The sequence below is a fragment of the Bradyrhizobium sp. RD5-C2 genome (assembly GCF_019972155.1).
Classification (GTDB): Bacteria; Pseudomonadota; Alphaproteobacteria; order Rhizobiales; family Xanthobacteraceae; genus Bradyrhizobium.
In genome coordinates this window covers 93,279-150,949 of sequence record NZ_BOVL01000010.1, presented here as the reverse complement: position 1 = coordinate 150,949, position 57,671 = coordinate 93,279, and the positions used below count along the sequence as shown (strand labels likewise).

42 protein-coding genes and 1 pseudogene (1 of these 43 only partly in view) are annotated in these 57,671 nt (G+C 63.2%); 11 read left to right on the top strand and 32 right to left on the bottom strand.

Translation table 11 applies throughout. The features are described 5' to 3' along the window. The 12 genes from BraRD5C2_RS11435 to BraRD5C2_RS11375 form a co-directional block, all read right to left on the bottom strand. Positions 1 to 791, bottom strand: partial view of a sensor histidine kinase gene (locus tag BraRD5C2_RS11435; protein WP_223968369.1) — the 5' portion only. The gene continues 664 nt to the left of window position 1, outside the view; the window shows 791 of its 1,455 coding nt (coding positions 1-791); the start codon lies at positions 789 to 791; the stop codon falls past the left edge of the window. A 3-nt stretch (positions 792 to 794) separates the two neighbouring features. Then, positions 795 to 1,475, bottom strand: a complete 681-nt coding sequence (locus tag BraRD5C2_RS11430) for a response regulator transcription factor (RefSeq protein WP_097670709.1) — start codon at positions 1,473 to 1,475, stop codon at positions 795 to 797. A 349-nt stretch (positions 1,476 to 1,824) separates the two neighbouring features. Further along, positions 1,825 to 3,414, bottom strand: coding sequence for a Do family serine endopeptidase (locus tag BraRD5C2_RS11425; RefSeq protein ID WP_223968368.1), 1,590 nt, complete (start codon positions 3,412 to 3,414; stop codon positions 1,825 to 1,827). 170 nt (positions 3,415 to 3,584) lie between these two features. Next, positions 3,585 to 4,091 carry a cytochrome c-type biogenesis protein gene (locus tag BraRD5C2_RS11420; RefSeq protein WP_223968367.1) on the bottom strand — a complete coding sequence of 169 codons (507 nt, stop codon included), beginning with the start codon at positions 4,089 to 4,091 and terminating at the stop codon, positions 3,585 to 3,587. Then, positions 4,091 to 6,076: a heme lyase CcmF/NrfE family subunit gene (locus BraRD5C2_RS11415; RefSeq protein WP_223968366.1), complete on the bottom strand. Its 1,986-nt coding sequence runs from the start codon at positions 6,074 to 6,076 to the stop codon at positions 4,091 to 4,093. The genes BraRD5C2_RS11420 and BraRD5C2_RS11415 overlap by 1 nt, the downstream gene beginning before the upstream one ends. Further along, on the bottom strand, positions 6,073 to 6,570 hold the full coding sequence (gene ccmE / locus BraRD5C2_RS11410; RefSeq protein ID WP_223968365.1) for a cytochrome c maturation protein CcmE: 498 nt from the start codon (positions 6,568 to 6,570) through the stop codon (positions 6,073 to 6,075). The genes BraRD5C2_RS11415 and ccmE overlap by 4 nt, the downstream gene beginning before the upstream one ends. Positions 6,571 to 6,629: 59 nt before the next feature. Further along, positions 6,630 to 7,736, bottom strand: a complete 1,107-nt coding sequence (gene ccmI / locus BraRD5C2_RS11405) for a c-type cytochrome biogenesis protein CcmI (protein WP_223968363.1) — start codon at positions 7,734 to 7,736, stop codon at positions 6,630 to 6,632. 456 nt (positions 7,737 to 8,192) lie between these two features. Next, positions 8,193 to 8,990 (bottom strand): hypothetical protein, encoded by a 798-nt coding sequence (locus BraRD5C2_RS11400; RefSeq protein WP_223968361.1) that lies wholly within the window; start codon positions 8,988 to 8,990, stop codon positions 8,193 to 8,195. A gap of 110 nt (positions 8,991 to 9,100) precedes the next feature. Further along, positions 9,101 to 10,495, bottom strand: a complete 1,395-nt coding sequence (locus BraRD5C2_RS11395) for a hypothetical protein (RefSeq protein ID WP_223968359.1) — start codon at positions 10,493 to 10,495, stop codon at positions 9,101 to 9,103. Positions 10,496 to 11,501: 1,006 nt separating this feature from the next. Next, on the bottom strand, positions 11,502 to 11,672 hold the full coding sequence (locus BraRD5C2_RS11385) for a hypothetical protein (RefSeq protein ID WP_223968357.1): 171 nt from the start codon (positions 11,670 to 11,672) through the stop codon (positions 11,502 to 11,504). Between the two features lie 205 nt (positions 11,673 to 11,877). Further along, entirely contained in the window at positions 11,878 to 13,254 is a 1,377-nt protein-coding gene (locus BraRD5C2_RS11380; RefSeq protein ID WP_223968355.1) for a sensor histidine kinase, read from the bottom strand. A gap of 219 nt (positions 13,255 to 13,473) precedes the next feature. After that, complete coding sequence (locus tag BraRD5C2_RS11375) at positions 13,474 to 14,136, bottom strand: response regulator transcription factor (protein WP_163154879.1); 663 nt, start codon at positions 14,134 to 14,136, stop codon at positions 13,474 to 13,476. 345 nt (positions 14,137 to 14,481) lie between these two features. Between BraRD5C2_RS11375 and BraRD5C2_RS11370 the strand changes: the two genes are divergently transcribed. Further along, on the top strand, positions 14,482 to 14,865 hold the full coding sequence (locus BraRD5C2_RS11370; protein WP_223968353.1) for a VanZ family protein: 384 nt from the start codon (positions 14,482 to 14,484) through the stop codon (positions 14,863 to 14,865). 192 nt (positions 14,866 to 15,057) lie between these two features. On the opposite strand, the gene galE is transcribed toward BraRD5C2_RS11370, so the two are convergent. The 4 genes from galE to BraRD5C2_RS11350 form a co-directional block, all read right to left on the bottom strand. After that, entirely contained in the window at positions 15,058 to 16,053 is a 996-nt protein-coding gene (gene galE / locus BraRD5C2_RS11365; RefSeq protein ID WP_223968352.1) for a UDP-glucose 4-epimerase GalE, read from the bottom strand. A gap of 180 nt (positions 16,054 to 16,233) precedes the next feature. Further along, positions 16,234 to 16,863, bottom strand: a complete 630-nt coding sequence (locus tag BraRD5C2_RS11360; RefSeq protein ID WP_223968351.1) for a transglutaminase-like cysteine peptidase — start codon at positions 16,861 to 16,863, stop codon at positions 16,234 to 16,236. 327 nt (positions 16,864 to 17,190) lie between these two features. Then, complete coding sequence (locus BraRD5C2_RS11355; protein ID WP_223968350.1) at positions 17,191 to 17,853, bottom strand: ParA family protein; 663 nt, start codon at positions 17,851 to 17,853, stop codon at positions 17,191 to 17,193. Between the two features lie 15 nt (positions 17,854 to 17,868). Further along, a complete protein-coding gene (locus tag BraRD5C2_RS11350; RefSeq protein ID WP_223968349.1) occupies positions 17,869 to 19,104 on the bottom strand; it encodes a glycosyltransferase family 4 protein in 1,236 nt (411 codons plus the stop codon). Between the two features lie 197 nt (positions 19,105 to 19,301). Here BraRD5C2_RS11350 and BraRD5C2_RS11345 point away from each other — a divergent pair, with 197 nt between their 5' ends. After that, the gene (locus tag BraRD5C2_RS11345; RefSeq protein WP_223968348.1) at positions 19,302 to 20,237 is read left to right on the top strand and encodes a hypothetical protein; all 936 of its coding nucleotides are present in this window, start codon (positions 19,302 to 19,304) and stop codon (positions 20,235 to 20,237) included. 25 nt (positions 20,238 to 20,262) lie between these two features. Continuing rightward, positions 20,263 to 22,818, top strand: coding sequence for a glycosyltransferase (locus tag BraRD5C2_RS11340; RefSeq protein WP_223968347.1), 2,556 nt, complete (start codon positions 20,263 to 20,265; stop codon positions 22,816 to 22,818). Here BraRD5C2_RS11340 and BraRD5C2_RS11335 read toward each other — a convergent pair. Then, entirely contained in the window at positions 22,759 to 25,107 is a 2,349-nt protein-coding gene (locus tag BraRD5C2_RS11335) for a glycosyltransferase family 2 protein (RefSeq protein WP_223968346.1), read from the bottom strand. The two genes, BraRD5C2_RS11340 and BraRD5C2_RS11335, sit on opposite strands and share 60 nt — an antisense overlap. Positions 25,108 to 25,334: 227 nt before the next feature. On the opposite strand from BraRD5C2_RS11335, the gene BraRD5C2_RS11330 reads away from it, so the two are divergent. Further along, complete coding sequence (locus BraRD5C2_RS11330; protein WP_223968345.1) at positions 25,335 to 26,642, top strand: UDP-glucose dehydrogenase family protein; 1,308 nt, start codon at positions 25,335 to 25,337, stop codon at positions 26,640 to 26,642. Between the two features lie 129 nt (positions 26,643 to 26,771). Here the strand turns inward: BraRD5C2_RS11330 and rfbD are convergent, their stop codons facing one another. Both rfbD and rfbC read right to left on the bottom strand, forming a co-directional pair. Continuing rightward, positions 26,772 to 27,683: a dTDP-4-dehydrorhamnose reductase gene (rfbD, locus tag BraRD5C2_RS11325; protein ID WP_223968344.1), complete on the bottom strand. Its 912-nt coding sequence runs from the start codon at positions 27,681 to 27,683 to the stop codon at positions 26,772 to 26,774. Further along, positions 27,683 to 28,237 (bottom strand): dTDP-4-dehydrorhamnose 3,5-epimerase, encoded by a 555-nt coding sequence (gene rfbC / locus BraRD5C2_RS11320; protein WP_223968343.1) that lies wholly within the window; start codon positions 28,235 to 28,237, stop codon positions 27,683 to 27,685. The genes rfbD and rfbC overlap by 1 nt, the downstream gene beginning before the upstream one ends. 109 nt (positions 28,238 to 28,346) lie before the next feature. On the opposite strand from rfbC, the gene rfbA reads away from it, so the two are divergent. From rfbA to BraRD5C2_RS11305, 3 genes are all read left to right on the top strand, one after another. Beyond that, positions 28,347 to 29,258: a glucose-1-phosphate thymidylyltransferase RfbA gene (rfbA, locus tag BraRD5C2_RS11315; RefSeq protein ID WP_223968342.1), complete on the top strand. Its 912-nt coding sequence runs from the start codon at positions 28,347 to 28,349 to the stop codon at positions 29,256 to 29,258. Beyond that, on the top strand, positions 29,248 to 30,315 hold the full coding sequence (gene rfbB, locus BraRD5C2_RS11310; RefSeq protein ID WP_223968341.1) for a dTDP-glucose 4,6-dehydratase: 1,068 nt from the start codon (positions 29,248 to 29,250) through the stop codon (positions 30,313 to 30,315). Before rfbA ends, rfbB begins: the two co-directional genes overlap by 11 nt. A gap of 222 nt (positions 30,316 to 30,537) precedes the next feature. Further along, positions 30,538 to 31,086 carry a hypothetical protein gene (locus BraRD5C2_RS11305; protein ID WP_223968340.1) on the top strand — a complete coding sequence of 183 codons (549 nt, stop codon included), beginning with the start codon at positions 30,538 to 30,540 and terminating at the stop codon, positions 31,084 to 31,086. A gap of 181 nt (positions 31,087 to 31,267) precedes the next feature. On the opposite strand, the gene BraRD5C2_RS11300 is transcribed toward BraRD5C2_RS11305, so the two are convergent. After that, complete coding sequence (locus tag BraRD5C2_RS11300; RefSeq protein ID WP_223968339.1) at positions 31,268 to 32,236, bottom strand: glycosyltransferase family 2 protein; 969 nt, start codon at positions 32,234 to 32,236, stop codon at positions 31,268 to 31,270. Positions 32,237 to 32,399: 163 nt separating this feature from the next. On the opposite strand from BraRD5C2_RS11300, the gene BraRD5C2_RS11295 reads away from it, so the two are divergent. Then, on the top strand, positions 32,400 to 33,569 hold the full coding sequence (locus BraRD5C2_RS11295) for a glycoside hydrolase family 71/99 protein (RefSeq protein ID WP_223968338.1): 1,170 nt from the start codon (positions 32,400 to 32,402) through the stop codon (positions 33,567 to 33,569). 146 nt (positions 33,570 to 33,715) lie between these two features. Here the strand turns inward: BraRD5C2_RS11295 and BraRD5C2_RS11290 are convergent, their stop codons facing one another. The 12 genes from BraRD5C2_RS11290 to BraRD5C2_RS11235 form a co-directional block, all read right to left on the bottom strand. Further along, the gene (locus tag BraRD5C2_RS11290; RefSeq protein ID WP_223968337.1) at positions 33,716 to 34,639 is read right to left on the bottom strand and encodes a glycosyltransferase family 2 protein; all 924 of its coding nucleotides are present in this window, start codon (positions 34,637 to 34,639) and stop codon (positions 33,716 to 33,718) included. 12 nt (positions 34,640 to 34,651) lie between these two features. Beyond that, the gene (locus tag BraRD5C2_RS11285; protein WP_223968336.1) at positions 34,652 to 36,862 is read right to left on the bottom strand and encodes a glycosyltransferase WbsX family protein; all 2,211 of its coding nucleotides are present in this window, start codon (positions 36,860 to 36,862) and stop codon (positions 34,652 to 34,654) included. Positions 36,863 to 37,195: 333 nt separating this feature from the next. Next, on the bottom strand, positions 37,196 to 39,232 hold the full coding sequence (locus BraRD5C2_RS11280; RefSeq protein WP_223968335.1) for an SEL1-like repeat protein: 2,037 nt from the start codon (positions 39,230 to 39,232) through the stop codon (positions 37,196 to 37,198). Further along, positions 39,229 to 40,575, bottom strand: a complete 1,347-nt coding sequence (locus BraRD5C2_RS11275) for an HlyD family type I secretion periplasmic adaptor subunit (RefSeq protein WP_223968812.1) — start codon at positions 40,573 to 40,575, stop codon at positions 39,229 to 39,231. Before BraRD5C2_RS11275 ends, BraRD5C2_RS11280 begins: the two co-directional genes overlap by 4 nt. Then, positions 40,565 to 42,799, bottom strand: a complete 2,235-nt coding sequence (locus tag BraRD5C2_RS11270) for a peptidase domain-containing ABC transporter (RefSeq protein WP_223968334.1) — start codon at positions 42,797 to 42,799, stop codon at positions 40,565 to 40,567. The genes BraRD5C2_RS11275 and BraRD5C2_RS11270 overlap by 11 nt, the downstream gene beginning before the upstream one ends. 195 nt (positions 42,800 to 42,994) lie before the next feature. Next, a complete protein-coding gene (locus BraRD5C2_RS11265; protein ID WP_223968810.1) occupies positions 42,995 to 43,609 on the bottom strand; it encodes a class I SAM-dependent methyltransferase in 615 nt (204 codons plus the stop codon). Between the two features lie 343 nt (positions 43,610 to 43,952). Then, a complete protein-coding gene (locus tag BraRD5C2_RS11260) occupies positions 43,953 to 45,665 on the bottom strand; it encodes a calcium-binding protein (protein WP_223968333.1) in 1,713 nt (570 codons plus the stop codon). Positions 45,666 to 45,879: 214 nt separating this feature from the next. Further along, positions 45,880 to 47,322 carry a calcium-binding protein gene (locus BraRD5C2_RS11255; RefSeq protein ID WP_223968332.1) on the bottom strand — a complete coding sequence of 481 codons (1,443 nt, stop codon included), beginning with the start codon at positions 47,320 to 47,322 and terminating at the stop codon, positions 45,880 to 45,882. A 663-nt stretch (positions 47,323 to 47,985) separates the two neighbouring features. Continuing rightward, entirely contained in the window at positions 47,986 to 49,140 is a 1,155-nt protein-coding gene (locus BraRD5C2_RS11250) for a glycosyltransferase (protein ID WP_223968331.1), read from the bottom strand. Then, positions 49,137 to 51,128 carry a heparinase II/III family protein gene (locus tag BraRD5C2_RS11245; RefSeq protein WP_223968330.1) on the bottom strand — a complete coding sequence of 664 codons (1,992 nt, stop codon included), beginning with the start codon at positions 51,126 to 51,128 and terminating at the stop codon, positions 49,137 to 49,139. The genes BraRD5C2_RS11250 and BraRD5C2_RS11245 overlap by 4 nt, the downstream gene beginning before the upstream one ends. Next, positions 51,125 to 53,311 (bottom strand): bi-domain-containing oxidoreductase, encoded by a 2,187-nt coding sequence (locus BraRD5C2_RS11240; protein ID WP_223968329.1) that lies wholly within the window; start codon positions 53,309 to 53,311, stop codon positions 51,125 to 51,127. Before BraRD5C2_RS11240 ends, BraRD5C2_RS11245 begins: the two co-directional genes overlap by 4 nt. Positions 53,312 to 53,422: 111 nt before the next feature. Further along, the gene (locus tag BraRD5C2_RS11235; protein ID WP_223968328.1) at positions 53,423 to 54,661 is read right to left on the bottom strand and encodes a glycosyl hydrolase; all 1,239 of its coding nucleotides are present in this window, start codon (positions 54,659 to 54,661) and stop codon (positions 53,423 to 53,425) included. A 117-nt stretch (positions 54,662 to 54,778) separates the two neighbouring features. Between BraRD5C2_RS11235 and BraRD5C2_RS11230 the strand changes: the two genes are divergently transcribed. The 3 genes and pseudogenes from BraRD5C2_RS11230 to BraRD5C2_RS11220 all read left to right on the top strand — a co-directional run. Then, positions 54,779 to 56,089, top strand: a complete 1,311-nt coding sequence (locus BraRD5C2_RS11230) for a glycosyltransferase family 4 protein (RefSeq protein WP_223968327.1) — start codon at positions 54,779 to 54,781, stop codon at positions 56,087 to 56,089. A gap of 73 nt (positions 56,090 to 56,162) precedes the next feature. After that, positions 56,163 to 57,473: a nucleotide sugar dehydrogenase gene (locus tag BraRD5C2_RS11225; RefSeq protein WP_223968326.1), complete on the top strand. Its 1,311-nt coding sequence runs from the start codon at positions 56,163 to 56,165 to the stop codon at positions 57,471 to 57,473. Between the two features lie 8 nt (positions 57,474 to 57,481). Continuing rightward, positions 57,482 to 57,671: pseudogene (locus tag BraRD5C2_RS11220) on the top strand (class I SAM-dependent methyltransferase); the annotation flags it as partial.

Below are 57,671 nucleotides of genomic sequence, written 5' to 3'. Positions count from 1 at the left end.
AGCGCCTCCTCGGCGCGATTGCGCAGCCGCGTCAGCGGCGTCTTGAGGTCGTGGGCGATGTTGTCGGAGACCTCCTTCAGCCCCGTCATCAGCGCCTCGATGCGCTCCAGCATGACATTGAGATTTTCCGCGAGACGGTCGAGCTCGTCGCCACTGCGGCCGACCGGCAGCCGGCCGGACAGATCGCCCGCCATGATCCGCTTGGTGGTGCCGGTCATGGCGTCGATCCGGCGCAGCACACGGCGCGCGACGAAGATACCGCCACCGATGCCGAGCACGACCACGACGAGGATCGACCATTGCGCCGCCTTGGCGACGATGCCGAACAGCCGCCGCCGCTCCTCCAGATCGCGCCCGACCAGGAGGCGGAAGCCGTTGTCCATCTCGGTGACCCGCACCAGCGCGCGGTGATCGGTCTTGTCCTGTTCGTCGATCCGGCGATAGGCGGTCTCGGTCCAGCCCTGCATGCTCATCACGCCAGGCGCCAGCGAGCCGACATTGCCGGCCAGCGCCTGCCCGTTCGGTGCCGTCAGGAGATAGAGGTTGGCGCCCGGCCGCAGCGCACGATTGCCCATGGTGGTCAGCAGGCCGTGCAGGCCGCGGCGGTTATAGATGGAGGTGATCTCGCTGATCTCGACGTTGACGGTCGTCGTGATCTGCTCGGTGATCAGCCGCCGCGTGTTCCAGGCGAAATAAGCCAGCAGCGAGGCCGCGAACAGCGCGAACAGGAACAGATAGACCAGCGTCAGCCGAAACGCCGTGGTCCGGATCAGTTTGCCGAAGGCGGTCACGATCTACCTGATGCCATCTCTGATCATATACCCCGCGCCGCGGATGGTATGCAGCAGCGGCCGCTCGAAGCCTTTGTCGATCTTGGAGCGCAGCCGCGAGATGTGGACGTCGATGACGTTGGTCTGCGGATCGAAATGATAATCCCAGACGTTCTCGAGCAGCATGGTGCGCGTCACCACCTGCCCTGCATGCTTCATCAGATATTCGAGCAGGCGGAACTCGCGCGGCTGCAAGGTCAGCTCATCCTTGCCGCGGGCGACGCGATGCGACAGCCGGTCGAGCTCGAGATCGCCGACCCGGTAAGTGGTCTCCTCGGCCGGCCCGACATTGCGCCGCGACAGCACCTCGACGCGCGCGAGCAGCTCGGCGAAGGAATAGGGCTTTGGCAAATAGTCGTCGCCGCCGGCGCGCAGGCCCTTGATCCGGTCGTCGACCTGGCCGAGCGCCGAGAGGATCAGGACCGGCGTCCTATTGCCCTTGTCGCGCAGAATGCCGATCAGCGACAGGCCGTCCCGCTTCGGCAGCATGCGATCCACAACCATCACGTCGTAATCGCCGGTCTCCGCCATCGACAGGCCTTCCTCGCCGTCGGAAGCGAGATCGGCGATATAGCCGACTTCACGGAATGCCTTGACCAGATAGTCGGCTGACTCGCGGTCGTCTTCGATGATCAGGATGCGCATTTGCGGAGCGGTTGCGGTCACGGGAATAGGCCCTCTGTCAGCATGGCGCGGCCGGCCTGCACATGCAAGACGACCGCGAATATTCCGGGAAGCTTGTGGGCGCATGATCTCCGCGCAAACCCGTTCCGGGTTTGTCGCGGGGGAAAACCGGTCTCCACTTTTCCGGATCATGCGGCGCTGAAAAAAGTGGGCGGTGAAGCTGGGGGACCTCACCGCCCTGAGACCTTCCGACAGAGGGGGGCATATTCCATCGAAAGGCAACATAGGGAGCGAGCAAGGGGCCCGCCCCCCGGAACGCGCCGTCGGCGGGGGCGACTAATGCCGGCGACGCGTTCCAACTCATAGATAGTTATCCCTTGGCCAGCGGCACTGCCACAAAGCGCGACGAACCGCCGCTCTTCACGCGCATGAGAACGCTGTTCTTGTTGTCACTGCGCGCCGCGGTGATCGCATCACGTACCTCACCGGCGGTGCCGACGGTCTTGCCGGCGACCTCGAGGATCACGTCGCCTTCCTTGAAGCCCCGCTCAGCGGCAGCACTCTTGGGATCGACTTCGGTCACGACCACGCCTTCCTTGCCGGCGCCGGCCACGCTGTTGGCGGGTGCCACAGTGAGGCCCAGTTTCGGCACGTCGGTGCCACGGGACGAGTTGCCCTTGTCGCCGTTGTTGTCGGTGTCAGCCTTGGCTTCCAGGCTGTTCGGCAACTGGCCGAGCGTGAGGTTGACGGTCTTGTCCTGACCCTTGTGCAGCACGTTCAGCTTCACGGCATTGCCGGGCGCGAGGCCGCCGATGGTGCGGGCGAGTTCGCGCGCATCCTTCACCGGCTCGCCATTGACGGCGGTGATGACGTCACCGGACTCGATGCCGGCCTTGGCCGCGGGGCCGTTGGCCTGCGGTTCGGCCACCAGCGCGCCTTCGGCCTTCTTCATGCCGAGGCTGTCGGCGATGTCTGATGTCACCGGCTGGATCTGGACGCCGATCCAGCCACGGCTGACCGAGCCCTTGTCCTTCAGCTGGGCGACGACGCTCTTCACCGTGGAAGCCGGGATCGAGAACGCGATGCCGACGCTGCCGCCGGACGGCGAGTAGATCGCGGTGTTGACGCCCATCACCTCACCGGACACGTCGAACGCCGGCCCACCCGAATTGCCCTTGTTCACGGGCGCATCGATCTGGATGAAATCGTCATACGGGCCGTTGCCGATGTCGCGGCCGGAGGCGGAGACGATGCCCGCGGTCACGGTGCCGCCGAGACCGAAGGGATTGCCGACCGCCAGCACCCAGTCGCCGATGCGCGGCTTGGTGTCGGAGAGCTTGGCAAACTGGAAGTTGGAGCCGCCCTCGACCTTGATCAGCGCGAGATCGGTGCGCGGATCGGTGCCGATCACCTTGGCGGAAAAGGTCTTGCCGTCGTCGGTGGTGACCTCGACCTTGTCGGCGCCGTCGACGACGTGATTGTTGGTCACGGCGAAGCCGTCAGCCGAGATGAAGAAGCCGGAGCCCTGGCCCGTCACCACGCCACCGCCACGCGGTCCACCGCGCAGACCCGGGGGCAAGCCATCCGGACCGCCGAAGCGGCGGAAGAAGCGCTCCATCGGCGAACCCGGCTGGAACGGCGAATCGTCATTGTTGTTGCTGTCATCCTTCGCGACCTTCTCGCGAATATTGACCTTGACCGAGATCACCGACGGCTTCACCCGCTCGACGATGTCGGCAAACCCGACCGGCTGCTGAACCTTCTTGACCTCGTTATTGACCTGCGCGTGCGCAGGCGTCGTGAACAGGTCGGCCGGGTTGTGGGTGGGGCTGAAGCCGTAGGTGGCGGCGCCGAGGCCGGCCACGACCGACGCCATCAGCGCGAGTTTGCGGGCAGAGAACAGCGAGCGCTTCGGCGCCTTGTAGGACGGAAGGGTCGAGAGGTCGGGACGGTCGGTCATGTCTTGAGATCTCCAGGGCCAGAATCATTCGGTGCGGGGCGAGCACCTGATGCGTCTGAACATGGGGTCATCAGCCTTACCGCGCGCTGGCTGCGGAATTAAACTTTGGTAATTGAGCAAACCTGCGCTGCGGCAGAATAGCGCATGCAAATTAAGGGCTTGGAAAGGAACTAAAGCGGCTTGTCCGGCGCGGATTCGGCCGCCAGCAGCCGCTCAAGGCGCGCCTCTTCGTCGGACGTCAATCCGGGGGTGGAATCGCCCCCGCCGGCGGCCGGATTTGCCCTGCGCCGGCCGAGCCGCCAGAGCGCAAGACCGCCCAGCAAAAGCGCCAGCGGCGGGGTCAGCCACAGCACCAGCGTGTGCTCGTTGAGGCGCGGCTTCAGCAGCACGAATTCGCCGTAGCGGGCCACCAGGAAATCGATCACCTGGCGGTCGCTGTCGCCGGCCGAGATCCGTTCACGCACCAGGAGGCGGAGGTCGCGCGCCAGCGGCGCCTCCGAGTCGTCGATCGACTGGTTCTGGCAGACCATGCAGCGCAGCTCTTTCGAAAGCTCGCGCGCCCTCGCCTCCTTGGCCGGGTCCGCCATGATCTCGTCGGGCAGCACAGCCCGGGCGGGCATCGCGCCGAGCATCAGGGTCGCCGCAAGCGCGGCGGCTGCAAGGGTGCGCGACCGCATCATTCGGCGGCCTGCAAGGCGCGCGCCGCTGCTTTGGCCGGCTTCGGCGCACCGACCCGCAAGCGGCGGTCGGACAGCGACAGCATGCCGCCGAACGCCATCAGCACCGGCCCCCACCAGATCATCAGCACCAGCGGCTTGTGATAGATGCGCACCGCGATCGCGCCGTCGGCCGAAGTATCGCCGAGTGAGATATAGAGCTGGCTCGCGCCGCGCGTCAGCAGCGCGGCCTCGGTCGTCGAGGCGCCGCGCGTCGTGAAGTTGCGCTTCGACGGCGTCATCACGCTGACCTTTTCGCCGTCACGGGTCACCGTGAATTGCGCGACCATCTCGCGGAAGTTCGGCCCCTGCCGCGGGTTCAGGCCGTCGAGCCGCAGCTCATAGCCGGCGACCTTGGCGACGTCGTCCGGCTTCATGGAGCCGATGTATTCGCTGTTCCAGGTGGTCTCGCAGACGATTCCGATCAGTGCGACGCCGAGGCCGGCGTGCGCGAAGACCGTGCCCCAGGTCGCCCGCGGCAGGCCGCGTGCGCGGCGCAGCGAGAGCGACAGCGGAATCCGGAACAGCGCGATGCGTTCGGCGAGATCGCACAGCGCGCCCATGATCACGAAGGCGGCAAGCCCGATTGCGAGCGGCGCCAGGGTCGCGCCGCCATAGGTCCACGCAAACACCACCGCGATCGCAACCAGCGCGACGATGCCGGCGACCATCAGCCGCTGCGCCGCGCCGAGCAGGTCGCCGCGCTTCCAGGCCAGCAGCGGCCCGAACGGCACCGCCAGCAGCAGCGGCACGAACAGCGGCGCGAAGGTGAAATTGAAGAACGGCGCGCCGACCGAGATCTTCTCGCCGGTCAGGACCTCGAGCGCCAGCGGATACAGCGTGCCGATGAACACCGTCGCACAGGCGGTGGTCAGCAGCAGATTGTTGAGCACCAGCGCGCCTTCGCGCGAGATCGGCGCGAACAGCCCGCCCTGCTTCAGCGCCGGCGCGCGCCAGGCATACAGCGACAGGCTGCCGCCGATGAAGACGAACAGGATCAGCAGGATGAACACGCCGCGGGTCGGATCGGTGGCGAAGGCGTGGACCGATGTCAGCACGCCGGAGCGCACCAGGAAGGTGCCGAGCAGCGACAGCGAGAAGGTCAGGATCGACAGCAGGACGGTCCAGACCTTCAGCGCGTTGCGCTTCTCCATCACCAGCGCCGAATGCAGCAGCGCGGTGCCGGCCAACCACGGCATCAGCGAGGCGTTCTCGACCGGATCCCAGAACCACCAGCCGCCCCAGCCGAGCTCGTAATAGGCCCAGTAGGAGCCCATCGCGATGCCGAGCGTCAGGAATATCCACGCCATCAGCGTCCACGGCCGCACCCAGCGCGCCCAGGCGGCGTCGATCCGCCCTTCCAGCAGCGCCGCCACCGCGAACGAGAACGAGATCGAGAATCCGACATAGCCGAGATAGAGCATCGGCGGATGCACGGCGAGGCCGATGTCCTGCAGCACCGGATTGAGGTCGCGTCCCTCGATCGGCGGGTTGGCGATCCGCAGGAACGGATTCGAGGTGATCAGGATGAACAGATAGAACGCGCTGGCGACCCAGGCCTGCACCGCCAGCACATGCGCGCGCAGCGACAGCGGCAGATTGTTGCCGAAGGCCGCGACGAGGCCGCCGAACAGCGCCAGGATCGACACCCACAGCAGCATCGAGCCTTCATGGTTTCCCCACACGCCGGTGATCTTGTAGAGCAGCGGCTTCAGCGAATGCGAATTCTCGAAGACATTGGCGACCGAGAAATCCGAGGTGACGTGCAAGGTCACCAGCGCCGCGAACGACGCCGCGACGAACAGCAATTGGGCGAGCGCGGTCGAGCGCGCGACGTTCATCAACGCCGCATCGCGCCAGCGCGCCCCGACGATCGGCACGATCGACTGGATCAGCGCCAGCGCCAGCGCCAGCACCAGGGCATAATGTCCGCTTTCGGCGATCACCGCATCGCTCCCTGGGTCGGCGCCGCGGAGGCGCTCGGCATGCTGTTCGGCTTGGCGCCGTAGTCGTCCTTCCAGTGGCCCTGCTTCTTCAGGGCATCGGCGACGTCCTTCGGCATGTAGGTCTCGTCATGCTTGGCGAGCACGGTGTCGGCACGGAACACGCCGTCGGCATCGAGCGCGCCTTCCGCCACCACGCCCTGCCCCTCGCGGAACAGATCCGGCAAAATGCCCTTGTAGGCGACCGGCAGCATCGCGCCGCCGTCGCCGACGGTGAAGGTCACCGCGAGATTGTCGCCGCGCTTGAGCGAGCCCTGCTCGACCAGGCCGCCGAGGCGGAACCGCTTGCCCGGACCGAGATGCTTTTCGGCGACCATCGACGGCGTCGAGAAGAACACGATGGAATCGCGCAGCGCGTTCAGCACCAGGCCCGCGGCGATCGCGAGCACGACGAGCGCGCAGCCGATCAGTGTCAAACGCCGTTGTTTCCTGGTCATGGTGCGTCCTTGCGCATGACATCAGCCGAAAACCGCTGCACATGTTTCGGCATCATGCGTTATCCATCCAGTCCGAGACTCTTCAGCCCCTCATTGAGCTGACGCAACCGGTCCGCATTATTGCCCACCGCCTGACGGGCATCCGCGAGCGCGCTGATCGCCTTGTCGCGCTCGCCCATCACGAGATAGGCGCGGACCAGCCGCAGCCAGCCCTCGACGTCGTCGCCGTTGGTCTTCAGCCGCGTCGCCAGCCGATCGACCATACCCTTGATCATGGTGCCGCGATCGGCCTCGCTCATGTCCTTGGCCGCCGCCACCGCGCCATCCGGCAGCGCGGGTGCGCTGACGCCACCGACCCGAACCAGCGCAGCCTGCACCAGCGGCCGCCACGGCGCATCCGACGGCGCCTTCGCCAGCATCTTCTGCCAGAGCGCAGCGGCGTCGGCCTTGCGGCCGTCCTGCTCGGCGGCGAGGCCGAGGAAATAATTGGCCTTGGCGTCGTCGCCATTCAGCGCGACCGAGCGCTCGAACTCCGCCTTGGCGTCGGCAGTGACGACGCCACCGGCGCTCCCCATCAACGCCTCGCCGAGATCGGCGCGGCGATCGGCATTGTCGCCAGCATAGGTGATGGCATTGCGATAGGCACGGACGGCATCATCGTAGCGGCCGAGGCGCGACAGCACCGGCGCCAGCACCGTCCAGCCGCGGCCGTCGGTCGGATTCTTCTCCAAATGAGCCTCGACCTGCGCGACCAGATTGGTGAGCGGCTGGTTGGCATCGGCCACCTGGCTGCGCTCGGCGAGCGGAAAGTCGCCAAGACGCGGCGAGCCGAGCGCGAGATAGAAGCTGGAGGCAATCACCGGCAGCCCAACCAGGGCCACGACCGCGGCAGCGCGCCGCAGCGTGATGCTGCCTGTCACCGGGGCGTCACGTCCGCTCTGGTCGGCGGCAGCCAGCAGCCGGCGGCTGATCTCGATCCGCGCGGCATCGGCCTCGGCGGCGCCGATGATGCCTGAGGCCATATCGCGGTCGATTTCGGCGAGCTGGTCGCGGTAGACCACGACCTCGCTGCCCCCGCTATCCGCCCGTCCGCGGCGGCTGAGCGGCCACAGCACGGCAAAGATCGCCGCGACCGTCATCAGCGCGAACACAAACCACAGCGTCATCAAGCGGTTCCCGGATGGAACGGCGGCTTCAGGCAAGCCGCCTTAGAATCGCTTTACACTACCGGCGCCAAGCCCGGCAATTGACAATTGCTGGATCGACCGAAGGTCGAAATCAGCCGGTCTCCGGTGCCGTTCCGGCGGTATTGCAACGGCGTCGCCGGGCGAAAAGGCGCATACGACCAAAATATCGAAAACAACCCCATGCACAGTAGCCGGCGGGCGCCCGCTGGCGCTCGAATGCCGACTTGACACGTCGGGCAAATCAGCGCCACACTTCCATTATTCCGAAATTGCGCAAATGCGTGCCGTCCCGACTTGGCGGCCTCGTCGGCTTGCCGTCGAAAACGCTCAGGACCTACGCTTGATCCATGAGATTGTCCGGCGGTGCTTCCCGTCAGGGCGCGACTGTGCGATCGAATGCACTGTCACCGTAATCCCCCAAGCAGCGCTTGCTTGTTATCGCATCGTCTCAAACGACGCAGCAACAACATCAAACAGTTCAATGTTGGCTCGAATTCCAAGAACTTCGTCGCTGGCATCCCCGCCGCCGCTGTACAATCGACTCCCGTAAACAAGCCGATCAAACGGATCGTTACCTCTCAATTCAAAAGCACATTCTGGATCGCTCTCATGGAATATCCAGAAAACCAACGGGTCCCCTACGCGCTTGGGATCGCCCCCAAGATCCAGTCCAACCTCGAAGATGAGACCGCAACCCAGCTTCTTTTGCCAGCGGTTCCGGCGACGCTTGAATGCGAGCGCGGTGCAGAATTGGTCGACGAGCGGAATGACCCCCCTCTTTTTTCCCGTCCATCCCGTCGTCTGGATCTCTAAACACTCCCTTTCGCGCTTTCTCCAACCCCTAATGGCGATTAATTCGTGCTCTCTAAATTCCCGATCATGCCAGTACTTCCTGAAATGCTCGAGCAGGCATCTGACAGGAGGTCCATTCGGAACATCCGCGTGAGGAAAATCTTTGCGGGCGAACAGCTCATCCAAGAAGGCCGAGCGATATCGCGGCTCAATGCGAAATGTCCTGTTGTCCGAATTCACCTTTCCAACGGCTCGCATCGTCTCCATCGCTACCTCATCCCAATAGCGATTAAGCAAGTCCGCTTGGCCTGCTCCGCAGAACTCGATCATCCTGTTCTGCCACGCAGCCGGCATCAAGAAGCCGCGCGCTTCAAACGCAAGCTGCGTCGAAACTCGGCCTGGCCAGTTTTCCAAGACATCAAAAATAGGGTGATCGTCCATTCAGTTAAGTCTCATGGGGATTACGGTGACACTTGGCTTCTCGTTGGCGATTGAGTGCATTGTCACCCAAATTCTTGCCGTCGAGAATGCCCGCGAATTGCGCGGTCTCGCTACCCCGCGCGCGAGGACTTCCGTTCGCCGGTGACGGCGTTTTCGGCCGCCCGGTTCATCAGGGAGGCGTAGTCGTGGCCGAACAGCACTTCGCAGAAGCGGATCGCGGCCTTGACCTGCTGCTGGCGGAAAGTGCGGACCCGGGCGTCGCCGCCGCGCAGCGACTGCACCAGCCCCTCGGTCGACTGCTCGACATAATGTTGCAGGTCCGAGAAGGTCCGCAGCGTCACCTCGTTGATGGCGAGCTCGCTGGCATAGGTGCGGCACACCGCGACGAAATCGATCAGGGCGGCGGCGTCCTCGACCTCGGACGCATCGATCTTGGCGCCGGCCGTAATGTCCTTGTCGGCACGCTGGCGCAGGATGCGGCGGACCCGGCCCGGCACGCTGTCGATCTCCGATTGCAGCGCGTTGGAGGTATCGGCGCGCACCGAGGTGAGCTGGCGGCCCCAGGTGGAGTCGTTGCGCAGGTCGAGTTCGGTGCGCAGGCCGCGGACCCCGTCATGCAGGGTCTTGAGCTGGTCGCCGACATAATCGAAATGCCCGCGCTTGATGTCGGTGCGCAGACAGGCCGCGACGAATGACAGGTCGTGCAGCGCGATGGTGACGGCGATGCCGTACGGCGTGGCCGCGACCCGCAGCTCGTCGTCGGAGGCCGCCATCTTGATGGCGAGGCGGATGATCTGCCATGGCGCGGCGAGCCGCTGCGTAATCAATGACAGCGCGAACGGCAGCAGCTGCGGCGTCTGCAGCGACGGCAGCTTGAGCGCCTCCATCGCCGAGGCGATCTGGGAATCGGAAAACACGCGGATCTGGCTCGGCAGCCGGCTGCCGAGAGTTTCCAGGGCTTCACGGGCCTGCAGGACGAGGCCGATCGGCAGCAGGTCCTCGACAACGCTCGGCGGGCCCACGCGCGCCAGCGCGCGCTGACGGTCGTCCTGCGTCGGCCCAGCGACCTTGAGGATGGCTTCCGCGGCCGCAAGCTGGAACCTGCGCGCGGCGATCTCCATCGGACCGCTCTCCGTGGCCGACGCCAGCGCCGTCTCGAATTCGCGGGCGGGCTCGGGCGCACCTTCGCGGGCGAGCCACTGCCAGATCGGCAACAGGGACGCACGCCGGAGCTGGCCGGCACGGGTCGGGAAATTGGTCTCGGCAAGGAACGGCTCGAGCGGCCGGAACAGCAGCCGTGCCGGATCGTCGCTGCGCGGCTGGATCTGCTCGTCCTGCTCGGCCCCGCGCACGATCTTGCGCAGCTGTTCCAGGACCAGATTGGCGACCGCGACGTCATCACCGCGTTCGACCGCGCGCTCCAGCTCGCGCATCAGCAGCGCCTGCGATTGCGGCGGAAGCTGCGCGAGATAATCCGTCAGGCGCTCGATCGATTTCTGGCTCATGCCCGGTCGTGAAAGCTAGGTGCCCGGCAAACGCCGCAGCCCGTCCGCCCGCGATGATAGAGGTGGGCGCGTTAAGAAGCCGTTTAGGAATATTGACGGCAACGCCGCCCAAAAGGCTGCGCAGCATCCGTATGCCAAATCGCATATGATGTCTGCGACGATTGTCCGCGAGCTCCCCTCGCCTCTCCCGCTTGCGGGTGCCGTCCCAATGCGGGCACTCGCTCCGGGAACCAGGACACTTGTCAAACACCCGGGAAAGCGTGGCAGTTTATTTGCGTACGATTCACACAGGTGATTTCTGAAACCACCCGCTGATTCGATCCTTTCGCGACTGGGCAGGGCGTTTCATTAAGATCAAATTACAGCCCGGAAGGGGCCGCCAATTATCGGCAACCGGCGGCTCGGCGTGAGAATGGGAATAAGAACGGCTCCGGCATTACCTCCAAGGGTGCTGGGGCCGTTCGTTTGCGCGCCACAGGAACGAGGCGTGCGGGCTGGCGATTGTTTAGGTCTGGCGTCCCCGTCGGGTCCGTCGGATGACGTCTGTCAACTCGGTCCCGGCTTGCCCCCTCGCTTGGGCCGTTTCTTTTTCACGGCTAGGAACATCCCCCGGTGACAAAGGACTTCTGCGGCGCGTCAACAATTCAGCGCGATCCCGCCTGCTGCGTTGGAGCAAGCATATTATGCTGTTTGTGTACGACGCGATTGATGGCGACGTCGGCAAAGAGTCCTTAGGTCGTGGATGATTGAAGCCCCCCAGCGCGCAGCCATTCGGTCATGCTGGCGCCAGCCTCAGCTTGCCGGGCTAACTTCAGGAGCGCTTCTCTCTCGATACCCGGGGCGTGCGCTGCGGCCTGTTCGCGTAGCTCTCTAGCTCTCTCAAAAAGGCGCGCTTCAAGTGAATTGGTGTGTCTGACCCGACGTCGAATTTGGCCCATGTGACCTTTTTCCTCGCTCAGTTCCTTACGGGAACGGGGCTGTAAATCCACATGGGAACGCAAAGTTCCTATCCTGCTTCCTTCATGGTTCGCTCGACCTCATCGGCCAGCGTCCGGTGATGTGCGGCCAACCTGGCGAACAGTTCTTTCTTGGCCTTATTGGTCGCCAGCTTGCTGATTAGCTCGCACTCTTCCGCCTCGACGCGAAGCTTCTCCAAGTGCGCCTGCATGTCCTTCATGGGCAGTCTCCCAAGATCGGGGGATGATTGCACGCGCACTCCGTTCACCCACGGAGAAGCCCCGGATTGGATCTAAATCCTTTGATCTAGATCAGGGGCAAGAACAGATGGCGTCCCATCCGGGGCTTAAATACGGACGGCGCCTACGAGCGGAAGCGGGAGCGCACCGCCTTCGCGATCGCATGCAACCGAATTCCATCATGCCCTACACCGCCGGCAGCATGAGTTCGGCCCGCAGACCACCGATCGGCGCGTCATTCAGGGCGAGCTTGCCGCCATAGAGGCCGGCGAGATCGGTCACGATCGAAAGACCGAGGCCCGAGCCGGGCTTCGATTCGTCGAGCCGCTGGCCGCGCCGCGACACCTGGGCGCGTTCGGCCTCCGACAGGCCGCGCCCGTCGTCGTCGACCACAATGCGCAGCCTGGGACCCGCGCCCGACGCCTCCGGCGGGACCACGCTGACTTCGATGAACACCTGCGACGCCGCCCATTTGCAGGCGTTGTCGACGAGATTGCCGACCATCTCCTCGAGGTCCTGTCGCTCGCCGCGAAACCGCGCCGCCGGGTCGGCCTTCGCCTCGATCGCGAGGTCGCGATCGCGATGGATCTTCTCCATGGTCCGGCGCAGCGCCTCGATGACAGGGGCGACGTCGGTGATGGTGCTGACGATGGTAGCCCGGGCGGCGATCCGCGCGCGCTCGAGGTGATGCGCGACCTGGTCACGCATCAGGTCGGCCTGCTCCAGCACCTTGCTCGCGAAGGGATCGCCGGCATGCGTGCCCGCTTCGTTCACGATCACCGACAGCGGCGTCTTGATCGCATGGGCGAGATTGCCGACATGGGTGCGCGAACGCTCGACAATCTCCCGGTTGGCATCGATCAGCGCGTTGGTCTCGCGCGCCAGTGGCGCGATCTCGACCGGAAACTGGCCCTCCAACCGCTCGGCGCGGCCGGAGCGGATATCGGCGATCGAATCCGAAATGCGCTTCAGCGGCGCAAGGCCGTAGCGCACCTGGAAGATCGTGGTCAGCAGCAGCACGATGCCGAGGGCGGCGAAGGTGCCGCCGAGGTAATAGTCGAAGCTGCGCGTCTCATCGAATATCTCGGTGGCATCGCCGGCGACGCTGACCAGGAACCTGCCGTCGGCCCCGAGATCGACCGGCCGCTCGACCACGCGCAGGCTTTGGCCTTCGGGTCCATCGACATAGCCGAGCCGGACCCCGGCGGCGGTCAGGTCGGCGCCGTGCTCCTCGAGCTTCGGCAGCTTCTTGTCCCACAGCGAACGCGAGGCACGGGTTTCGCCCTTCTCGGTATCGGTGCGGGTGATCTGCCAGTACCAGCCCGACAGCGGAAGGTCGAACAGCGGCTCGCCGAGCGACTGGAACTGGCGGTCCGCCGGCTCGTCCGGCGTCGCCACCTCCGCGATCAGGGTGCGCAGATAGAGATTGAGCCGCCGGTCGAAGGCGCGCTCGGTGGCGTCGCGATAGACCGACGAAAGGATGACGCCGGTGATCGCCAGGATCACCACCACCCAGGCGGTCGCCGAGACGAACAGGCGCGTCGCAAGCGAGCTGCCGCCCATCAGAGCACGGGCTCGAACGGCGTGTCAGCGGCAACAGACGTCAGGGATTCAAACATTGGCGAATCCAGTTCTCCCGGCGCGGATCATGCCAATGCCCGTGTACGCCGATCAAGCGCTCTAAGAACATGATCCGATTGAACAGGATATGCTCTCATCCTTTTGTTTGGTCGTGTTTTCTTCACGCGAGCGAACTGGTTATCCACTTCGCTCGAAAACGCTTTAAGTCGGCGGCGACAGCATGTAGCCGAGGCCCCGAACAGTCTGGATAATATCGACTTCCAGCTTCTTGCGGATGCGGCCGACGAACACCTCGATGGTGTTGGAGTCGCGGTCGAAGTCCTGGTCGTAGAGGTGCTCGACCAGCTCGGTGCGCGAGACCACCCGCCCGGTGTGGTGCATCAGATAGTCGAGCAGGTTGTACTCGTGCGAGGTCAGCTTGATCGGGTTGCCGTTGACGGTGACCCGCTTGGTGCGGGTGTTGAGCGCCACCGGCCCGCAGACCAGCTCGACCTGGGCATGCCCGGTCGCGCGGCGCAGCAGCGCGCGGATCCGCGCCAGCACCTCCTCCAGATGGAAGGGCTTTGCGACATAGTCGTCGGCGCCGGCGTCGAACCCCTGAACCTTGTCGCTCCAGCGGTCGCGCGCGGTGAGAATCAGCACCGGCATCACCCGCTTGTTCCGCCGCCAGGCCTCCAGCACCGAGATACCGTCCATCTTCGGCAGGCCGATATCGAGCACGACCGCGTCGTAGGGCTCGCTGTCGCCAAGGAAATGCCCCTCCTCGCCGTCGAACGCCCGATCGACCACATAGCCGGCGTCCGTCAGCGCGGTGGTGAGCTGGCGGTTCAGATCCGGGTCATCCTCAACGACGAGCAGACGCACTTTAGCCTCCGAGAGTGAGCATTGCGATATTCCGGCATCAAATGAGGCTCCCGGCCGTGAACGGCCTATGAATGGAGCCACGGGCGAAACCTTATTTTTTCGTCAGGTGCACCATGCCGGGAACCCGCGCAAGCGCGACAGGTTCCCGCTGAGAGATGCGCGCCAAATGGGATTGAGTTTCAATTCAAGGTATTTAAATACCTTTTTTGGCAACAAGACGACGCGTCATGGCTGCCACAGTCGGCGGGCAAGTTAACCTTCGGCGACCATTTCCATGTCACCGGCGCGAGTGATGCGCTAATCAGCCCCGGGGGTCGTCTGCGGTACAGGACCGGGAATACTTTGTTGGAAATTTCACAGATACGGAAGTTCGGCGTGATTGCGGGCTGGCTCGCGCTTGCCTTTATCGCCTTCGTGACACTGTCGCCGATCCAGGACCGTCCGTCGTTCTTCCCCCCTCAGACCGAGCGCTTCGCCGCATATGCAGTGATGGCAACGGCCTTTGTGTTGGGTTACCCGCGGCGTACCGCGCTGATCGTGCTCTTTGTGGTCTTCAGCTCGTTCACACTCGAAGCGATGCAACTGCTGACACCGGACCGTCACGGCCGCCTGCTTGACGCGATCGTCAAGGTGTCGGGAGGTCTTGCCGGCATCGGCGCGGGTCACCTCATCCTGCTGGTGCTGCGCAGCCAGTTCGGCCGGTTGAGGTCGCGCACGGACGCAGCCTAGAGCATTTTCGGTTCTGATTGAATCAGAACCGAAGCTCTAGATTCTTGTTTTGACGCGTTTTCTTCACGCGAACCGGCGTCCACTTCGCTCGAAAACGCTCCAGTCTTCCGCCATTTTGGGCAAGATCTTCGCGCAAACGCGTTCCGCGTTTGTCGCGACGGAAAGCCGCTTCGCACCTTTCCGGATCATGCTCTATCGCCGGCGCGGATGCGCCTTCTGGTGCCACGCCCAGGCCGAGCGGATGATGTAGCCGAGATCCGATCGGCTCGCCTTGAAGCCGAGGCCGCTCTCCGATTTCGAGGGATCGGCGACCAGGATCGGCGGATCGCCGGCCCTGCGTTCGCGCACCACGCTCGGCACCGCCTCGCCGGTCTCGGCGCGGATCGCGTCGAGCACCTCACGCACCGAATAGCCGGTGCCGGTGCCGAGGTTGAACACACCGCCGGCGCTCCCCTTCAACAGCAGTTCGAGCGCCGCGATATGGGCGGCGGCGAGATCGTCGACATGGATGTAGTCGCGCACCGCGGTGCCGTCGGGCGTCTCATAGTCTTCGCCGAAGATCGCAAAGTCCGGCACATGCCCGAGCAGCGCCATCAGCGCGCGCGGAATCAAATGCGTCTCGGGATCGCGCAGCTCGCCGATGGTGCCGGATGCATCGGCGCCGCAGGCGTTGAAGTAACGCAGGCAGACCGATTTGAACTGATAGGCAGCGCGATAGTCAGCGAGGATCTGCTCGATCATGAACTTGGAGCGGCCGTAGGGATTGACGGTTGGCCCCGCGGCGCTCTCGGGAATGGGATCGCGTCCGGCATTGCCGTAGACGGCGCCGGTAGAGGAGAACACCAGGCGATCGCAGCCCACCTCGCGCATGCCGCGCAGCAGGCCGATCGTGCCGTCAACATTGTTGGTGTAGTATTTCTGCGGATCCGCGACGGACTCGCCGACTGCGCTGAACGCGGCGAAGTGCATCACGGCCAGCGCATTGTGCTCGCGGATGGTGGCGGCGATCTTGTCGTGATCGGCGACGTCGCCGGTCACGAGCGGTCCCCATTGCACGAAATTGCGATGGCCGGTGGAGAGGTTGTCATAGACGACCGGGAGAAACCCGGCCTCGGCGACGGCCTTGGCGCAATGGGATCCGATGTACCCCGCGCCGCCCGTGATGAGGATCGAACCCCTGCTCGCCATTGAAAATGCCGTCCCTGCGCGGACCGATCCCGCGCGTCACCAAACGCAGCCATCGCATGGGTACGACATTCCGTCCGGCGCGGCAAAATGACGGTGAGAATAGCGTTAAAGCCGAACGGATTTGCCGCCGCAGCGACGGTTAACGCGCCGCAAGCGGCGCGTTGGCTAACTCAGATGTTATTAGACGCCGGCCTGTGCGAGGGCGGCCCAGCGACCGGGGTTCGCCGGGGTCTGCATCCTGACCCAGCGATAGCGCGCCTGCGACCAGTTGCGGATCTGCGCGTTCAGATTGTCGAGCACGACATCACCGCCCTGGGCGCGGACAACCAGCACGAGATGATGCTCGCCCCAGGAGGTCACGACCTCGCTCAGCAGCAGGTTGCGCATCGGCCAACCGCGCGCCAGCAGCTCATGGCGCTTGCTGACGGCATAGTCGTTGCAGTCGCCGCGCGCCGGATTGATCAGCCATTCCTCGCCGGCGAGGCCGCGCTCGTTGCGCTGTGGCGCGATGCTGCGATTGACCGTGGCATTGACTTCGATCAGGTCGGCCATGCGCTGCTTGGTCAGACGTGTGGCGCCGCCGCGGAACACCATGCGGGCGCGCGGCTTCTGCTTGCATTCGTCGGCATAGCGCATGCAGAACATCATGTAGGCCATCGGCGCCAGCGTTGGCTCGCTGAAGCGGATCTTCTCGACCATGCCGCGCAGCGGCAGCGGCGAGCCGATCATCGCAGCCTGCGTGTGCTGGGCGCTGGTCCCGAGCGCGACGATGGCCAGCAGCAGGGCCATCACTTTCTTGACGTTGTACATTCTTCACTCCCCACAGTGAGAGGAAGCATGTACGGGAAATGTCTTGAGCTTAGGCTCAAGCGCGCGGCGGCATTTGCCTCAAATGCCGAGAGGCGCGCGAGCAGTCCGTTAACCAAAAAAGGTTCGCGCGCCGGCAAGTCTTTCGGCTGCCGAACGATAACGCGCGTGCAGGCCGACGGATCGCGACTCCATCGCGCTTGCGGGCCATTTCTCCTGCGGTCTCAGCGGACGCCGCCGTCAGACGAAGGGGCCGTTGCGGCGCGGGATTTCTTGTTCGCATGCAGGCATGGTTAGCCTGATGTGAAGCGGCCGGAGCGCTCGGCCAATCTAGACCGTCACGCGCTGCCGGGGTGCGATCCCGCACCAGTTCATGACGAGATCGGCGAGCGTCTTGATCTCGATATCCGCGGGCGTGCCGCTGGCGAAATCGGCAACCGATTGTCCCAGCGCGACGGCGCGAACATAGGCCGAGCGGCTTCCGATCATCGGCCCGATCTCTTCGTCGAGCGTATCCAGCTCCTCGATCAGTTGCTGGCCTTCCAGCGTGCGCTGGTCGACGCGGTTCGGCACGATCATGGCACGGAGCGCCGTTCGTCGCGCTGCACGCACCTCACGCACGATGTCGAGCGTCCGCGCAGTGGCCTCGATGTCGAGGCCCGACGGCGTACACGGCATCAGCACGATATTGGCGACCGCGAGCACGGCGCCCAGCACCCGGTCGTTGGGCGCGGAATCCACGACGATGATCTGATGCGGAATCTGGCGCATCAGCTTGGCCCATTCGGCAACCGGCCGGGTTTCCGGATCAAGCTGGTAGACAGGGAACGACAAATTGCCGGGCTCGGCCCAGTGACATGCGGACGCCTGGGAGTCGGCGTCGACCAGTCCCACCAAGCCCGTACGCCGATCCAGTTCTGCGGCCAGCAAGACCGCAAGGGTCGTCTTTCCGACCCCGCCCTTGCGCTGGGCAACCGAGATGACAAGCGGCATCGCTAGCTCCTGGCGTTATCCGCCGTACGTGCGCGGTAGGACACCTTCATCGACAAGCGTCAGCATCCGGGGCAGACAGACCCGCTTTGCGTCGTAATTGTCTCGCACAAAGCTCCGCGCCTTCATCCGCATCTTCTTGAAGGTCTTCGGCCGTGACAGCACCGAGACGACCTGATCGGACAGCGCATCAATATCAAAGAACGGCGCCAGCAGGCCGTTGCCGTCCGAGATGATATCGCGAAGCGGGGCGGTGTCGGATGCCACCACCGCACATCCCGCACTCATGGCCTCCAGCAGCGACCATGACAGCACGAAGGGATAGGTCAGATAGACGTGCACCGAGGAGATCTGCAGCAGCGCGAGATACTGGTCCCGGGGAATCCGGCCGAGGAAATGCACGCGGCGCAGGTCGATGTCCAATCTGATCTCGTCCAGGAACATCGACTTCCAGCTCGAGCCCTTGGGCGGATTGGCGCCGTAGGATGTCCCGCTGCCGCCGACGATCACCACCTGCGCATTCGGCCGCGCAGCCAATATCCTCGGCAGCGATCGCATGAAGACATGGAAGCCGCGTACCGGCTCCAGATTGCGCGAGACGTAGGTGATCACCTCGTCGTCCGCCGACAGTGTCGCACCATTCGGAAGCTGAAACCTGGCGACCGGATTGGGCTTCACCTCGTCGGTGTCGACGCCCTCGTGAATGACCTCGATCTTGCTCTGAAACTCGCGGGGAAAGGTCGACCTCTGCCATGGCGTCGGCGAAACGCCGGAATCGCATTCGGTGAGCGCCAGCAGCGTCGTCGCGTTCTTCAGATGGAGTGCGACATTGCCGTCGAGGCCTGTCATCGGAAACTCGGGATCGAAGCCGACGTCCCGGCCCTCGGCGCCGTAGTAGAATTCGCAATAGAGGATGATCCGCGCTTTCGGAAACATCGTGCGCAGCGGAAGCGTCTCGCCCCAACCGGGATGCGCGAAGATCAGGTCGGGCACGAAGCCCTGCCCCGACAGCGACGACAGCGCATACAGGACCTCCTCGGCGCGCCGCGCCTCGACATCGAAGCGGCGGGCAAAGGGATGCACCATCGCGGAGTCCGACTTGGTCGTCGAATATTTCAGCAGCCGGATATCCCGCGTCGTGCTCGCGGTCGATGAACCGACCGCAACGACCTTGTTTCCGGGCTGCTCCGCGAGCGCACGCGCAATATGGCGGTACTGGGCTGGAAAGTTGTTGTGGACGAAGAGGACGTTCATTGGCGGGCGGGCGCGCCCCCCGGCCGCGCGGTCTTCGATTGGGGTCAGACTCGAGATCGTGACCGGCAGGGTGTCTTCGATATGCACGTGCGAACTATCTCACCGGATTAACATTAAGCCCCCTTCTATCACACCAATTTTTGGGGCACACTGTGTGAGAGATATATCGACCCATTCCGCTAGGCTCGCAGGCGACCATGAACGAACAGATTCAGCAGAAAACCATCGACCTGGCACGAGGTCTCTTCCTGGTTCGCTACAATGGCGCGGAAGACAAGACATCACCTCCGGTGGTGCGCGTCTATGCCGATCGCACCAGTCTTAACAATTGTAACATCATTACCGGGCCCGACGCGGCCAATGGAACCCTGTTTGCGCCCGAGACCGCGCTGGTCGTGTCGGTGGCCCGGCCAAGCCGCCTGATCGTCGAGGTCACGGCGGGGCGCGCCGGCGGCTCGACCGCCGCCAATATCAAGATCGAACCGCTGACCCAGGGACAACCGGCCGTGCAGCCGATCGGTCAGCCGGCCAGCCAGCCGTTCGACACCTACGAGCCCGAGCCTGGCCCTGAGGAACTGAGCGCCCTCAAGCTGCTCGCGCATGTCGCGGGTTTGGGTGACGTGACGGTCGGCCCGAATACTTGGATCGCCGGCCCGGCCGCGCCGGCCCGTATCGAGGGAATTTCGCTCGAATGGCCGAACAAGCCGCACGATCTCAACCTGCAATATGCGGTCAAGTTCGCCCGGCCGCAGCGCGGCGACAACCAGTTCGTTCCGCTCGGAACCTTTGCCGGAACCCGGGGACGCGCGCTGGCGATCACAGGGTTCTCGCTGGAAGCCACAGGCCCCGGCGCGGATCGCTACGCCATCGCCGCCGAAACTATCTTCCTCGGGGCTCCCGCCTTGCGCGTCACCGGGAACCGGATTGTGGTGTCGGGCCCTTCCGGCCGGGAACCCCTGGTGGGCCTCAAGCTCAGCCTCGAAGAGCACCGGGTGCAGGCAGCGCCGCTTGCGCCCCGGCAGCCGATGCGCGTCGAGCCCGCCCCCGCGATGCCGCGCCAGGAGGCACCGCGCCTCGAGGGACGGGTACGCGTATTCCGGAGCCGCCAGAACGCGGTCAAGACGGCGGGCTGACCATGCGGGCAGACAAGGGCGACACTTGACCGCCGACGCGCGCAGGATCGCCTTTACGTCCAGAACCCTGCACCACGCCGATCTCGAGCGGGCCGCTGTCGGGGCGCTTGAGGCACGTGATTTCCGTCGCGCATTCGGGCTCGCCGACCGCCGCTGCCGGATCCTGCCGCATCCGGGCGCCCGCGCCCATTTGCTGCGCGCCGAAGCGCTGTTTCGCCTCGATCTCAAGGAGGCAGCCGTCGCCGGCGTAGCCAAAGCGCTCGAGCTCGAACCGGACGATCTTGCCGCCGCACGGCGAATGATGGCCTGGGGCGACGGCCCTGCGCAGATCGAAGCCGCGCAAAGCGTCGCGCGGCGCGATGACGATCCGGATTCAGTCAGGAGCGCGCTCCTGCTGCTCGAGCAGAGCGGTCAGGACAGCTGCGCCCGTATCGACTTCCTCGATGAGGAGGTGAAGGGATGGGTGACGTGGCGAGGCGCGGACGATCCACACCTCTCACTGGCGCAGGCGGATCAATCCAGCACCGTGCAACTTCCCGCCGACCCCCGTCACAGGTTTGCGCTCAATGGGCGACGCGCTGCGAGCTTCCGCCTGATGCGGCCGGCGTCCGCGACCTCGCAACGCCTCGAGATCGCGCAGGCGGGCGGCGTCATCGCGAGCGTTCAGGTCCCGGCCAACCGCGCGCCGGATCGCCGCAACGCGCCACAACGGCCGCTTCGCGCCGGGAGCGCCGACGCGTCGCCGCTCACCATCATCATTCCGGTGTACCGGGATCTGGCCGCGACGCATGCCTGCATCGAGAGCGCATTGACGGCCGTGGCCTGCACGCCGGGCGCGACCATCGTCGTCGTCGATGATGCCTCGCCCGAGCCCGACATCAAGCGCCTGCTCGGCGAGTTGGCGTCCGAGCAGCACATCCGGCTCCTGACCAACGCGCACAATCTGGGCTTTGTCGGCGCGGTCAACCGGGCGCTTGCCGAGACAGATAGCGGCGACGTCGTGCTGCTGAACTCGGATGCGACGGTGCCGAAACACGCGCTGCAACGCTTGCGAACCGCTGTGCGATCGACGCCGGGCGTGGGCACGGCGACCCCGCTCTCGAACAACGGCGAATATACCAGCTTTCCAATCCCGAACCGGTCCAACCCCCTGCCCTCGCCCGACGAGCTGGAATTGCTGGACGAGCTTGCCGGCGCGGCAAATTCCGGAATGGCCATCGACATTCCCAACGGCATCGGGTTCTGCCTCTACATCACCCGCGCATGCCTCGACGCCGTGCGTGAGCTCTCCGACGACTTCTATCGCGGCTATCTTGAAGACGTCGACTTCTGTCTGCGCGCCGCGGAGGCCGGCTTCCGCAATGTGTGCATCCCGTCGGTCTTTGTCGGACACGAGGGCTCGCGCTCGTTTCTGGGCGAGAAGCGTTCGCTGGTGCTGCGCAATCTCCGCGTGCTCGAACACCGCTACCGGCGCTATGCGACGGAGTGCGCGGCGTTTCTGCTTGCCGATCCGCTGCGCGATTGCCGCGCGGCACTCGAGCTCAAGCTGCTCGCTACCGAGCAGCGCGCCACGAGCCCGCACGTCATCCTCTGCGGCTCAGCCGTCGGCCGCGAGATTGCGATCAGGCGGTGCCGGCAGCTCGCGGCGGACAACAAGCGCGGTCTGATCGTGCAGTTCCGCGCCGAGGGACGACGCCAGCTCGCCGCGATCTTCGCTCCGGATGGCGGAGCCCCGCAGTCGATCACACTCGACGTTGCGACGACTGAGGGCCGCGAAGCTCTTCTGAGGTTTCTCACCGATCTCCAAATCCGCTCGCTCGAGATTGCGGAACCGAACCGCATTCCCGGCGCATGTCTCGCGCAGCTCACGCAACATTTCGCCTACGAGCTGCTGATCACCGACACCAGACTTGCCGCGCGCGCCGCGATTGGATCGGGCCTCGATCCGGACTGGATCGGTCTCGTCGAAGGCGCCCGAGGCGTGATCGCGATCGGCGAAGAGGGAGCAGCCTTTTCGGTGTCGGTTCTCGGCCTGCAAGTGGTCAGGCCGAGCGACCCGCCGGCGCGGCCGGTGCGGCATCCTGCCGTGGACGGCCCGGCGCGCCTCGGCCTGCTTGCCCTGCACGGCAGCGCGGCGGAATTTCGCTTCGTCAGAGCGCTCAGCGATCAAATGGCCGACGCCAATGCAGACGCCGAGATCATCGTGCTCGGTACCACCCTCGACGATCTCAAGCTGATGCAGCGGACCAATGTCATGGTCACCGGCGAAATCGCCGTCGACGACGTTGCGACGCTGATCGAAGGTCACGGCATCACGAAACTGGTTCTCGACATCGGCGAACCGGCATTCGGGCATCCGCTGGTCGATGCGCTGCTGGCGACCGGATTGCCGGCCGCCGCGACGGAATGGCTTCCGACACCACCGGGACGTGGCCGAAAGACCGACCTGAAGCTGCCGCCCGGCCTCGATGCCGATGACGCGATTGCCGCCGTCCTCGACTGGGCGGTCGAAGCCGTGCAGCTACATCCCGATCGGAGGAGCAGTCGGCACCGGCGGGAGGTTGGCGCGCGGCTTCCATGACCGCGGCGGCCATGCGAGCGAAGAGAATGGGGTCGAATCCAGCCCCAGCAGCGGGCTGTAATAGGGATCATCGAGCAGCACCTCGCCCCACTTCGCGCGCAGCATCGCCTGCTCGCGCCCGAAGCGGGCCTTGCGGTCCGGCGCGGAATCGCGGCCGCGGCTTGCCGACTCCAGGTGAACGAGTTTCGCGTCCGGCGTGAATACGATCCGCTTTCCGAGCTGGCGCAGCTTCAGGCAGAGATCGATATCGTTGAAACTGATCGGAAAGCGGATTTCGTCCATGCCGCCGACGGCGACGAAATCGCGCTTGCGCATCAAGAGGCAGGCGGCCGTCACCGCCGAACATTCGTGCGCCACCTGGAGCAGATCGCCGTAGCCGGGATCACCGTCCATCCGGTCGTTGAAGGCGTGCGCAGCCGAGAAGTTGGCGCCCAGCACCACCCCGCCATGCTGCACGACGCTGCTCGGCCAGAGCAGCTTTGCGCCGACGGCTCCGACATCGGGCGCGGACAGCCGCCACAGCATCTCCGCCAGCCAGCCGTCGTCGAGCGCCTGGACGTCGTTGTTGAGGAAGCAGATGTTGTCCGTATCGACGCAATCGACGGCGGCGTTGTTGATGGCTGCGAAGTTGAACGGCCCTTCGACCGAAATGACGTCGATTTCGTCCGCTGAGAGACCCTCGAGATAGTCCAGCGCGTCCGGCTCGCTCGAGCTGTTGTCGACGACGAGAATCCGGGCGTTGGTCTCGTGTGCGGCCGGCAGAACCGTCTCGATGCAACGCTTGAGCAATTCGGCGCGGTTTCTGGTCGGGATGATGATGGTGGTGCGCTCGTTCCAATCGACCGCGCGCTTGACCCGCACGGCTGGAAGAAGCCCCGCTTTCCGCGGCTCGACATTCGCCTCGACGCCAGTCCTGGCCAAATACGCCTTGCTTGCAGCTACCAGTTCGGCGGTCGCGGCGGACACATCAATCCGCGGCAACGCCGCGACCGATCCCGGCAGATGATAGGTTCGCTCACGCTCCACGCAGCCAATGAATATTTCGTAGAGCGACGCCGCCGATCGCAGCGCTTCCACGGCGCGTTCCCGACGCACCGCAAAGCAATACGCGCCATAGCCCTGCTCCAGGGCACGTTCAAGATCGAATGCCGAAAACGCCAGCGGCCAGACCGCGCCGGCGCCGGCCGCGACCTCGACGTCGCCATAGACGAGATCGCAGCCGGGCTCCGACGCGAACACATCGGCGAAGCGCTGCAAGGCATCTTCCGCGAGGATCGTTCCGCTCAGGCAGAACACGAAGAACGCGCTGTTGGCGGCATCGCCGTCGACGAACTGGCGCGCAGCGCTGGAATCGAACTGACTGAACCCCCGCGCCGGCAGAGACACCGCCGACCAGGCCGCGTGCCGCTGGGCCTCCAGGCTCTCGATGCTTTCGTCCACCCTGGCATCCCCGATCAGGACGACCGCGGCCTCGGATAGAGCATCAGACTGTGCTGGCGGCGTTGTCGGCGAGAACCGCTCTTTCCAGCTGCGGTAGGTATGAAACGGCACCGAGGCAGGCAGGAGCTGATCGAACAATTGGCCGCGCAACCGCTCACTATCCCAGCGTCCGAGCTCGGCAATGGTCTGCTCCAGCCCGCGCTCGAAAGCGACGAATGCGACCGGCTCGGAGATCAGGCTCCGTCCCGAAATGGTCCGCGCGGACAGCCCGCGCACGCGACCGTCGGCAAAATGCTCGGGCAGATGAAAATCGATCCGGCGGCCGACGCCGAACTCGCCGCCGCGCGCAACGTTGGTCCATCCGGTCGGCTTCACGGTCATCACCGGCCGTTGCGCGATCAGGATCTCGATGTCTTCGTCGACGTCCTGCGAGAGCCAGCCCTCGAAGCGCAAGCCTCCGACCCATTTGATCTCGCCGATTCGGTGCCACTGCGCTTCCGGTGCAGCAACATCGCAGCGAATCGGAGCACCGACCGGACTTCCGATATTCGCCAGTCTTGCCTCGATGATCGCAGCGCTGGAGATGACCTCATCCTGCACGTTGAAGGTAAAGCCAAATCGACCGTCGCCGATTCCGGCATCGGCAAGCTCTGTTACAAACTCGTCACACAATGATGACATGTATGGCTCGCCGTCGACCAGCAGCTCGACGGCGTAGCGTCGGCCGGGATCGGCGCGGTCATAAACAAATCCAGAAAACGTCGTGCGATCGTATCTGGAGAACTGCGTCTGCAACGACGCGTATTCAGCTCCTGAGGGCCTCTGCGTGCCTATCGTCTTCGTGCTCATGTCCACCCCTCAAACGGCGGCTCGATTGTCGGTCGATTTCAAGTTGAGAATGTGTCCATGGCCCGCCCTGGATGACTAGCGAGCACTCAACTGCACTGAGGCCATCACCGTTTGCACAAAAAGCCGCCGAGCTTCAACACAATCGATACGCTATAAAACTTGGCGTTATCGGCGCCAATTGTGCTAGTGCTAACTCCTCCTCTCCACACTGATCGACGAGCGGATTCATGAAGATTGCAATGGTTGGAACGGGATATGTAGGTCTCGTATCCGGAGCGTGCTTTGCCGATTTCGGCCATCAGGTCGTGTGTGTCGACAAGGACGCCGACAAGATCGAAGCCCTGAAGCGCGGCAAGATCCCGATCTACGAAACCGACCTCGATAAGCTCGTCGAGACCAATACCGCCGCCGGACGGCTGACGTTCACGACGGAGCTTGCCGGGGCTGTCGGCGACGCCGATGCCGTCTTCATCGCGGTGGGGACACCCTCGCGGCGCGGCGATGGCCATGCGGACCTGAGCTACGTCTATGCTGCCGCCAAGGAGATCGGCGCGGCGCTGAAGAAGTTCACCGTGGTGGTGACGAAATCGACCGTGCCTGTGGGCACCGGCGACGAGGTGGAACGCCTGATCCGTGAGACCCGTCCCGACGCGGATTTCGCGGTTGCTTCGAACCCCGAATTCCTGCGCGAAGGCGCCGCGATCCAGGATTTTCGCCATCCCGACCGGATCGTTGTCGGCACCGAGGACGATCGGGCCAAGAGGGTGATGGGCGAAGTCTATCGCCCGCTCTATTTGAACCAGGCGCCGATCCTTTATACCGCCCGACGCACGGCGGAATTGATCAAATACGCCGCGAATGCCTTCCTCGCCACCAAGATCACCTTCATCAACGAGATCGCCGATCTCTCCGAAAAGGTCGGGGCGAACGTACAGGAAGTCGCGCGCGGCATCGGGCTCGACAACCGGATCGGAACCAAGTTCCTGCATGCCGGCGCAGGCTATGGCGGCTCGTGCTTCCCGAAGGATACCCGCGCATTGTTCAAGACGGCGCTCGATCACGACGTCCAGCTCAAGATCGTCGAAGCCACGCTGACCGCGAACGACAACCGCAAACGCGCGATGGCGCGCAAGGTCGCCAACGTGCTCGGCGGAGAGCTGCGCGGCAAGACGATCGGCGTGCTCGGCCTGACCTTCAAGCCCGATACCGACGATATGCGCGAGGCACCGTCGATCCCGCTGATCAACGGCCTGATCGACTTCGGCGCGAGCGTTCGCGCCTACGATCCGGTCGGCATGGAGCAGGCCCGCAAGGAATTGCCGGAGATCACGTACTGCAAGGACGCTTATGAATGCGCTCACCAGGCGGATGCGCTTGTCATCGTGACCGAGTGGCGTCAGTTCCGCGCGCTCGATCTGAAGCGCATCAAGCAGGAGATGAAGCATCCGGTCGTCGTCGACCTGCGCAACATCTACCGTCCGGACGAGATGGCCGCGCACGGCTTCACCTACGACAGCATCGGCCGGCCGCGCTAAGCGGCCGCGCGGGCGGCGCCTAATCCCAAAGCGCGATGAGGTTGAATCCTCATCGCGCTTTTTGCTTGTTGCCTCACGAGCTCAGCGCAAACGCCTGGCATTTGCCGCGGGCGCTCCGCGCTTTGGCCCCTAGGCGTGGGCGGGCGCACCGAGCTGGACATACGAGTCCAGCTCGCTTGCGAGCGCTTCCTGCCACGTCGGCATCGAAACCCCGAACTGCGCCTTGAGCCGCGTCAGATCCAGTCGTGAATTGCCCGGACGCACCGCTTTGGTCGGGAAATCGGCCGTCGCAATCGGCACGATGTTATCGACCGCGAGCGTAACGCCACGCGACCTCAGTCCGCCGACAATGGCGGTTGCAAAGCCGTGCCAACTGGTTTCGCCGGCGCAAACCAGATTGACGACACCGCCCCTGCGCACGAGCTGATCGTGCAGCGAGGTGATGTTCGGCAGGACGATGCCGGCGACCGCGCTCGCAATCGCCTGCGCCGTTGTCGGCGCGCCGATTTGATCGGCCACGATCCGCAGCTCCTTACGCTCGCCGGCAAGCCGCGCAATGGTGCGCAGGAAGTTCGTGCCCTTTGCGGCATAGACCCAGGAGGTGCGCGCGATCAGATGCGCCCCGCCTGCCGCCTGGATCGCGACATCGCCGGCAAGCTTGCTTGCGCCATAGGCCGACAACGGTTCGGTCGGGCTGTCCTCGCGCCACGACCGGTCGCCCGAACCGTTGAAAACGTAGTCCGTGGAGAAATGCACCAGCGGCACCCGGTTCGCCGCCGCCCATTTCGCCAGCGCTTCGGGTCCCCTGGCGTTGACCAGGAACGCCAGCTCGCGCTCGTCCTCGGCGCGATCGACGGCCGTATAGGCGGCGGGATTGATGATGAGATCGGGCTTCAGTCGCTCAAGCGCGCCCGTCAGCATCTCCGGCTTCGCGAGATCGAACTCCGCGGTCGGCGGCGTGATGATGGTGCCGTGGCCTTCCAGCAGAGGCTTGAGCGCACCGCCGACCTGGCCGCGCGTTCCCGTCAAAAGAATCCGCATCAGATTTGTCCATAGGTCGGAAGATTGCTGGCGTCGGCGAGCAGCGGCGCATCCGCATCCTTGGCCGACAGCTGTGGCTTATCGACGCCCCATTTGATCCCGATCGCCGGATCGTTCCACCGGATCGAGAGCTCGTCCTTCGGGCTGTAGAAGTCATCGCACTTGTAGAAGAAGTCGGCGGTTTCCGAGAGCACCACGAAGCCGTGGGCAAAGCCGCGCGGCACCCATAGCTGGCGGCGGTTGTCCTCGCTCAACTCGACCGCGACATGCCTGCCGAAGTTCGGGCTGCCGATACGCACGTCGACGGCAACGTCCAGCACCTTGCCGCGCAGCACGGTCACGAGCTTGCCCTGGGTGAGCGGGTTTTGCAGGTGCAGCCCGCGCAGCACGCCGTAGGCCGAGCGGGACATGTTGTCCTGCACGAAGGGACGCGTGATGCCGTGCTCGACATAACGGGGCGACTGGTAGGTCTCGAGAAAGAAGCCGCGCTGGTCGCCGAACAGCTTCGGCTCGACGATCAGAACTTCAGGAAGCTCGGTCTTGATGACGTTCATTTAACATTTGTTCCAGTTTGATGCGCCAGAAATGTTAATTTCCACCTCATAACAAACTTGTGCGGCGCACGCTATATGTTATGTTTTGATAATCAAACTGTGAGGGACCATGAAAGGCATTATCCTTGCCGGTGGCACCGGCTCGCGCCTCTATCCGGTGACGACCGTCGTCTCCAAACAGCTGCTGCCCGTCTTCGACAAGCCGATGATCTATTATCCGCTGTCGACGCTGATGCTCGGCGGAATCCGCGATATCCTGATCATCTCCACGCCGCAGGACAAGCCGCTGTTCCAGCGCCTGCTCGGCGACGGCAGCGAGATGGGCGTCCGGTTCGCCTACGCCACGCAGGAGACCCCGCGAGGCCTCGCCGACGCCTTCATCGTCGGACGCGAGTTCATCGGTGATGACTCCGTTGCCCTTGTGTTAGGCGATAACATTTTCTACGGCCACGGCCTGCCGAGCATGCTGTCGGCCGCCTCGATCCGCAAGAAGGGCGCCACCGTGTTCGGCTACGTCGTCAACGCGCCGGAACAGTACGGCGTGATCGAGCTGGACGGCACCGGACGGGCGCTGTCGATCGAGGAGAAGCCGAAGCGGCCGAAATCCAACGTCGCCGTCACCGGCCTCTACTTCTACGACAATGACGTGGTCGACATCGCCGCCGGCATCAGGCCGTCGCCGCGCGGCGAGATCGAGATCACCGACGTCAACAAGGCCTATCTCGAGCGCGGCGATCTCTATGTCGAGGTGCTCGGCCGCGGTTTCGCCTGGCTCGACACCGGCACCCATTCCTCGCTGGTCGAGGCCAGCCATTTCGTCCAGATCCTGGAGCAGCGCCAGGGCTTGCGCATCGCCTGCCCCGAGGAGATCGCGCTGCGCCAGGGCTACATCTCGCTGGAAGCCTTCGCGCGGGTGGCACAGAAGACCGCCAAGAGCAGCTACGGCGAGTACCTGCTGTCGGTCTACCGCTCGTTCCAGGGTCAGCCCCGCCCAGCCGAGGTCTTCAAACATGCGGTTTAAGGGATCGACGATCTTCGTCACCGGCGGCGCGGGCTTCATCGGCTCCGCCGTGGTCCGGCACCTGCTGCGAGACACCCACGCCCGCGTCGTCAACATCGACAAGCTGACCTATGCGGCGAACCTGGCCTCCCTGCCCGGCTCGACCGAGAGCCTGAACTACACCTTCGAGAAGGCCTGCATCTGCGAAGCACAAGTCCTGCGCAGGCTGTTCGAGAAGTATCAGCCCGATGCGGTGATGAATCTTGCGGCGGAAAGCCATGTCGACCGCTCGATCGACGGCCCCGGCGAATTCATCCAGACCAACATCGTCGGTACCTTCACGATCCTGCAAGAGGCGCTGCGCCACTGGCGGACGCTCTCGCCCGAGAAGCGCGACCAGTTCCGCTTCCTGCATATCTCGACCGACGAGGTGTTCGGTTCGCTCGGCGACGAAGGCCTGTTCACCGAGACCACGGCCTATGCGCCGAACTCGCCCTATTCGGCCAGCAAGGCGTCGTCCGATCATCTGGTGCGCGCCTGGCGCGAGACCTACGAGCTGCCGACCCTGGTGACCAACTGCTCCAACAATTACGGCCCCTATCATTTCCCGGAAAAGCTGATCCCGCACATGATCATCAAGGGGCTCGCCGGCGAGCCGCTGCCGGTCTATGGCGACGGCCAGAACGTCCGCGACTGGCTGTTCGTGGAGGATCACGCGAAGGCGCTGACCTTGGTGCTGGAGCGCGGCGAGGTCGGCGAGACCTACAATGTCGGCGGCCGCAACGAGCGCACCAATTTGCACGTCGTGGAAAGCATCTGCGACCTGCTCGATGAGGTCACGCCGGCTGCGGCAGGCCCGCGGCGTCAGCTGATCAATTTCGTCGCCGACCGGCCCGGCCACGACCGCCGCTACGCGATCGACGCCACCAAGCTCGAGACCGAGCTCGGCTGGCGCGCCGAGGAGAATTTCGAGACCGGCATCGCCAAGACAGTGCGCTGGTATGTTGACGAGCAACCCTGGTGGCGCGCGATCCTGGAGCGCGGCTACAAGGTGGAGCGCGTCGGGCTGAACCAGTAGGCGCCAGTCGCTCCGGATCACCGACGCGAATTGCGGTGATCACCTATCGGCCGGCGGATGTCCGCGCGATCGGATTCAAATTTGCGAGCTGCGGGCGGGAATGAACTGAGCGGCTGATCCGGATGCGCAACGGCGTGCTGGCATCAGGCACGTCGAGCGCCTCGGCGACGACAAGTTGCTCTCGGTCGCAAGATATGGAGGAGACGTCAATTGCTACCAAGAATGTCGAAGGAAGAAGCGGATCTTTTCCTATCATTCGTGAGAAATAGCCGCGACTACGTCGAATTCGGAACGGGCGGAAGCACGGTCATTGCATCGAAGCACGTCAAGAATTCAATTACGTCGGTCGATTCCTCACGGGGATGGCTGGACCAGGTCGATCGCGCCTGCACCTCGAGCCGCACAAAACCTCATTTGACATTCATCGACATCGGGCCGACCGGCGAATGGGGTTTCCCGATCGATCCGTCAACGAAGCCACGCTGGCCGGACTATCATTCGACAATCTGGAATACGCCCGGCAGCGCCAACGCCGATCTGTATCTCGTCGACGGTCGCTTCAGAGTTGCGTGCTTCGCCCAGATTGTCCTGCACTGCAATCCGGCAGCAATCATAGGCATGCACGACTTCAGCTCGCGCCCGGCCTATCATTGTGTCAGAGAGATAGCCCGCGAAATTGCGACGGCCGGCGACATGTCGTTCTTCGTGCCGCTTGCGAACAGAAAGGCCGCGGAAGCGATACTTCAGTCGTCTAGCGCAGAGCCGTCCTAAGGCGCTTTCGAACGAAGCTGGCACGCTTGCGCGCCTCAAAACGAGAAGCTGAGCCCCGGCAATCACAACCGAGGCTCAGCCGGGAGGCCCCGCCGATACAGGTGGAAGATTACGTTGGGTGGCCTGCCGTCTGATCGCTAACGGCGGTAATGGCCCCCGGGCAACCAGGGCCGATCCAACCTCAAGAAGGCAGCATCTCAGCGCAGAGTGCGCCAAAGGAAGCACCGAACTCGGCAAAGACGCGCGCCTCATCGGGCGACGCAAATTCAACTTTACCCGACTGTTCAATTCGCATCGATCCGGCTGCCAGCGGAGCCTGCTCGGAGCCGGGGTCTTCCCGAAGAGAAAGCATCCGCTTGATCTCGGTGACGTACAGCTTCTCGTTTTCGGTGGCACGCGATAAATCTCGTTCCAATAGTTTCTCGACCGAATCCCCACGCTGCATGAATCCCCGAGCAATCAGCTTGTTGAGATTGGCACGAACCCTCTGCGCTGGAGACAGCGTGGCCATATGCAGCAGGAAGAATCCAAACAACGGCGTGGGAGCCTTCTTTCCCTTCGCGATTTGGCAGTTGTGATTTACCTCTCCCGACAGAGGCGAAGCAGCTGAACGGATCAAGGGCTTGCCCCAGGTCAGGCCATTGCGCAGTGTGCCCAAATCGGCACCGCATAGCATCCTGTCGCGATAGGAGGGCGCGTTGTACAGCCAGGTCGATGGGATGAACGCGCCGCCTTCCTTGTCGTTCAAGTGACGCAATATCGAAGCGTCGCTCGTGAAGCGTTCGCCGTCATAGAACGCCAGAAACTCGTCTGTATCCAGGAAGCAATAGAAATCGGAAGAAGCCGACAGGCTGGCGTAGAGCGCCTCGAAATTCTTGGGGTTGTGCAGGTTGTTGTGAAATCCGCCGAAACTCGCGAGCAGCAAGTCCGGCCCCAATTCCTTGTAGGTCGACAAGACCTTGCCGTCTGAAGATCCATTGTCAAAAATGATCAGGTTCGAGCTGCCCACAATCTGCTTGTGATGGGCTACCCAATCCGCAAGGAAAAACGGGTCGTCCTTTGTCTTAAGGACAATCTTGAGCGTTCCACGGGTGCTGCGGATACGATCACAAATCGCAGTCGAGTCATTTTCCCATGCAACCATCTGCATCAAACGCGGTCCCTGTGCGTTGCAACTAACATCGATCGGTTCTAGCCGATCTAAGTTCATCGCGTCGAAAAAGTTTGGCCTAACATTGGCCTTACCATTTGTTGATCATTAGGGTGTTTTTGAGGAGAATCAACAGGATGTTTGGGAAAACAACGACGGGTGCATGAACATGCTGACGCGACGATTTTTTCTGGCCCTGGGCTCGGCTGGCCTTAGCTATAGCTTTGGGCGCGGCCTCGCAGCCAAGCAAGTGGCCACCCTCACCGGTCGGCCTCTCGTGGGCGCGCTCAGGTGGGACGCGTGGTACGCGCCTGGATCAACGCCCACCAAAGCGGTCGAAACATCGCTCTCTCCCCAGCAGTATCATTGGCGAGTTCCGTTCTTCGCGAAAGAGACCACAGGAATGAACCGCGCCGAGGTTGCCTTCCCGGAGGTCACGCAAGAGACGATCGACAAGGAGATCAAGCAGGCCGTCTTCGCAGGCATCGACTACTGGGCCTTTGTCGCCTACGGCTCGGGCGATCCGATGTCGAGAGCTCTAAAGATGTTTAGAGAAAGCCCAATCAAGAAGGATATTTCGTACTGCATTTTTACCGAATTCCCTCGATTTGGCTCCCACGACAAGGAAAGTCCGCTGATCGATGAACACGTCAATCTCATGGGTGACGACAACTACCTGAGAGTAGCGGGTGGCCGACCACTGTATTTTCTCGGCTTCATACACGTTGCCGACGTTGAGAAGCGGTGGGGTGGAATGGAGAACCTTCGGTCCCAGATTGACCAATTCAGAGCCCGCGTGAAGGATGCGGGCCACGGAGATCCTTACCTGGTACTCACCGGTGACAAGAAGCTGCTCTATGAACAGGGCGCTTTTCTAACTGCCGACGCGGTCAGTTCCTATGCCGGAGTTTACGGTAGTGTCCGTGGTTCTTATGCCGACCTTGCACGTGGCGCGGAGCGAGATTGGAACGAACTGGCCAAGAGCCGGCTGCCCGTCATCCCCACCGTGATGACTGGCTGGGACCGCCGTCCGCGCATCGAACGTCCAGTCCCGTGGGAGGCCAAGCAGCGCCCTGGCGTGGGAATGGAAAACTTCTTCATTGCACCGACAGGGCCGGAGCTGTCGGATCATCTGCATCGCGCGATAGAATGGAGGTCTGCTCAGCCGGCCGAGCTGAAATCTCCCGCCATCCTGATCTATGCTTGGAATGAAAACGACGAAGGTGGATGGTTAATCCCCACCCTGCCGTGCAAGACCGAGCGCCTGGAGGCATTGCGTAAGGTCCTGAAGGATCTTCGCGAGCAATCCAAGGGAAAGCCGAACCTTTGCTAGGCGTTCACGCGCGAATGAATGCCGGTCCGCCGCTTCCACCGTTCCGTTCCGATTTGGTCGGAACGGCACGCTTCAGCTCCCACAATGTAACGGGCGGATGGGCACTGGCGTCTTGAGCCCCGTGATCCGGCGTCGGCCGCATTTCTCTAGCGCCATTCAGCCGGAACCGTCCACTGGTTCTTCTCGACCGTCCTGTGCTCGGCCATGTAAGGCGCGTACAGTTGCCGCATCCAATAATTGAAGTTCGGGTAGTTCTTTATCAGCCGATAGAAAGCGTCCCCCATGTTAAGAGGGCTGAGGCAAGTCCGGTTGGACGGCTTGGAGACCATCGCGCGCAGCGAATAGGTCTGCATGCAAGCCTTCGTTTCGCTTTCGGCCACCGAACTCAGTCCACGAAAACTGTTGGATGCGTGCAACCGATACATATATTGATCGGCTTCTACATATGTTGGTTCAACGATCGTGATCGCCCGCAGCGCGAATTCCCAGTCGTGACAATATTTGAGGTCGGCAAACCACCCCGTCCGCTTCAACAGTTCTGCGCTCAACACAAAATTTCCCGTTGAAGCCGCGATCTGCGACTCCAAGAAAGACCAGGACAGCGGGCGATCGGCACCTGCAGCCTGACTGGTGGCGTATCTGAGGCGCGCTGGAAACTGAAAGCTGTTGATGGATTTCCCGTTTTCGTCGATTGGCTCAATCGCGGAAAATCCGAAAAACAGTTTTTCAGCGCCGTGGCGGCCAACAAATGCCTCGACGCGCTCCTTGGAAAAGGCATCGTCCGAGTTAAGCAAGAACAGCATTTCGCCTGTCGCAAGGGACAGAGCGCGATTCCAGGTGAAATGAGCTCCCATGTTCGCGGGATTCTTGAGCAACTTGCATGATGCAAAGCGCTTGGCGAACGATTTCCGCTTTAGAAGCCTCTCGGCCAACTGGAAGCTGTTGTCCGGCGAGTTGTCGTCGACGATGATCAGCTCGAGTTCTGGATATGTCTGATCGAAAACCGTCTCGAGGCAGTGTTCGAGATAGGCTTCGTGCTTGTAGCAAGCAATCACCACGCTAGCTAACATTGGATCCTCAACTCAATGCCGAACGACCAGAGAATGACCTGATCCGACAATCAGGTTTTCTCCTTCGCCGACCTCAAGAATCGAAAGTCTGTACTGCCCGTCCGGCAATCCCTTAAGCAGAAAACCCACCTCGAAGCCGAAGCAGCACTCGCGGGCGGTCGCCTTCATATACTCCGTTACGTCCATTCGCTCGTGCCAATCGACAACCAGGCAGTACCCGCTCTTGCCTGCGTTGGTTTCTCCTTCCGGAGACAGCACCAAAAATGCGATGCGATTTCTGAGCGGCTCGAAGCCATCCTTGGCGAAAACCCAACCTCGGACCAGCACCCTGTAGCGCGGGTCTACCACCACACGCTCCTCCGTTTGCGAATTGATGCTCTCAATCACAAACATCGAACCATCGGGACTCGCGACGGCTCCCTCCATTTCGACCGGCAAGCCTTCTCGAAGGTGCTGGAATCCCGTCAGAGCGCCTTCGCTACGCTGCAAATTGGCGAGCACCTCGACATGAACTGCGGCTCCCTTGATAGCCTGCTCAAGCTCCGATCTGCTCAGGCAGTCCAGCAGAACAGAATTTGAGCGTAGCTCCGCCGAAATCGAATCGCCCGCAGACACCCGCCTGACGACATCCAGATAGGCACGACCGTAACGGGAGTCCGGCTCCAAGTGAGCCCCCTCGGCCCATTCGTTCCACGAATTGATGAATACGATCGGTTCACCAACAGAGCTCCGACGAGCCCGCTCAGCCGCCTCACGAAGCCATACTTCAAACGCTTCCGGACTTGATTTAACGAACACATGTCCTCGCGAGCCTTTGCGCGGTGTGTTGTCCCAGCGCGGCATGACCGACGGAAAGAACGGAAACTCGTAGACCTTACCGAGCGTCGAGCGCATGGCTTCAAGGTAGTCGTAAAGCTTTCCGGTGAAGTCCGGCGGCGCCTCGACCTCCGCACGGCTCAGCTCCCTGGCGGAAACCGTATGAGGCGGGAATTCCACTGCGGCATCGCAATGGAATTCCCGTGGATCGAACTCGCCGAAAGTCATGGCATTGCAAATGAGCAACTCCCCGATGCCGAGTTGCTTTGCACGGAGCCGCCAAGTCTGGAACAAGCGCTCCTTATCCGGGATCAGCGAGGGACGATAGATGAGAAGTATCTTTCGACCATCGACAGTGATGTAGCGATCATCAAGGAGGATATCCGCCATGTCGTCAATGAAGCGAACATCGTCTTCAAGAGAGTGGTTCTGGCCGAGAAGAAGCTCGGTGTCAGAACCGTCCCATCGGCGCGACCAGTTTTCGTTCGCCCAGCAGATGCAGAACGGCAAGTTTGGCTCGCCGTCCTCCAGCAGAAGCTTAAGCGGCTGCTCCAAAAGTCTTCGTCCTTGAAACCAGTAGGCATAATAGCAGAAGCCATGAACGCCGTAACGGCGAGCCAGCTCCGCTTGTTGCCGGCGAGTCTCGATCAATCTCATGTCGTAGAAGCCCAGATCAGCGGGCAACCACGGAGATTGGTGCGTCGGAAACTGCGGACGCATCTGGGAGACGTTGGTCCATTCAGTGAAGCCCGGCCCCCACCATCGGTCGTTTTCCGCGAATGAATGGAATTGCGGCAGGTAGAAGCAAACGAATCGCACTTCTTTCTTGGAAGCGTCGCCCGATCCGGCAACTATTTTGTTGTCGCTGTTCGGAAACAACAAATCATCGTAGTCGTCGGTCGAGAAGCCAAGTGCGACGATCACCTCGCTGCTCGATGCCAGTTTCTCAAACAGCGGTATTTCGTAGTATTCGCCATCGTTCGGGCTGACGCGAAGATAAATCTGCACATGGTCGCGTTCGACGAGCGTGTTTCTCAGGGCGCGCGCCAGACGACGGCGCACTCCCGGCTTGGATAGATCGATACGAAATCCGGGACGCCCGATCGCACTCTGTGGACCTATGCTGACCCGGACAGGTCGACCTGTTCGTCCTTCTTCGACGCAGTGGGAGCCGATAAAAAGCGCGATCGAGACGGTCGAAGCGGGCGACTGGGCATCGACAATCCAGCCGGAGATCCCCCGCCCCGAATATTCCAGGATAGCGCCACGCAGCCTCTGTCCCGACTGGAGATCGCTCACATCGGGATCCAGGAACAGGCTCTGCGCGAGGTCGTCCTGCTGAACCGGGCTGGCAACGGGCAACATATCCTTCGTATCCCTGACGCTCCGTTCGACCATCTTGTTCATCGCCACTCAATCTCCTGCCAACGCCTGGCGCTGGCTCCAGTTTCTTTCCCGGTCACGCGGACGTTCGATCCCGAGATCACATTGCCTGACACGTTCCAGATCGTGACATCTCGATTCTTATCGATGATCTTCACACAACCAGAGGTGCAATGAACATTTATTCCGCGAACCCACATTAACGCAATCTCTCTATCGTCGATATGAAAGCCATTGTTAGTTCTGCCTAGATTGTCACGCGGACGTGCACGCTTGCGTGCCTTCGCGCCCAAAAACAAAGCCACTCACCGTCTCTGCCATTGCCTGCGCACGACGTGATGTCCGCCTCCAACAATCTCAGCCGACGCTCTCGCCCATTGCCTGCAGACGACGCTGCGCGCCTTCGTTGTTCTGCTGCGCCGCCCGTCGATACCAGTGCAGCGCCTGATCGCGGTCCTGCGCGACGCCGTTGCCAGCGCGCAGCGCATCACCAATCGCGAGTTGGGCTTCGACCATTCCTTGCTTTGCTGCTGCTTCGAACCACTCGGCCGCCTTCGCCGGATCGGCGTCGCAGCCCTGTCCTCGCCCCAGCATCGCGGCGAGGTTGTACTGCGCGGTCGTATGGCCCTGGCGCGCCGCGGCCTCGTACCACTTCACGCCCTGGGCAAGATCCTGCTCGACGCCCTGCCCGGTGCAATACATCACCGCAAGCTTGAACTGCGCCGCGGCGCTGCCGCCATCGGCGGCCTTGACGATCCAGCCAGCGGCCGCCTGCGGATCCTTCAGCGCGCTCTTGGGATCGGAATACAGCAACGCCAATGTGTGCTGGGCCTCGACATGGCCGGCACTGGCCGCGCGCTTGAACCATTGCGCCGCGGCCGGAAGATCGACCGCGCCACCGGACTTTCCCATGTGAAGCCCGCCCAACTGGAATGCCGCGGCGGAATGCCCCACCTCGGCGGCATCGGTGAGCAGCGTGCGTGCTTGCGCAAGACCCGCTTCGGATGGCTCCTGCTGGATGAGAAACATGGCAAAGGCCGTCTTTGCATCGGCGTCCCCGCCCTTAGCCGCCTTGCTGAGCCATTCGGCAGCGCGTACCTGATCGCGCGGCACACCGTTGCCCGCCGAGTACAGCCGGCCGAGTTGCACGCCTGCGGCGCTGATGCCTCCCTCGGACGCACGCTCGAACCACTTGATCGCAGCCGCGACATCGCGCGTCACGCCGTTGCCGTTGAGATAGAACACCGCGATGTTGTGGGCCGCCGTGGCATGGCCGCTCTCGGCGGCGCGTTCGAACCATTTCGCAGCCTGACGGACGCTAGGCGGAACGCCGGTTCCGGTGGCGTAGAAACGCCCGGTGAAGAATTGCGCCTGCGCGTCGCCGCGCTCGGCCGCCTTCTCGTACCAATACGCCGCCTCGCGCAGGTCCGGCTCGGCTGAGGTGCCGAGCGCATAGAACTCGGCCAGCGCCTGGATGGCCGGCAGATAGTCCTTCCGCGCTGCCTTGCGCAAGGCGGTCTCGGCCTTGTCGATATCCTTGGCAACGCCTTTGCCGGCGAGCCGCAACAGCGCAATGTTGTAGAGCGCGATCGTATCATCATGGGTCGCGGCGCTCTGAAACAGCCGCGCGGCTTCGTCGGCATTCTCGGGAAGCCCGGTGCCCTTGAGGCACATGAACGCGAGCGCCACCTGCGCACGCACGTGTCCCTGCTCCGCGGCCTTGTGATACCAGATCGCAGCTTGCGCGAAATCAACGGGAACGCCGCGGCCCTGATAATGCACATCGCCGAGCGCGAATTCGCCGGACGCAGCCTTCTGCTCGGCCGCGGCCTCGTACCAGCGCAACGCGGTTGCATGATCCTTGGTGCAGCCCGCTCCACTGGCGTACATGTCGCCGAGGATCGCCTGCGCCTCCGCCTTGCCGGCTTCCGCCGCCACCGACATCCAGAGGAAGGCGGCGTCGACATCCTTGGGCACGCCGATGCCGTTCGGGAAGACCAGATCGTGGAGGTTGGTCGCCTTGTCACCCAGACGCTGTGCAGTGGATTGCCGCCACATCTCCGGCCTGTTCGGACCGACCGTCGGCTTGACCCCGTTGAGGTAGATCACGCCGAGCTGGAATTGCGCTTCGGTATGTCCCTTGAGGGCGGCGCGCTCGTACCACGCAACCGCGTCCGGAAGGTTGCCGATGACGCCCTCGTTCCGCGCATACAGCAACCCGATACGGTAATCCGCCTCCGGGTTGCCCGCTTGCGAGGCAAGCCTCCAAAGTCGCAGGGCCTCAAGATACTGCAGGTTCTCATACGCCTCCAGCCCCCGTTCAAACTGCTTTGGATCTGAACGGGGCGAGCTGGGCCGGAAAAAGCCAATCAGGGATTGTGTCAACACTGTCATGGCTCGCGCATGGACTCATTCATGCCGCGGAGCATGCCACCCAGCAGATACATCGCGACCGAGCGGGTCCCGACATTGACATCGCCCTGCAGCGTCATGCCAGGGATGAGGCGGAAGTTCGCCGGAACATCCTTGAAGTTGGTTTGGTCGACCGAGCAGCGCGCCTTGTAGTAGGCATCGACCGGCTTTCCGTCGTCATCGGTCGTGAAGGCACCTTCGCTGATCCAGCGAATCTTGCCTTTCGCCGTGCCGTGCTCCGCGGCGTTGAAGGCATCGATCTTCATCGTACAGGGATCGTTCGGCCGGACAAAGCCGATGTCACGCGACAGGATCCGGATCTCGGCTTCGAGCCGCGTCTTGAGCGGCATCAGCGTGATGAAGGGATCGCCGGGCTTCAGCACGGATCCGACCGAGAGCTTGGCCAGGGTCAGGACGACCGAGGGCTCCGCAGCCGTCCAGCGGACGAGATCCTGATGCTTGACGGCCTTGTCATAGGCTGCGCGGGCGGTATCCAGGCTGTTGCGCGTCGTGACCAGATCCTGGCTCAACTGCGCGTTCCATTGCTCGATAAACGCCTTGCGATCCGCCTTCAGCGAGTCAAGCTGGTGTTGCGCTTCCAGCAGGGTGTTGTGCGTATTGTCGATCTGACGCAACAACTCCAGGCGGGTATCCTGCGATAGATAAAGATTCAGCTTGGACCCGCTACCGCTCTCGGCGAGCGACGTGCGCATGTCCTCGATCTTGCCGGCGATCTCGGCACGCTGACCATACCGCTCGTCGTCCTTCTTCGCCTTCTGGATCGTCGCTTCGGTCTGGCTGATCTTGGAATCATAGCTGGTCACCTGCGCGGTGTACTGGGCAACGCGCTGGTCGTAGAGCGCCTTTTGCAAGGCGTTGTACCTGGTGACATCCTGATCGCTGGATTGGCCGTACGACAGCGGCTTCCCGGACAGTTCGGCCTCATCCCGCGCGACCTGCGCGTCCAGGCTCGCGATCTGCAGCTTGTACTGTGTGACGTCAGCCACGGTGAATGTCGAGTCGAGGGTCGCGAGCAGTTGCCCCGTCTCGACCTGCTGACCTTCCCGAACATCGATCGTCTTGATGATCGACGGGTCCAACGCCTGCAGCACGTTGATCTGATCGACGGGAACCATCCTGCCCCCCACGCTCATGATCACCCGGTCGAGGCGCATCAGGCACATGATAGCCACGATCGATACCAGGAATGCTGACAGCACGAACAGCGTCGCGCGGGCCAGCTGCGGCTCGGCGGCTTCGCGGATGGCATCGGTTTCGGACTGGAACTGGCGAACGGTCGCCAGCGAAGCTTGATTAGGAGACAAGGGTCGGACTCCTGAAGTTCTTGTCGCTGCGACCCGTCGGCGCGAGGTGCGTATTCTGCTGGTACCACAGCGAGCTGTAGATATCGTTTCGCTCCAGAAGCTCGTCGTGGCGACCGATATCATTGACCACGCCGCGATTGAGCACGAGAATCGCATCGGCCTTGGTCAGCGACGACAGGCGGTGCGAAATGATGATCAGCGTGCGCCCATGCGCGATCCGCGAGATGTTCGCGTTCACGATCGTCTCGCTCTCGGCATCGAGCGCGCTGGTCGCTTCGTCCAGGATCAGGATCGGCGGATTGACGATCAGCGCGCGCGCGATCGCGAGGCGCTGGCGCTGGCCGCCGGAGAGATTGGTCGATCCCTCGTAGATATAGGTCTCGTAGCCGCGCGGCAGCTTGTCGATGAACTCCTCGGCACCGGCCAGCCGCGCCGCCCTGACGATGTCGTCGAACGTCGCATCCGGTTTTGCCGCCGAAATATTCTCGCGGATCGTGCCGCTGAACAGGAAGTTCTCCTGCAGCACGACGCCGATATTGCGCCGGAGATGGTCGACATCGTATTCGCGAACATCGATGCCGTCGACCTTGATCAGCCCGCCATAGTCGGAATGCAGGCGCTGCAACAGCCGGGTGATCGTGGTCTTGCCCGAGCCGCTCTTGCCCATCACGCCGAGCGTGGTGCCGAGCGGGATCTCGAAGGAGATGTTGTTCAGCGCCGGCGACACGGCGCCCTTGTACTTGAACGTGACACCGGAGAATTCGACCAACCCCTTCAGCGGCACCCTCACGCCATGGCCGGTGCGCCCCTCCTCGGCCGGCTGATTGACCAGCTTGCCGACGATCGCGACAGCCGTGCGCGCCTCGTCATACTGGTTGACGAGTTGAGCCATCTGCATCAGCGGGCCGGCGACCCGCTGCGACAGCATCAGAAAGGCGAACAGCGCGCCAATGTACATCGGATCGTCGCTCGTTATCGCCAGGTAGACGCCGAGCGCATAGGGCGCGCTCACCGCCAACCGCTCCAGCGGACGTACCACCGTCTGAATGGCAATTCCGCTCATGCCTTCCGCAAGACGCGCGTTGGCGACGCGCGCAACCAGCACGTCCCACATGTGCCGCTGACGTGAATCGAGCGCCAGAGACTTGATCGTTCTCATTCCGTTCAGGCTCTGGATCAGGAATGCGCCCTGGGCGCCTTCAGCCGCGAGAACTGCCGTCGACCTTTTCCGGTAGATCGGCAGCATCAAGACAAGCCACGTGACGATCAGCGCCGCAAAGGAAAGCACGATCAGCGTCATGATCGGACTGAAGAAGAACATGACGGGCAGGAAGAAGATCAGCGTTGTCGAATCGAGGATGGTCCCGAACAACTGCCCGGTCAGGAAGCCGCGAATCCGGAACACCTCGCGAATGTCCCGGGAAATCAGGCCGACAGGGTTCTGTTCGAAGTAGTCGATCGGCAGATTGAGCACTTTATCGAACACATAGGTCGATAATTTGACGTCGAGACGTGCTGTCAGGCGCTGGACGAGGTACTGCCGCAGGAACGAGAACGCGGCCTCGAACGCGATGATCACCAGCATCGTGACGCACAGCACGTAGAACGTGTTGAAGGCCTTGTAGTAGATGACCTTGTCCGAGAGCAGCCGCCAGAACATGATCGGCGCCAGGCCGAGCAAGCCAAGGATCAACGCCGCGATCGCGACGTCGCGCAGGATGCGCCGCTCGCGGAACACGAGGGCGGCGACAAAGCCCAGGCTGAACGGCTGGGTCTCGTCGGAGATTTCGTAGTCGCGCTTGGCCATGACGACGTCGCCCGACCAGATGTCCTCAAAGCGCGGTTGGTCGATGACGAGCAGCGCATCCTCGCTCGCGTTCGGATCCTGCAAGACCACCCGGGTGCTGTTTTCATCGCCTTCGAGGCGCAGCAAGACCATGTGGCTGCCATCACGCAGGCGAACGATTGCCGGCAGCGCCCGCTTGAGATGGCTCAGCCCCTTCCAGTCCAGCGTGACGGCCTTTGCCGTCATGCCCGAGGAATTCGCGCACTTCAGAAGCTCGGCGAGCGTGACTTCCTGGTCGCCCAACAGATTGTCATGGATGAGCTGGGACGGGGTCAGATGCAAACCATGCTGTCTTGCCACGATGACGAGACAGGCGAGACCCGAGGGTGGCAGCGCCTCCACCGAAGGTGCGCCGACGAGCGAGAGGTGTTTGGTCATGGAGGCCTCGAGGTTTCGACTGCGCAGGATCCGGTTTCAAGCGATTTATAACTTATCACTGTTAGTTCGCTAACGCAGCATTTTCAGCGCGTGGTTCCGAAAAGATATGTGTCGGACAGGCAAGGAAGCCGGTTCCGGCCATTGTTACCAGCGGTTTTAACCACGCAACCTTATAACATTATTTAACATATACACTCATGGCGCGGCGATCACCGTCTCCCGGAAATCGAAGCCGCAGGCTTCGAGCTGAGGCCGGATCCGCCTCTCCTCGGCCTCCGGCATGAGCGCCAGCGCGCAGACCTCGAAGTTCCCGCTGCGAACGGAGACCGTCGGGAATCCGGCACTCAGCAGCAGATTTCCCATCCGATCGCACGAAAAGCCGGTCTTGTGCGCCATATGGTGGCGCCCCTGCTCGATCGCGCCGGAGTGGCCGTAGATCATATCCAGTGGCCGGATCGGACCGGCCGGCGAGACATAGGCGACCGCACCGAGGCCCTGGGTCAGCATGTGCTGAGCCACCGCCTCCAGGTCGGGAGACATGATCAGCGCGAATCCGTCAGGCTTGAGAGCCTCGCGGAACTGGACGAATGTGGGGTGTATCTCATGGGCATAGAGATGCTCCATCAAATGAGAACACCAGATCGCGTCGAACGAGGCCGGCCGGCACAGCTTGGCGAGGTCGGTGATCGAGCCGACGATGTCCGGGTTCACGCTGCCGTCGACATCGAGGCGAACCTCCTCCCACTCATGCGACGTCAGGAGCGGCTGGATCCGCTTGGCAACCGTCGTTCCAGCGCCGGCGTTCAGCAGTTTCTTCTTGGCCAATTCGAGAGCTCCGCGGTTCGCGCATTAAGCGGCTGATTTCTGCAGCGATCGTTCGCCTTGACCAAAGCTTGCCGGCGCCGCGGAAACCACGGCACGGCATCACTCAGTCGAGCGAGCCACACGCCTTTACAAAAGCTACGTGGTCCGAATGTGACGAACTAACTTCTAACATTCGTTGGCAAAAATGCCCGAAGCGGAACTTGTGATGGAGACAGGCAGATTCGACGCGGATCGGTCGACAAAGTTCCGATTATCACATTCGTACGCAAGAAGAGCGCCGCCTCAACCGGGTTGAGACGGCGCCTTCGCTTGATGCAAACCTGGGATCCTACAGCCTGGTCCATTGACCATCGTTGAAGATCAGGTATTCGATGTTGTTGATCTGGGTCACCTGGCCATTGCTGAAGTTGATGTCCAGAGAACCGTCCTTGCCCGCGGCGATATTGGTCACGTCAGTCGAGGCGTGATCCAGGAAGGTCAGCGAGTCCTTGCTGCCGCCGCCGCCGTCGATGGTGTCCTTGCTGGTCGCGTTGGACAAATAGAAATAGTCCTGACCCGAGCCGCCGACCATCGACGCCGCACCGGTGGCGGAGCCGACGAACGACGAACCACCATTGCCGCCGATCAGCGTCTGCGTACCCGAGCCGGCGACCATCGTGTCGTGGCCGGAGCCGCCATGCAGCGTGTCGTTGCCGGCGCCGCCATAGAGCGAGTCGTTGCCGTCGCCGCCGTAGAGCGAGGTCGCATGCGAGGCAAAGCTGCCCGAGTAGAGGATGTCGTTACCACTGCCGCCATACTCGGCAACAGTGCCGGTGCCGCCCACCAGCAGGTCGTTACCGGCACCGCCGTACATGGTGTCCGAACCCGCACCGCCATACAGCGAGTCGTTGCCCGCACCGCCGTCGAGGATCGTGCCGTGCGACGCATCGGAGTACGAGTAGAGCGCATCGTTACCGCTGCCACCATACTCCGCAACAGTCCCGGCAGCGCCGATCAGCAGGTCGTTGCCGCTACCGCCGTCCAGCGTGTCGGAACCGATATCCTTAGGGTTATACCCCGCACCGGCAACCAGCGTGTCGTCACCTGCACCGCCGTCGAGCAGCGTCCCGAACGTCGCACCGGAGCCTGAATAGAGAAGGTCGTTACCGCTGCCACCGTACTCCGCAGCGGTCCTGATGCCGCCCTTCAGCAGGTCGTCGCCGGCGCCGCCATCCAGCGTGTCGGCAACGCCACTGGCACCACCGTCCAGCGTGTCGTTGCCGTCACCGCCCGACAGAAACGAGCCGTACCACGCAAACAAATTCGCGTAGAGCAGGTCGTCGCCGGCGCCGCCGTAGAGCTGATCGCTGTATACGCCGGCGACCAGCGTGTCATTGCCCGCGCCGCCGTCGAGAGTCTCGTTGTAGAAACCCCCGCTCAACCAGTCGTCACCGGCGCCACCATACAGGCGATCATTGCCCCAGCCACCGAACAGCAGGTCGTTGCCGCTACCGCCGTCCAGCGTGTTGATCCGGTCCAGTGAGTCCAGCGAGCTGCCGGACAGCAGAGTATCGTTGCCGCTACCGCCGTGCAGATCCGACCAGTCACTGCCATAAAGCCAGTCGTTGCCGGCGTCGCCGTAAATCTGGGTGTGGCCCACGCCGCCACCGTACACCGTGTCGTTGCCGGCCCCGGCAAGAACCGTCGTACCGCGGTTGTTGTTGATGGTGATATCGTCGTTGCCGTCGCTGGTCGCGACCACCACCGGGGCGGCGCCGTTCACGGTCAGCGTCACGTCGCTCCTGGTGGCTTCGATGATCGCCTTCAGCTTGGCGTCAAGCTTGATCGTATTGTTGGCGTTGGTTTCGATCAGAACATTGGCGTTCGGATCCGGGTTGCTGATCCCGGCGCCGACCTCGACCGGGATCGTCGCGCCGTCATCCGGGCTGGTGTAACCGATCCCCGCGCTGATCAGATAGTCGAGAATCTGTTGCCGGCTTGCGTGATCGATCGAGCTAAGCGCTGCCTTGAGCTGCGTCTGGTTCAGGTTTTGCGTCACCATCGATCAAGCCCCTGCTTCGACGCGCTACATCACCGCCAAGCAAATACTCAAATGATCTCGATGATTCACAATTGGAGCAGGCAGCAACACTGCGACATTATCAGACGACGCTTCATAACACCACCTGTAATCGTAAAAAAGCGCCGCCTCAACCAGGGTTGAGGCGGCGCCTTCGTTTAGTGCGGACCTGAGATCTTAGTTCAGGTTTGGGATCTTACAGCTTGGTCGAGTGACCATCGTTGAAGATCAGGTATTCGATGTTGCTGATCTGGGTCACCTGGCCGTTGCTGAAGTTGACGTCCAGCGAACCGTCCTTGCCCGCGGTGATGCCGGTCACATCGGTCGAGGCGTGATCCAGGAAGGTCAGCGAGTCCTTGCTGCCGGCACCACCGTCGATGGTGTCGCTGCTGTGGAGGTTGGACAGGTAGAAGTAGTCCTGACCAGAGCCGCCAACCATCGAGGCCGTACCAGTGGCGGAGCCAACGAACGAGTCGTTGCCGCCGCCGCCGAACAGCGTCTGCGTGCCCGAACCGGCGACCAGCGTATCGCTGCCGGAGCCGCCATACAGCGTGTCGTTGCCGGCACCGCCATAGAGCGAGTCGTTGCCGTCACCGCCAAACAGCTTCGTCGCATGCGACGCATCGCTGCCCGAGTAGAGCACGTCCTTGCCGGCGCCGCCGTACTCGGCAACGGTGCCGGTACCGCCGACCAGCAGGTCGTTGCCGGCGCCGCCGTACAGGGTGTCGGCACCCGCACCGCCATACAGCGAGTCGTTGCCGGCACCGCCGTCGAGGATCGAGCCGTGCGACGCATCCGAGTTCGAATAGAGCGCATCGTTGCCGGCACCGCCGAACAGCTCGTTGTTACCCGAACCGCCGATCAGGACGTCGTTGCCCTTGCCGCCGTCGAGAATCTGGTTGCCCGAACCGCCGGTCAGCGTATCGTTGCCGTCGCCGCCGAACAGGCGGTCGTTGCCGGCACCGCCGTACAGCGCGTCGTTGCCCGTGCCGCCAAGCAGGATGCTGGAATTACCGGCAGTGCTGCCGGACACCAGCACGTCGTTGCCGCTGCCACCCAACAGGGTCGACGAGCTGCCGCCGTAAAGCGTATCGTTGCCGGAGCCACCGATCAGGGTGTCGGCACCGATGCCGGACAGCAGATCATCGCCCTTGCCGCCATCGAGCGTGCTGTGACCGGAAACGTTGTCGATCAGGACGTCGTCGCCGTTGCCGCCGGAGAGCGAGTCGTGACCCGCGCCACCGAAGATCGTGTCGTTGCCGTTGCCGGCGAGAACCGTGGTGTCACCGGTGTTGTTGATGAAGATCTGATCGTTGCCGTTGCCGGACGCGACCAGCACCGGGGTGCTGCCGTTCACCGTCAGCGTGACGTCCTGGTTGGTCGCCTCGATGATCGCCTTCAGGCTGGCGTCAGTGTTAACAGTGTTATCCGGGTTGGTTTCGATGAGAACGTTGGCGTTCGGGTCGGGGTTGCTGATGCCGGCGCCCACTTGCACCGGGATCGTGCTGCCGTCATCCGGGCTGGTGTACCCGATGCCTGCGTTGATCAGATAGTCAAGAATCTGTTGCTGGGTCGCGTGATCGATCGTGGAGTTGATCGCATGTTTGAGGTCAGTCTGGTCGAGATTGTAAGTCGCCATCGTTGTAGCCCCTGCTTGGGATACGAGGATTCAAGCCGCTCGCCCGCACGTAAGCTGTTGATCCACAACTGGTTTGTTGCGACGCAGCTCAAATGTGGACACACGTTACGAACTTGTTAAGTCCATTGTTAAGTCCGCAATACCGGAGTGTCAATCAGCAATGCGCCATTAACCTCTGGTTCCCTGAGACTTATGTGAGACTTAGCGCCATTTCGGATACGCACTAACATTCGACGCGGACCGCTCACAAATGTTAGCCGCGGCGCAAAAAAGGATAGTGATTATACGGGGTTTCATCGGGTCCCCCGATGGCGCCGGAGCGCGGAATTTCGCAGCCATTGCGCGCGCTTCGGCGCGATTTTCCGATCTGAAAAAATATTTCTGCGTCGCGCGAGAGCTTTTGCAAAAAAGCGTCAAACTTCACAACCGGCCGGCAAGTGGAGCGGCGTTATGCCGGGTTCTGGTTGCAGGCCACGAGCGCCAGGCGGGCGAAAACCGGGGAATCGATCGCAGAATCGGAGCAATTGGGCCGCCCCGCCAGAGCCGGAGAGGAGCCAGATCGAGCGTTTGATATAACAAATTAACATCAGATTCGCCGCAATCCGTTAGGGGCAGAGTGCCGCAACGGCGCCCGATCATGGGCGAGATAACCGTCGGCGACGATCATCCGGCGGCGGCGCGCGCATAGATGGCCTCGAGCAGCCGCAGATTCTCATCCGGGGCGTAGCGCTCGAGATAGGCGGCCCGTGCAGCCTGCCCCCATGCCGTTGCGCGATTGGGCGCGTCCAGAAGCTCGACAATCCGCTGTCTGAGCCCGGCCGCATCGCCCGGCGGCACCAATGCGCCGGTCTTGCCGGCGCTCACCACCTCGGCAAGTCCGCCGATCTCGGATGCGATCACCGGCGTCCCCTGCGCGAAAGCCTCGACCACGACCATCGGAAATCCCTCGTACCAGAGCGACGGCACGACCAACGCCCGGGCACTCGCCATTTCCCGCAGCACGTCAGCGCGCGCGAGCGCGCCGAGAAACCTGGCATTGGCGGGCGCCCGAGCCTCCAGCGCAGCGCGCTCCGGTCCCTCGCCCACGATCCGCAACGGTACGCCGGTCCCGGCAACAGCGTCGAGCAACACGCCAACGCCCTTCTCGCGGCTCAGCCGTCCGACATAGAGCAGCCCTGTGCGTGACATGGCCGGATCGGGCGCCCCCGGATCGGCCATGAAGTTCGGCTTCACGTCGATCCGGCCTGGGTCGAAGCCGGCCTGCGTGAACAGCGTTCGGGCAAACTGCGTCAGCGCGATCAGGCGCAGGCCGGGACGCGTCCAGGTGCCACGGCGCTGGTGCCGCGCGATCATGTAGGCCGAGGCCAGCGAGCCCGGCAGCGATCCGCGGTAGCAGCGGTGCACGACGCCCCAGAGATGGCCGCGGTCCAGGCATTTGTGGCAGATGCGGCCGTCGCGCAGCAGCATGCCGCCGGTGCAGATGCTGCGATAATTGTGCAGCGTCACCACCGCAGGCACGCGCCTCTGCCGGCAGACATCGAACACGGCGGGCGAGAGCAGCGGGAAAAAATTGTGTACGTGCACGACGTCGGGACGAAAGCGGTCGATCGCCTCCGCCATGGCCCCCTTGCCCTCCGCATTGTCGGCGATCGACAGCGTCGTCGCGATTCGCGCGGCAAGCGTATTGATCGCATCATTGCTGACCGTGAGTGTCTCGACAATGTGTCCAGCGTCGCGCAACAGGTCGACTTCCGCTTCGAACACGACGTCCTCGCCGCCGCGGCCCTGATACCTGTTGTGAGCAACCAGGATCTTCACGATCGGCGTGCCGGCTCGGGAAACCAGCGCAGCTCCGTCACCAGGCTTTGGCCGGCGGCCAGCGTTCCGGAGCCGATCAGCGTCGTCGCCGGCACCTTGAGATCGAACGACGGCGAATACCAGCCGGCCGGCACGGTTTCGTCACCGCGATACAGCGTCCAGTCGAGCGCGTCAGGCAGTTCGAGCTCGCCGTGTCCGCCCGGCCATGCGAGCTGCGCCGTCCTCCCTTCGAGCTTGCATTCGACGTCGGGGCCGAGATGCCAGCTGAGGCTCGCCGGCACCGCAAGCCCTTCACCGGCAAGTACAATATCGGTGACGACGAGCCGCGCCGCCAGACGCTGCAACTGCACCGAGCGGCGATGCACGGGACCGGCTTCGTCCTGATATCCCGTGTGCTCCGCGACCCAGTTCGCGTCCGCATCACGATCGTCCAGCCCGCTCGATGCGATCAGCCGACTCTGCGCATGCCGCGTCCAGAGAAACGGTCCGCCCGACACCGACTGGTCGCGGCCGAACAGGCAGAGCGTGTTGTGCGCCAGCGTGGAACGGAAATAGGCGCGCCATCGCGGATCGCCGTGATAGCAATAGGTGCCGGGGTCGGCGAGGATATCGACGCCGCCGATCCTGCATTCCAGCGACAGCGCATCCGCATGGGCATGTCCCGCAATGCGGCCGAAGCCATGCGGGCCGTGATCGCAGCGGCACCACACCGCTCGGCCGGCATCGACGAGAAAGGTCTGTCCCGCCTCATCGAGCAAATGCGGGCGGTGCGCGGGCCGCGCGGCGATCGCACGCGCCCCGATGCCGTCGGTCAGAACAAACGTGCGCAGGTCGGGCTCCGGCAGCTTGGGCCACCATGGCAGCTCGCCGAACAGACGCGCGCCGGTGGCGAGCAAACCGAGCCAGCGATTGCCGGCCGGATCGTCGAGCAACAGGCCGATGCCTTCGTCGCCATCACCTTGACGGGGAGGATGGGCGCGATCGTCCAGCATCGCGGCGATGACGTCGCTCATGCGGCACATCGTGGTCCAGACCATTTCGCCCAGCTGGTGCCCGGATGCTTCGCCCTGCACTGCCGCGGCCAGCAGCAGCTCGAGGACAAAGCCGTGATAATCGGTCGCGAGTTCACGATTGCTGCCGCAGGCGAAGGTCTGCGCAACAGCTTCGTCTGCCAGCGTCCTGGCGGCATTCTGGCGCCACAGCGCGCTATCGCGAAAGAACGGAAACACGCAGGCCGCCACGAACTGCCCGGCGGCCTCCGCGATGACGTGGTTGTTGGCGGAGGAGCCACGGCTCGGGAACTGCGACAACCAGTATTGATGCGCGTAAAGCTGCGTCAGGAACTGCTCGTTGTCCTCGAACAATGCTGGCGCGCCGGCCCAATTCTGCAGCAGCTGACGCACCCAGGCCCACGAGATCAACCGCACGCCGAGCTCGATGCCGCTGATCCAGTGCGGGCCGCGCGGAAACGGATTTTCGCGCCACCAGCTTGTGAGGTGCGCGGCGACGCGCTCGGCGTAGCGTACGTCCGAGGTCAGGTAATACGCCGACGCGAGCAGCGTGAGATGGTGGTGACGCGACGGCTCCCAGATGTATTTGATGTTCCCGACCGCGGCTTCGTCGCGATAGGGAACCGCAAACGCGTACATGTCGGCAGGCGCCCGCTTGCCGCTTCTGATATCGACGAACCAGTCCGGCCGTTCGCCCAGGGCACCATGATCTCTGGCGAAAACTTGCCAATGTCCGGCCAGAATCCGGTCGGCGCTCTGGATGAGTCGCTCAGCGGCCTGCTGCGGAGCGTGCGCCGGCAAAGGCAGCGGCTTCAGCCGCGGCTGCCGCGGGCCAGGGGCCAGCCTGGCGCCGGCGTGTCGTGCGATATCGGGCGGCGTGATGCGCCAGAGCAGGCGCAACAGCTGATCGTTCACCCGTCCCGCAAGCTCGGACGGCTCCATACGCTGCAGCCTGCGCAGATACCAGGCCGGATTCATCTCAACGCAGTCGCGGCACGTGCGACGCCTTGCTCTGCTGCGCCGATCGTCAGATCGACCGGCATCCCGGCGGCCGCGCTCTCCTGCACCGCGAGGGTTGCGCGGGTGGTCGCAAGCAGCGATCCGAGTTCGATCGGCATCGCGGCGCCCGACGCGACCGCGGCGATGAAGGCATCCAGCATCGGCCGCTGGCCCTTGTCGAGCCGCGCTTTCTTCGCGGTCCGCTGTCCGGCGTGCCAGACTTCGAAGCCCGAGAAATTGTCGAAGGCGGCAAAGCCGGTGCTCGCCGATATTTCAAGCGCCTCCTTCGGCACATGCGGATCGCCGCCGGTGAGATAGCTGAGGCTCGCAACCGAACCGTCGGCAAAATCGAACGTGGCGACGAGATTGTCGACATCCTTGCCGGCAGTGCTCGCGGAGACGCGGACCGGCTCGGCGCCGAGCCACCAGGACAACACGTCGATGAAATGCCCACCCTCGCCGACGAACCGGCTACCTTCGCTCTCGGCCTGCAGATACCAGGATGATTTCTCCAGCGGGCCGGCGATGACGCGATATTGCAGGGTCTGTGGCCCCGCCGGCGCGAACGCCGCGCGCATGCCCTGCAGCAGCGGCGAGAAGCGGCGGTTGAATCCGACCATCAGCCGGTTGTTGCCGGTCTCGCGGATCACCCGCTCCAATTGATCGAGTACGTCTGCGTCGATCGCCAGCGGCTTCTCGACAAACACCGCCTTGCCGGCGCGCAGCGCTTGCGCCGCGAGGTCGGCGTGGGAGGCATGGCGCGTCGCGATCAGCACGGCATCGATGTCGTCGGCCTCGAGCACCGAAGCCGCATCCGTCGAGGCACGCGCGAAGCCGAACTTGCGCACCGCGGTGGCGCCGCTCAGGCCGGTGTTGGTGGCGACCTCGACGAGATCGACACGCTGATTATTCGCAAGCTGCGGCAACAACATGCTGGAGGCATAATTGCCCGCGCCGATGACGCCGAGCCGAACCCGGCCGCTGCGCAGCGCAACCGCCGGACGATAAATCATCTGCATGGCGCGCGAAGCGGCGTCCGGATAGCCGAACACCATGCCGAGACCAACCTCGCCCCGGCTCATGCGCTCGAATGCCGACGTCGCCTGCTCCAGCGGCACCACGTCAGAAATCAGCGCAGCAAAATCGAGCCGCCCGTCGGCGAGCAGCGCGACGATCGCCTCCATGTTACGCTTCTCGGTCCAGCGTACATGGCCGATCGGATAGTCGATGCCGCCCTCCTCGTAGAGCGGATCGTAGCGGCCGGGGCCGTAGGAGCGCGAGAAGCGAACGTCGAGCTCCTTGTCGTAGAAGTCGTTCCACGGCAGGTTCAGCGTGCATTTGCCGATATCGACGATGCGGCCGCGGTCGCGCAGCAACGCCGCCGAACGCGATGCGAGATCGGGATCGTCGCTGCCCGCCGTGATGAACACGCAATCGACGCCATTGCCTGTGGTCAACTGATCGATCCGCGCGCGAAACTCGGCCGCGGTATCGTCCGACGCGACCGCACAGATCGCGGCGCCCGCCGCCTCGGCCTGACGGCAGCGCGGCTCCAGCCTGTCGAGCCCGACGACCACGACACCGGCGCTGCGCAGCAGGCGCACCATGATCTGCCCGATCAGGCCGAGGCCGATCACGCAGGCGGTCTCACCGAAACCGATTTCCGACTGGCGCATCGCCTGCAGCGCGATCGAGGCAATCGTCGTGAACGCGGCCTGATCGAGCGCGGCGCTGTCCGGCAGCGGCACGCAGAGGTTCACCGGCACCCAATTATATTCAGCGTGGGTTGCATATTGATTGCCGCCGCAGCAGACCCGCTGGCCGACCGAGAAGCCGCCGACGCCCTCGCCGACTTCCGCGACGGTGCCCGACAGCGAGTAACCGAGCGGCGTGTAGGAATCGAGGCGGTTGATCACCTTCTGATAGGTCGCAAGCAATCCCTGCTGGCGGACCGAGCGCACCACCTTGGCAACCTGATCGGGGCGCGCACGGGCCTTGCCGAGCAGCGAGAGGCGCCCCTCGGTGAATTTCATCATCTCGGTGCCGGTCGACACCGCCGAAAATGCCGTGCGCACCAAAACCCCGCCGGCGCGACAGCGCGGCGCCGGCACATCGATCAGCTTGAGTTCGCCGCTTTTATAGTTCTGCGCGATCTGCTTCACAGTCGGTCAACGCCTCAAGTTAACAGTGCCCGTTGTATCGCGCCCGCCGCCCGCAATGAAGATAAGAACATCGTGATCGTTATCCCATCACCTCGGAATTTAACACTGTTATCACTCCAGCAACAGGACCGGTTTGGGCGATATCTCGACCTCACCGTTGGCAACAACTCCTTCGCCGCCGTCGAGACCCTGGTAACGGCCAAACCGCGGATCGACCCGATAGATGGACCGGCCCTTGGTGGTCCAGAGGATCAGACCGCTGCGGCCATCCGGCATGCGCAGATCGATGCGCCAGGTCGACGGCGACGGCCTGGCCGCGGCGACGACGCTGGCGCCGACCAGCCATGACTGGACCGTGCGATAGGCAGTTCCGCTCGGAAGCAACCCGCGCGCCCGGTCCCATAATTTGCCGAAGTCGCTGCCCCCGCCGGCGAACTCGTACCAATAGAACCGGTCGACACCGCTGATCCATTTCAGGATATAGGCGCGCGCCAGACAGCCATCCGGATTGTCATCGTGGGACGACCAGCCGGCCTCGGTGTCCCAGATCGGCCTTGTGGAGAGATCGTGCGCGGCGAGGATCTGCTTGAAGCGGGCGATGATTCCGATCACCGCTTCGGGTTCACTCGTATAGCCGTGGAAGGCGAACACATCGGCATATTGGCCGCCGCCTTGCGCCATGAAGGCCTGTTGCCAGCGATAGCCGTCCGGCGTGCCGTTGGACGACGGCGTCAGCACAGTTAGGGCGGGATCGGCCTGCTTGATGATCTCGTAGGCCCGTTTCTGCATCTGGACCATGGTCGCAATATCGCCCGAGTAATATTTAGGATCCTCGGGCTCGTTCCAGATTTCCCAGTATTTGATGCGGCCGGCGGCACGCGCAACGGCCGCACGCACCCATTCATCCCAAGATGCGAGATCGGCAGGCGGCGAGCTTGCGCCCGGCGTGAACGCCGGCGGCGCATCCTTCACTGACGCGGCCCAACGCGGCGTGAAGGCGAGATTGAGGACAATATCGACGTGCTCGCGCTCCGCCGCCGCGAGGATGGCGTCGAAGCGCGCCCAATTGTAGATGCCGGGCGCCGGATTGATCTGGGCCCAGTAGATCGCGCCCCATAGCCGGACGCCGTCAAATTTGAGCTCGGGCCATGGCTGCGACTGCCCGATCGCATTGATCGTCATGCCGAAAAGCGACGGCGGGATCACCACGTTCACACGGCTCACATCGAGCGCATCGTTTGCCGCCGCACCGGCCCACTGCAGCGGCCATTTGTGAGCCAGCGGCGCCAGCGCACTCAAAATCAGTGCAATCAACGCCGCTTGTGCCCAATCCCTCACTTTGCCTGCCATGTCGGTGTCTCGTCGCCGTCACATCCGTGCCGGGATTGCATAATGGAAGTCGCTCATGTTAATGCCGATGTTAGTCGGATTGTGATGTTGTTAGGTCAATGGTATAGATCATCGCAGATGTCGAGAGCTGAACCATCACCGCGGCGGATCCTGATCATCGTCGAGAACCTTCCGGTTCCTTTCGATCGCAGGGTGTGGTGCGAGGCAACGTCGCTGCGCCAGGCAGGCTATGAAGTTTCAGTGATCTGCCCGAAGGGCCGCGGCCATGACGAATCCTACGAATGCCTCGACGGCATTCACATTTACCGTCATCCGATGCCGCTGGAAGCGCGCGGGATCGCCGCCTACCTCATCGAATATCCGGTCGCGCTGTTCTGGGAGACGTGGCTTGCGCTTAAGGTGGCGTGGAAGCACGGCTTCGACGTGATCCATGGCTGCAATCCGCCCGACCTGATCTTCCTGATCGGCCTGTTGTTCAAGCTCGGCGGCAAGCGCTTCGTGTTCGATCATCACGACGTCAATCCCGAGCTCTACGAAGCAAAATTCGGCCGCCGGGACTTTTTCTGGCATCTGCTGCGGCTGGTCGAATATCTCACCTTCAAGACCGCAAGCATCTCGATCGCGACCAACGAATCCTATCGCGAGATCGCGATCACCCGCGGCCGGATGCCGGCCAACCGCATTTTCGTGGTGCGCTCCGGCCCCAATCTCGAACGAGTGCGCTCCCGCCCCGCCGATCCGGCCTGGCGCCGCGGCCGGCGCTACAGCGTCGGCTATGTCGGCGTGATCGGCCAGTCGGAAGGCATCGATCTCCTGCTGCAGTCGATCGGCCACATCGTGCACGATCTCGGCCGCACCGACATCCAGTTCAACATCGCCGGCACCGGGCCGGAGTGGAATGCGGTGGTCAAGCTCTGCGAAGAGATGCAGCTCTCCGACTACGTGAACTTCACCGGCGCGATCGCCGACGAGGCGCTGTTCACCATGCTCTCGACCGCCGACGTCTGCGTCAATCCGGATCGCGTCACGCCGATGAACGACATCTCCACCATGAACAAGATCATGGAATACATGGCGCTCGGGCGGCCGATCGTTCAGTTCGAGGTTCGCGAAGGCCGCCGCTCGGCGCTCGACGCCTCACTCTATGCGGCGAAGAACGACCCGCAGGATTTCGCCGGCAAGATCATCACGCTGGTCGATAATCCGACGTTACGGCAGACGATGGGGGCATTTGGCCGCAGCCGAGTCGAGCGCGAATTGTCCTGGACGCATGAGGAGCCGAAGCTGCTCGCCGCCTATGAGGCGTTGTTCGCGAGGAAACTCCCCTGGCAGAGCCGCGCGCCGCGCGCGATCGCCTCTGCGGAGCGGTCGACCTCACAAGCGTCTGGTGTCAGCGCCAATGCAGCCGCCGGGCGGGCATCGCGTTGAACGCCCTGCCGCCTCACTCACGCGAAACGCGACGCCGCCACACGCACGTCCTTGGACGGTTGAAGGTCGAAGCATGAATGTCAGCATTTTCGGCCTCGGTTATGTCGGAACGGTCTGCGCGGCCTGCTTCACCGAACTCGGCCATCAGATCATCGGCGTCGACAAGAGCATTGCGAAAGTCGACCTGATCCGCGGGGGCCGATCGCCGGTCATCGAGCCGGGCATCTCGGACAAGGTGGCGCACGCGGTTGCAACGGGTCAATTGACCGCCACCACGGACGCCACCGAGGCGATCGTCAACAGTGACATCTCGATGGTCTGCGTCGGCACGCCGTCGTCCGGCAACGGCAATCTCGACCTGACCGCGATCCGAGAGGTCGCCATCGAGATCGGCCGCGGGCTGCGCGCGAAGAACGCGCCGCATACCGTGACGATCCGCTCCACCGTGCTGCCCGGCACCACCCGCGGCACCGTCGGACCGCTGATCGAGGAAGCCTCCGGCAACAAGATCGGACGCGATTTCGACCTCGCCTTCAATCCGGAGTTCCTGCGCGAAGGCAGCGCGATTGCCGACTTCAACGCACCGTCCAAGACCGTGGTCGGCGCCTTCAACCAGGAAACCGCCGACCGCGTCATGGCGCTCTACAAGGATCTGCCGGGCGCTAAGATCACGCCGCCAGTCGAGACCGCCGAGCTCGTCAAATATGTCGACAACAGCTGGCACGCGTTGAAGGTCAGCTTTGCCAACGAGATCGGCACCATCGCGAAGACGCTCGGCATCGACGGCCGCGACGTCATGAACATCTTCCTGCAGGACACAAGGCTCAACATCTCGCCGGCCTATCTGCGGCCGGGTTTTGCCTTCGGCGGCTCCTGCCTGCCCAAGGACGTCAAGGCGCTGAAGCACCTCGCGCACAGCCGCGGACTGTCGACGCCGGTGCTCGAAAGTATCCTGCCGAGCAACGACATGATCATGTCGCGCGGCGCCGACTGGATCCTGTCGCATGACGGCCGCCGCATCGCATTCCTCGGCATCAGCTTCAAGGCCGGCACCGACGATGTCCGCGACAGCCCCTTCGTCGAACTGGTGAAAAGCCTGCGCGGCGAACGGCGCGACATTCGGATCTACGACCCCAACGTTCGGCTGTCGCAACTGATCGGCGCCAACCGCGACTTCATGATGCGCAACCCGGAGCTGGTGGATCTGCTGCATGACGACGTGACGGCGACAATCGAATGGGCCGACATCATCGTGCTGACGACGGCCGATCCGCGCTTCGTTGCGGCGCTGAAGGCAACTCGGCCCGACCAGGTGGTGCTCGAACTGTCTGATATCGGATTGCCCGACGAGGTGCGCGCCAGAGTGAGCGGCTTTCACTGGTAGGGAACACCATGGCCACCTTGGCCCAGACCCGCGACCGACCCGAAATCCGCTTTCACGACGAGATCTCGTCGGAGTGGGAGACGCTGCATCGGAGCCGCACCTTCAAGGCGCGCACGGCCGCGATGTTCGATCTGCTCGGGAACTCAGACCTTGAGGGCCAGCGCTGGCTGGATGCGGGTTGCGGCACCGGAACGCTCT

Coding starts and splice junctions, on each gene's coding strand:
- BraRD5C2_RS11430 (WP_097670709.1), bottom strand. CDS start 1,475: ATGCGCATCCTGATCATCGAAGACGACCGCGAGTCAGCCGACTATCTG.
- BraRD5C2_RS11425 (WP_223968368.1), bottom strand. CDS start 3,414: ATGACCGACCGTCCCGACCTCTCGACCCTTCCGTCCTACAAGGCGCCG.
- BraRD5C2_RS11420 (WP_223968367.1), bottom strand. CDS start 4,091: ATGCGGTCGCGCACCCTTGCAGCCGCCGCGCTTGCGGCGACCCTGATG.
- ccmE (WP_223968365.1), bottom strand. CDS start 6,570: ATGACCAGGAAACAACGGCGTTTGACACTGATCGGCTGCGCGCTCGTC.
- ccmI (WP_223968363.1), bottom strand. CDS start 7,736: ATGACGCTGTGGTTTGTGTTCGCGCTGATGACGGTCGCGGCGATCTTT.
- BraRD5C2_RS11400 (WP_223968361.1), bottom strand. CDS start 8,990: ATGGACGATCACCCTATTTTTGATGTCTTGGAAAACTGGCCAGGCCGA.
- BraRD5C2_RS11395 (WP_223968359.1), bottom strand. CDS start 10,495: ATGAGCCAGAAATCGATCGAGCGCCTGACGGATTATCTCGCGCAGCTT.
- BraRD5C2_RS11385 (WP_223968357.1), bottom strand. CDS start 11,672: ATGAAGGACATGCAGGCGCACTTGGAGAAGCTTCGCGTCGAGGCGGAA.
- BraRD5C2_RS11380 (WP_223968355.1), bottom strand. CDS start 13,254: ATGGGCGGCAGCTCGCTTGCGACGCGCCTGTTCGTCTCGGCGACCGCC.
- galE (WP_223968352.1), bottom strand. CDS start 16,053: ATGGCGAGCAGGGGTTCGATCCTCATCACGGGCGGCGCGGGGTACATC.
- BraRD5C2_RS11360 (WP_223968351.1), bottom strand. CDS start 16,863: ATGTACAACGTCAAGAAAGTGATGGCCCTGCTGCTGGCCATCGTCGCG.
- BraRD5C2_RS11355 (WP_223968350.1), bottom strand. CDS start 17,853: ATGCCGCTTGTCATCTCGGTTGCCCAGCGCAAGGGCGGGGTCGGAAAG.
- BraRD5C2_RS11350 (WP_223968349.1), bottom strand. CDS start 19,104: ATGAACGTCCTCTTCGTCCACAACAACTTTCCAGCCCAGTACCGCCAT.
- BraRD5C2_RS11345 (WP_223968348.1), top strand. CDS start 19,302: ATGAACGAACAGATTCAGCAGAAAACCATCGACCTGGCACGAGGTCTC.
- BraRD5C2_RS11335 (WP_223968346.1), bottom strand. CDS start 25,107: ATGAGCACGAAGACGATAGGCACGCAGAGGCCCTCAGGAGCTGAATAC.
- BraRD5C2_RS11330 (WP_223968345.1), top strand. CDS start 25,335: ATGAAGATTGCAATGGTTGGAACGGGATATGTAGGTCTCGTATCCGGA.
- rfbD (WP_223968344.1), bottom strand. CDS start 27,683: ATGCGGATTCTTTTGACGGGAACGCGCGGCCAGGTCGGCGGTGCGCTC.
- rfbC (WP_223968343.1), bottom strand. CDS start 28,237: ATGAACGTCATCAAGACCGAGCTTCCTGAAGTTCTGATCGTCGAGCCG.
- rfbA (WP_223968342.1), top strand. CDS start 28,347: ATGAAAGGCATTATCCTTGCCGGTGGCACCGGCTCGCGCCTCTATCCG.
- rfbB (WP_223968341.1), top strand. CDS start 29,248: ATGCGGTTTAAGGGATCGACGATCTTCGTCACCGGCGGCGCGGGCTTC.
- BraRD5C2_RS11305 (WP_223968340.1), top strand. CDS start 30,538: ATGTCGAAGGAAGAAGCGGATCTTTTCCTATCATTCGTGAGAAATAGC.
- BraRD5C2_RS11300 (WP_223968339.1), bottom strand. CDS start 32,236: ATGCAGATGGTTGCATGGGAAAATGACTCGACTGCGATTTGTGATCGT.
- BraRD5C2_RS11295 (WP_223968338.1), top strand. CDS start 32,400: ATGAACATGCTGACGCGACGATTTTTTCTGGCCCTGGGCTCGGCTGGC.
- BraRD5C2_RS11290 (WP_223968337.1), bottom strand. CDS start 34,639: ATGTTAGCTAGCGTGGTGATTGCTTGCTACAAGCACGAAGCCTATCTC.
- BraRD5C2_RS11285 (WP_223968336.1), bottom strand. CDS start 36,862: ATGAACAAGATGGTCGAACGGAGCGTCAGGGATACGAAGGATATGTTG.
- BraRD5C2_RS11280 (WP_223968335.1), bottom strand. CDS start 39,232: ATGACAGTGTTGACACAATCCCTGATTGGCTTTTTCCGGCCCAGCTCG.
- BraRD5C2_RS11270 (WP_223968334.1), bottom strand. CDS start 42,799: ATGACCAAACACCTCTCGCTCGTCGGCGCACCTTCGGTGGAGGCGCTG.
- BraRD5C2_RS11260 (WP_223968333.1), bottom strand. CDS start 45,665: ATGGTGACGCAAAACCTGAACCAGACGCAGCTCAAGGCAGCGCTTAGC.
- BraRD5C2_RS11255 (WP_223968332.1), bottom strand. CDS start 47,322: ATGGCGACTTACAATCTCGACCAGACTGACCTCAAACATGCGATCAAC.
- BraRD5C2_RS11245 (WP_223968330.1), bottom strand. CDS start 51,128: ATGAATCCGGCCTGGTATCTGCGCAGGCTGCAGCGTATGGAGCCGTCC.
- BraRD5C2_RS11235 (WP_223968328.1), bottom strand. CDS start 54,661: ATGGCAGGCAAAGTGAGGGATTGGGCACAAGCGGCGTTGATTGCACTG.
- BraRD5C2_RS11230 (WP_223968327.1), top strand. CDS start 54,779: ATGTCGAGAGCTGAACCATCACCGCGGCGGATCCTGATCATCGTCGAG.
- BraRD5C2_RS11225 (WP_223968326.1), top strand. CDS start 56,163: ATGAATGTCAGCATTTTCGGCCTCGGTTATGTCGGAACGGTCTGCGCG.